This is a genomic window from Limnohabitans sp. WS1 (assembly GCF_003063265.1).
Classification (GTDB): Bacteria; Pseudomonadota; Gammaproteobacteria; order Burkholderiales; family Burkholderiaceae_C; genus Limnohabitans_A.
In genome coordinates this window covers 1-55901 of sequence record NZ_NERU01000008.1, presented here as the reverse complement: position 1 = coordinate 55901, position 55901 = coordinate 1, and the positions used below count along the sequence as shown (strand labels likewise).

Below are 55901 nucleotides of genomic sequence, written 5' to 3'. Positions count from 1 at the left end.
ATTGTGTTGTGGAGCGAAGACCCTGCCCAATTTGTGATTGGTGCTTTGGCTCCGGCCAACGTGCAATCGATCGTTGTTGACGAAGAAAAGCACGCCATGGATGTGGTGGTGGACGAAGAGAACCTCGCCATCGCAATTGGCCGTGGCGGTCAAAACGTCCGTTTGGCTTCTGACCTCACGGGCTGGAAAATCAACATCATGGATGCGGCTGAATCTGCACAAAAGCAAGCCGAAGAGACCACAGGCATCCGTCAATTGTTCATGGAAAAACTGGACGTTGACGAAGAAATTGCCGACATCTTGATCGGTGAAGGTTTCGCCAGTCTCGAAGAAGTGGCCTATGTGCCCATCCAAGAGATGCTGGAAATCGAGAGTTTCGACGAAGACACCATCAACGAGCTGCGCACCCGTGCGAAAGATGCTTTGTTGACCCTTGAAATTGCGCGAGAAGAGAGCGTTGAAGACGTTTCCCAAGATTTGCGCGACCTGCCAGGCTTGACGCCTGAGCTGATTTCTAAGCTGGTTGAAGCGGGTATCCATACCCGTGAAGATTTGGCTGACTTGGCCACCGACGAACTGTCTGACATCACTGCTCAGACTGCTGAAGAGGCGACCGCCCTGATCATGAAAGCCCGCGAACATTGGTTCGCTGGCCAGGCCTGAAGTCTGATGGAGGCTTGAACAAAATTATGTCCAGTACCACTGTTGCCGAGTTCGCCAATGAACTCAAAAAATCTGCCGATGTCCTCCTTGATCAATTGCGATCAGCAGGCGTTGCCAAAAACTCTGTCAGCGATACGCTCAACGATGCTGACAAGCAAAAATTGCTGAGTTATTTGCAAGTCAGTCATGGAACCGTGACCGGTGATCGCAAAAAAATCACGCTGGTCAAAAAATCAACCAGTGAAATCAAACAAGCTGATGCTTCGGGCAAAGCCCGGACGATCCAGGTTGAAGTGCGTAAAAAGCGCACATTGATCAAGCGTGATGATGAACAAACGTCCGAATCGTCACCTCAGGAGCCCACTGCGCCCCAAGTTGACCATGCCGATTTGGCCAGACGCGAAGAAGAAGCTCGGCACCAAGCCGAATTGATTCAGCGCCAAGAAGAAGAGCTGGCTGAAAAACGGCGATTGCGCGAAGAGCAAGAAGCCAAGCAAAAGCAAGAACTTGCTGCGCAAGAAGCCAAAGCGCTTGCTGAAGCAAAGGCTTTGGCCGAATCTGTTGCAAAAGCCGCTGCCCAAGCCGCACAGCAAGCAGCTGTGCCCAAGCCTCAGCTGAGCCGTCAAGAGCGTGAGCAACTTGCACGTGCAGAAGCGGCCAGCATCAATGCAGCAGCTCAGATCAAGCATGCACCGGCAGCTCCTGCAGTGTCTGCAGAATCCCTGGCAGCCACCAAAGCGGCCCAGCAAGCAGAAATTGCGGCAGCAAAAGCGGCTGAGCAAGCCGAAATCGCAGCGGCCAAAGCCAAATCAGAGCAAGATGCCCGCCAAGCTGCAGCACAAAAAGCGGCTGCAGACTCCAAGGCCAAGGCCGATGAGGAAACAGCACGCGCTTTGGACCTGGATTCACGTCGTCGCAAAGCATTGGCCGAAGCCGAAGCCATTCGAAACATGATGAACGCACCCAAACGGGTGTTGGTCGCCAAGAAAGAAGAGCCCAAAGTCGAGCCCAAAGCCGCGGTGAAAGGGACTTTGCACAAACCAGCCGGGACGCCCGCTGCTGGGGCCCGTAATGCAGCCGCACCCGCTTCTGCGCCTGCAGCGCCCGCTGGTGGAAACAAAGAAGTCAAATCTGCCAAGTTGTCTTCCAGCTGGGCTGGAGATCCGGCCAAGAAAAAAGCCATTCCAACACGTGGTGATACCAGTGGTGGTGTGGGTCGCAACAATTGGCGTACCGGTCCCCGTGGCCGTCGAGGCAACGAACGCGACCGTGATGAAGGTCACAACCAGCAAGCAACCGTTGAAGTGCGCGTGCTGGAAGTTCACGTGCCAGAGACCATTACGGTGGCTGAATTGGCCCACAAAATGGCCATCAAGGCGTCCGAGGTCATCAAACATTTGATGAAGCTGGGTCAGATGGCCACCATGAACCAGCCCTTGGACCAGGATACCGCCATGATCGTGGTGGAAGAAATGGGCCACAAAGCGGTGATCGCCGCACTGGACGATCCAGAAGCGTTCACAGACGATGAGGTGCTGGATCAGCATGCCGAATCCCTGCCCCGGGCCCCTGTGGTCACGGTCATGGGACACGTTGACCACGGTAAAACATCGCTGCTCGATTACATCCGACGCGCTAAAGTGGCTTCGGGCGAAGCCGGTGGCATCACGCAGCACATTGGTGCTTACCACGTCGAAACGCCTCGCGGCATGATCTCTTTCCTCGACACTCCGGGTCACGAGGCTTTCACGGCCATGCGTGCCCGTGGTGCACAAGCGACCGACATTGTCATTTTGGTGGTGGCCGGTGATGACGGTGTCATGCCCCAAACAAAAGAAGCGATCAAGCACGCCAAAGCAGCTGGCGTGCCCATCGTGGTCGCCATCAACAAGATGGACAAGCCCGATTCCAACATCGAGCGTGTTCGTGCAGAACTGATTGCCGAGGAGGTGGTTCCCGAAGAGTTTGGTGGCGATTCTCCTTTTGTGTCAGTGTCTGCCAAAACGGGCATGGGCATTGATGACTTGCTCGAACAAGTTTTGTTGCAAGCAGAGGTGCTTGAACTCAAGGCTCCCGTTCAAGCTGCAGCCAAAGGTTTGGTGATTGAAGCGCGTCTGGACAAGGGCCGTGGGCCTGTGGCTACCATCTTGGTTCAATCCGGAACATTGAACACCGGTGACGTGGTGTTGGCAGGACAGACTTTTGGTCGCGTTCGTGCCATGCTCGACGAAAACGGCGCGACCATCAAGTCCGCGGGTCCATCGATTCCTGTTGAAATTCAAGGCCTGACGGAAGTGCCCCAAGCAGGTGACGAATTCATGGTCATGAGCGACGAACGCCGTGCCCGCGAAATTGCCACTTACCGTGCGGGCAAATTCCGCAACACCAAGTTGGCCAAGCAACAAGCCGCCAAGCTCGAAAACATGTTCACCGACATGTCGGCTGGCGAAGTCAAGATGCTGCCCATCATCATCAAGGCCGATGTACAAGGTTCGCAAGAAGCCCTCGGTGCCTCGTTGCTCAAGCTGTCCAACGAAGAAGTCAAAGTCCAACTGGTTTACTCCGGTGTGGGTGGTATCAGTGAATCAGACATCAACTTGGCCATCGCGTCCAAGGCGATTGTGATTGGCTTCAACGTGCGAGCCGATGCGGGAGCCCGTAAAACTGCCGAAGGCAATGGCGTTGACATTCATTACTACAACATCATTTATGACGCTGTGGATGAACTCAAGGCCGCCATGTCCGGCATGTTGGCACCCGAGCAGCGTGAAGAAATCATGGGCATGGCCGAAATCCGGACCGTGTTTGTGGCGTCCAAAATTGGCACGGTGGCAGGTTGTATGGTCACCTCGGGTCAAGTCACCCGGAGCGCCAAGTTCCGCTTGTTGCGTGACAACGTGGTCATCTACACCGGTGAACTCGATTCGCTCAAGCGCCTCAAGGACGACGTTCGCGAAGTCAAGGAAGGTTTCGAGTGCGGTATCAAACTCAAAAACTACAACGACATCCGAGAAGGCGATTACCTCGAATTCTTCGATGTCAAGGAAATTGCGAGAACGCTGTAAATGGCGCGTAAAAAGCAGTCCTCTGTTCCCAATCGCGGGTTTCGCGTGGCCGACCAGATCCAGCGTGATCTGGCCGAGTTGATCTCGCGCGAGTTGAAAGACCCGCGTGTGGGCATGATCACCATCAACACGATCGAGGTCACGCCAGACTACGCCCATGCCAAGGTCTATTTCAGTGTGTTGACAGGTCAACCTGAAGACGCCACTGAAGGTTTGAATGCGGCCGCCGGATTTCTGCGAAATGGTTTGTTCAAACGCTTGCACATTCACACTGTGCCGACCTTGCATTTTTTGTTTGATCGCACCACTGAGCGTGCGTCGGACATGAACGCATTGATCGCCAAGGCTGTGTCGTCTCGCGCCCAGGAGGACTGAGCATGAACACGCCACGCACACGGGTGCAACGGCGCCCTGTGCATGGGGTGCTTTTGCTCGACAAACCTTTGGGACTTTCCAGTAACCAGGCTTTGCAAAAGGCCAAGTGGTTGCTTCGTGCTGAAAAAGCAGGACATACCGGAACCCTGGACCCCCTGGCCACAGGTGTTTTACCCCTGTGTTTTGGGGCTGCCACCAAATTCAGTCAACAGCATTTGAACGCTGACAAAACCTACGAAACCACCGTGAGACTCGGTTTGAAAACCAGCACGGGCGATGCCGAAGGGGATGTGATCTCTGTACGCGAAGTGTCATGTACAGCGGGTACAGTGGTTGAAGTTTTGGATCGTTTCATGGGGCCTATCAGTCAAGTGCCTCCGATGTACAGTGCCTTGAAGAAAGACGGCAAGGCCCTGTATGAATATGCCCGGGAAGGTGAAACCGTGGAGCGCGAAGCGCGAAACGTGGTGATCCATGATCTGGATCTGCTGGACATGCAACTGCAAGGCGATGCGCCTTTTTTGCGTTTGCGAGTGCGCTGCAGCAAAGGCACCTACATCCGAACCTTGGGTGAAGACATTGCAGAGGCTCTGGGTTGTGGTGGCCATTTGAGCGCTCTGCGCCGTGTGGTCACTGGGCCTTTTGATGAAGCCCAGTGTGTGACCTTGTCCGCACTCGAGAGCATGGATGAATCCCAGCGCCTGGCGGCTTTGCAGCCGGTCGATGTGCTGCTGCCGGACTACACCCCGGTCAGCTTGGACAGCGAAAATGCCGGGAAATTTTTGAGCGGGGTGCGCAGACGCGGCCCTTGGGTTGATTGTGATCAAGTCGTGGTGTATGGAGAGCATCCTCGTGCCTTGCTGGGAACAGCACATGTGCATGGCGGCGAGTTGATTCCGGGTCGATTGTTGAGCCCGATCGAAATTCAACAGATTTTGGAAAAATCACCTGTCAACGCGCCATTGCTGGCCGAGCAGGTTTAAAGGAAGAGAAAGCATGAGCAAGCAAATTCGCAACATCGCCATCATCGCGCACGTTGACCACGGTAAAACCACCATGGTGGACCAACTGCTGCGTCAGTCTGGTACCTTTGCCGATCACGAAAAAATCGTGGACACCGTGATGGACAACAATGCCATCGAACGTGAGCGCGGCATCACCATTTTGGCCAAAAACTGCGCTGTGAGCTGGGAAGGCACCCACATCAACATCGTGGACACCCCCGGTCACGCGGACTTCGGTGGCGAAGTCGAACGCGCTTTGTCCATGGTCGATGGTGTGGTCTTGTTGATCGATGCCCAAGAAGGCCCCATGCCTCAGACCCGTTTCGTGACCAAGAAAGCTTTGGCCTTGGGCCTCAAGCCCATCGTCGTGGTGAACAAGGTTGACAAGCCCGGTGCCAACCCTGACAAAGTGGTGAACGCCGCATTTGACCTGTTTGACAAACTCGGTGCGAACGACGAGCAGCTGGACTTCCCCGTGGTGTACGCCTCCGGTATCAACGGCTGGACATCGCTCGAAGAGGGCGCGCCAGGTGAGCAGTGGGGCCCCGACATGTCGGCATTGTTCAACACTGTGCTGAAACACGTTCCACCGCAAAAGGGGGATCCTGCAGCACCTTTGCAGCTGCAAATTTCTGCCCTCGACTTCTCGACTTTCGTTGGCCGCATCGGCGTGGGCCGCATCAGCCAAGGCACGATCAAGCCGCAAATGGATGTGGTCGTCATGGAAGGCCCAGACGGAAAAGCCATCAAAGGCCGCGTCAACCAGGTGCTGAAGTTCCAAGGTTTGGACCGTGTACAAGTGACCGAAGCCGGTCCTGGTGACATCGTTTTGATCAACGGCATTGCCGACCTGAACATTGGCGTCACTGTGACCGACAACGCCAACCCAGCACCTTTGCCCATGCTGAAAGTGGATGAGCCCACGCTGACCATGAACTTCTGCGTGAACACCTCGCCATTGGCCGGTCGTGAAGGCAAGTTCGTCACCAGCCGCCAAATCTGGGACCGTCTGCAAAAAGAGTTGCAACACAACGTGGCTTTGCGCGTCAAGGAAACCGATGAAGAAGGTATCTTTGAAGTCATGGGCCGTGGTGAATTGCACCTGACCATCTTGCTGGAAAACATGCGCCGCGAAGGCTACGAGATGGCGGTTTCCAAGCCTCGCGTGGTGTTCCGTGACATCAACGGTGAGCGTCATGAGCCCATCGAGCTGGTCACAGCCGACATCGAAGAAACCCACCAGGGGGGCGTAATGCAAGCCTTGGGCGAGCGCAAGGGCGAACTGGTCAACATGGAGCCCGACGGCCGTGGTCGTGTCCGTTTGGAATACCGCATTCCAGCCCGTGGTTTGATCGGTTTCACCAACGAATTTCTGAACTTGACCCGTGGTTCCGGCCTGATTTCGAACATCTTCGACAGCTACGAGCCGCACAAGGGTGACATTGGTGGCCGTAAAAACGGTGTGTTGATCTCCATGGACGACGGTGAAATTTTCACCTACGCCCTGGGCAAGCTGGACGACCGCGGTCGCATGTTCGTCAAGGCGAACGATCCCGTGTACGAAGGCATGATTGTGGGCATCCACAGCCGTGACAACGACCTGGTGGTCAACGCTACACGTACCAAGCAGCTGACCAACTTCCGCGTGTCCGGCAAGGAAGACGCGATCAAGATCACACCTCCGATCGACCTGACACTGGAATACGGCGTCGAGTTCATCGAGGACGACGAGTTGGTCGAGATCACGCCCAAGAGCGTGCGACTGCGCAAGCGCTTCCTCAAGGAAAGCGACCGCAAGCGCAACAAGTGATCGGCTGATCGATCATGCGCATGAGTCACAGCTTGGCTGTCTGGACCATGGTGGGCTGCACCGCCTTGTGGTCCATCGCAGGTGTGGTGACACGGCACTTGGAAGAGGCCCGAAGCTTTGAAGTGACCTTCTGGCGAAGCTTCTTCACGGTGGTGTCTTTGCTGATCATCCTGCCTGTTTGGCAGGGCTGGGGCGTCTGGGCTCGAGTGCCTTGGCGCAACCGATACTTCTGGCTTTCTGGCCTTTGCTGGAGTGTCATGTTCACCGCCTTCATGGTGGCCTTGACCTTGACCGCCGTGGCCAATGTGCTGATCACCATGGCTGCCGGGCCCTTGCTCACGGCCTTGTTCACCCGGGTTTTTTTGCGCCATCAATTGCCCTTGCGCACTTGGGTGGCCATTGTGCTGGCTGGCGTGGGCATTGGATGGATGTATGGTTCGCAGCTCAGTTTAGGTGACCCCAACTTCCTGATCGGGTCTTTGGTCGCCTTGTGTGTACCCATTGCCGGTGCCGTTCAGTGGACACTGGCACAAAAGAGCCAAAACGAGGGGCACAGCCTGGATTTGGTCCCTTCGGTGTTGCTGGGGGCCCTGTTCTCAACGCTGCTCACTTTGCCTTTGGCCATGCCTTTCCAGGCGTCGGTCCATGATGTGTCTTTGTTGGCGATGCTGGGATTGTTTCAGTTGGCCATTCCCTGCGTTGTCTCGGTCGTTTGTGTTCGCGTACTCAAAGCCCCTGAAGCGTCCTTGCTTTGCTTGCTGGAAATCGTCTTTGGCATTGCCTTGGCATGGTGGGGGGCCAACGAAGCCCCGCAAATGAGCGTATTGTTGGGCGGGTCCCTGGTTTTGGGGGCTTTGCTCATGAACCAATGGTTAGGTTGGAGACAAAACAATGTCTGATGTCATTGCACAAATTGAAGGCCGTATCGGCTGCATCACCCTCAACCGGCCTAAGGCACTGAATGCCCTGTACCTTGATATGGTGCGGTCCATCACCCAGGCATTGCTCGACTGGAAAGTCAATCCGCAAGTCTTGGCTGTGGCGGTGCGCGGCACTGGCAAAGAAGGGCCTTTTGGTTCATTTTGTGCAGGTGGCGACATCCGGTTTTTTCACCAAGCAGCCACGGCAGGCGATGCGTCATTGGGTGATTTCTTCACCGAAGAGTACCGCCTCAACCACCTGATTCACACCTACAACAAGCCCTACATTGCCTTCATGGATGGCATTGTCATGGGGGGCGGCATGGGCATCAGTCAGGGTGCCAGCGTGCGAGTGGTCACCGAGCGCACCAAGATGGCCATGCCTGAAACCCACATCGGATTGTTTCCGGATGTGGGCGGCGGTTATTTCCTCAGCCGTTGCCCTGGCCGTCTGGGCGAGTACCTGGGCCTGACGGGCCAAATGCTCAATGGCGCACAAGCCGTGGCCGCCAAATTGGCCGACATCGCGCTGCCCAGCGGCATGCTCGAGCCCATCTGGCAAACCTTGATCAGCAGCCCCTTTGAAAATGCCGAATCGGTGGAGCGCTGGGTCTTGGCCCAAGCAGGTGCGTTGACGCCCGAAAAGCTCACCCCTCAGCCTCAAATTGACGACGTGTTTGGTTTGCCTACCATCGCCGACATGTTGACCCGGTTGGAATCGGCATCCGATGAATGGAGCCAGAAAACGGCCGACACCTTGCGGCATCGATCCCCCTTGATGTTGCATGTGGTGCTTCAGCAAATTCGCCGGGCCCGCCAAATGAGTTTGGCCGATGACCTGCGCATGGAGCGGGACATGGTTCACCACTGTTTTCACCTGCGGCCCGTGGCCGACAGCGAGACAGTGGAAGGCATCCGCGCCTTGGCCGTCGACAAGGACCATCACCCACAATGGAAACCGGCCCGTGTGGAAGATGTGGATCTGTCTGAAGCGGCGCGGTTTTTTGTCAGCCCTTGGCCCTCCGACCACCACCCATTGCGCGACTTGAGTTGATTTTGCAGGTCGGTGCTTTCAGCCCCGACAATTTGTGCATGGCCCCTGTTTCGGGGCTCAAGCCTCAGACCGTCAAGCAAAATCTTGGGATGCGAGTCTCAACGGTCGCGGTGGCGGCTTTTCATGGCACGTTCGACTTCGCGCTTGCCTTCACGGTCCTTGATGGTGTCGCGTTTGTCGTGCTCGGCCTTGCCCTTAGCCAGCGCGATGTCGCATTTCACCTTGCCTGATTTCCAGTGCAAATTGATCGGCACGAGGGTGTAACCTTTTTGCTCGATCTTGCCGATCAGCCGCTTGATCTCTTCCTTGTTCAGCAGCAATTTGCGCGTGCGTGCGGCCTCGGGGTTGATGTGGGTGGATGCGGTTTTGAGCGGGTTGATCAAGCAGCCGATGATGAACAATTCGCCATTGCGGATCACCACATAACCGTCTGTGAGCTGCACCTTGCCTTCGCGAATGGCCTTGACTTCCCAGCCCTCCAGCACCATGCCGGCCTCGTAGCGCTCTTCAAAAAAATAGTCAAAAGACGCTTTTTTGTTCTCGGCGATTTTGGCAAAAACAGGGGCAGAAGGGGACTTTTTGGGTGTGGCCATGGTCAACAGATGGGGCCGCAAGGCCGTTCGCAAGGGATTGCAGCAAGCTCGCAAGCAAATCGGCGGGATGAAAAAACTACAATCCACGCACTCCGAGCATTGTATGAAGAATATCCACAAGTCCGTCCTCATCTGGTTCAGCCCCGATGAAATGTTTCGCCTGGTCACCGATGTGGCACGTTACCCCGAGTTTTTGCCATGGTGCGACCAAGCACGGGTACTCGAAACCGATGACCAAGGCATGTTGGCCGAAGTCGGCATCAGCCTGGGCGGCATCAAGCAAAGTTTCACCACACGCAACACGCACGAGGCGGGCCGTTCTGTGGGCATGAATTTGGTCAAAGGGCCGTTTTCCAATCTCAGTGGTGTCTGGCGTTTCAGCCCCGTGGGCGATGGCACACAGCGAGCCTGCAAAGTCGAACTGGATTTGCAGTACGGCTTTTCCAGCTCCACGTTGGCTGCACTGGTCGGCCCGGTTTTTGACAAGATAGCCGCCAGCTTGGTCGATGCCTTTGTCAAACGTGCCGAGGCGGTGTATGAGTGACGCACCTGCGCCGTGCGTGCAAGTTCTGGTGTGCTGGAGTTTGCTGCCCCGGCAAGTGATTGAGCACCCCCTGAGCGTGCCTGCTGCTTGCTCGGTTCAATCGGTGTTGGCCCAATTGATGACCGTCAATTTACCCTCACTGAACGACGAGGCCAAGGCTCGTTTGCCTTTTTTGCAGCCTGGCATATGGGGGCGAAAAGTGTCTTGGGATCAGACCATTGAGGCAGGCGACCGCATCGAGCTGTACCGTGACCTTCAAGTTGACCCCAAAGTGGCCCGACGTCAACGCTTCAAACGGCAAGGCAAAGGTCGGACTGGACTGTTTGCCAACCGCAAAAGCGGCGTGGCTGCGGGTTATTGAAAGCGCACATGCAAGCCCTCTTGAATGCCATTGCCCAAAGCCACAACACCCCACATGCGCAACGCGTTTTTCATGGCCGTGGCGGCTTGTTTCCAGACTGTGAACAGTGGACGCTGGACTGGTTTGCACCCGTTTGGGTCTTGACCAGCTTCAAAGCGGTCAGCGATCACGAATTGGCATGCTGCCACGACGCCTTGGCGCAACGTTGGCAGACCTTGGCTCCCGATCAGCCTTTGAATTGGGTTTTTCAATGCCGCGCGACAGGGCAAGCCGAAACTCGCCTCATGTCGGGCAGCGTGCCTGAAACACATGTGGTGACAGAGCAGGATGCACAGTATTTGGTGCATGTGATGCGTGGACAAAACCATGGCCTGTTTTTGGACATGGCCAAGGGGCGCGAATGGCTGAAGAACCACGCCAAGCACGAAAACATCTTGAATTTGTTTGCCTACACTTGCGCGTTTTCGGTCGTCGCTTTGCAAGGCGGTGCAGCGCAGGTGGTCAATGTCGACATGAGCCAAGCTGCGTTGTCTGTCGGACAGCAAAACCATCGCTTGAACAACTTGCCTGCCAAAGCCCGTTTTTTGGGCCATGACATCTTCAAGACTTGGGGGAAGATCAAAAAAATGGGGCCTTACGGTGTGATCGTGATCGACCCGCCCAGTTACCAAAAGGGCAGCTTCATTGCCACCAAGGATTACGTCAAGTTGATCCGTCGCCTGCCCGAATTGCTTGAGCCACAGGGCCATGTTTTGCTGTGCCTGAACGCGCCCGAGTTGGACACGCAGTTTTTACACAGCCAAGTTGCCCAAGCTGCGCCCAACTTGCGCTTTGTCGAGCGTTTGGATAACCCTGAGGTTTTTGCCGACATTGACCCGGAAAAGTCTCTCAAAGTGCTGCATTACCAGAACGCCTGAGCTGAACCCAGGCTCGAAAAAACGCCGAATTCAGCCGCACAGTCAGGGAAATCCCTTGGCTCGCGCGGGTACAATCGATTTTTTGGAGCCTTAGCTTATGCGCCTACTCGGTAAAGCCCTGACTTTTGACGACGTTCTCCTCGTCCCCGCTTACTCCCAAGTCCTGCCCAAGGACACGTCCCTTGCGACGCAATTCACCCGCAACATCCGCCTGAACCTGCCCCTGGTGTCCGCTGCCATGGACACCGTCACCGAAGCGCGCTTGGCCATCGCCATTGCCCAAGAAGGCGGCATTGGCATCGTGCACAAAAACCTCACTGCGCAAGAGCAAGCGGCCCAAGTGGCCAAGGTCAAGCGCTACGAATCGGGCGTGTTGCGCGACCCGGTCGTGATCACACCCGACACCACCGTGCGCCAGGTCATGGCCTTGAGCGATGAACTGGGCGTATCGGGCTTTCCCGTTTGTGACGGTCGCCAAGTGGTGGGCATTGTGACTGGCCGCGACTTGCGCTTTGAAACCCGCTACGACCAAAAAGTCAGCGAGATCATGACGCCGCGCGAACGCCTGATCACCGTGCCCGAAGGCACCACCCCCGAGCAGGCCAAACATCTGCTCAACAAACACAAACTCGAACGATTGCTGGTCATCAACGACGCCTTTGAACTCAAAGGCCTGATCACCGTCAAAGACATCACCAAACAGCTGAACTTTCCCAATGCAGCACGCGACGCCGCAGGCAAATTGCGTGTGGGCGCGGCCGTGGGTGTGGGTGAGGGCACCGAAGAACGCGTGGAGGCGCTGTCCCGTGCAGGCGTGGACGCCATCGTGGTGGACACCGCACACGGCCACAGCAAAGGCGTGCTCGACCGCGTGCGCTGGGTCAAGCAAAACTACCCGCACATCGAAGTCATTGGCGGCAACATCGCCACCGGCGCAGCGGCTTTGGCCTTGGTCGAAGCGGGCGCGGACGGTGTCAAGGTCGGCATCGGCCCCGGATCGATTTGCACCACCCGCATCGTGGCGGGCGTGGGCGTGCCGCAAATCATGGCGGTGGACAGTGTGGCCACGGCCCTCAAAGGCACGGGCGTGCCCCTGATCGCTGACGGCGGTATCCGCTACAGCGGTGACATTGCCAAGGCCATCGCCGCAGGTGCGGGCACGGTGATGATGGGCGGCATGTTCGCGGGCACCGAAGAAGCGCCAGGCGAAGTGATTTTGTTCCAAGGCCGAAGCTACAAGAGTTATCGCGGTATGGGCTCGATTGGCGCCATGCAGCAAGGCAGTGCCGACCGCTACTTCCAGGAGTCCAGCACTGGCAACCCCAATGCCGACAAACTGGTGCCCGAAGGCATCGAAGGCCGCGTGCCCTACAAAGGCTCGGTCGTGGCCATCATTTACCAAATGGCGGGTGGCTTGCGGGCCAGCATGGGTTACTGCGGCTGCGCGACCATCGAGGCCATGCACAACGAATCGCAGTTTGTCGAAATCACCGCTGCGGGCATCCGTGAAAGCCATGTCCATGACGTGCAGATCACCAAGGAAGCCCCGAACTACCGGGCTGAGTAAAATCTGTACTTGATCACCAAGGCGTCTGCACCCCAGACGCCTTTTCATTTCTCAAAGAACGACGCCTGCCATGCAGCACTCCAAAATCCTGATCCTCGACTTCGGCTCGCAAGTCACCCAGCTCATTGCCCGCCGTGTGCGCGAAGCGCATGTGTTTTGCGAAGTGCACCCCTGCGACGTGAGCAGCGACTGGGTGCGGGAGTATGCCCAAGACGGCAATCTCAAAGGCATCATCTTGTCGGGTTCACACGCCAGCGTGTACGAAGTCGATGACCGTGCGCCGGATGCCGTTTTTGAGTTGGGCATCCCCGTCTTGGGCATTTGCTACGGCATGCAAACCATGGCCGAGCAGCTGGGCGGCAAGGTCGAAGCGGGCACCACCCGCGAATTTGGCTACGCCGAAGTCCGCGCCCACGGCCACACCGAACTGCTCAAAGGCATCGAAGACTTTGCTACGGCCGAAGGCCACGGCATGCTCAAGGTTTGGATGAGCCACGGCGACAAGGTCACCCAAATGCCCGAAGGCTTCAAGGTCATGGCCTCGACTCCTGCTTGCCCGATTGCGGGCATGGCCGATGAATCGCGCCATTTTTACGCGGTGCAGTTCCACCCCGAAGTCACGCACACCGTGCAGGGCCAAGCGCTGCTCAACCGTTTCGTGCTGGACATTTGCAAGGCCAGCCCCGACTGGATCATGGGCAACTACATCGAAGAAGCCGTCGCCAAGATCCGCGAGCAGGTCGGTGACGAAGAGGTCATTCTCGGCTTGTCCGGCGGCGTTGATTCCTCCGTAGCCGCCGCACTGATCCACCGCGCCATCGGCGACAAGCTGACCTGCGTGTTTGTGGACCACGGCCTGCTGCGCCTGAATGAAGGCGACATGGTCATGGAGATGTTCGTGGGCAAGTTGCACGCGAAGGTCATCCGCGTTGATGCCAGCGACTTGTTCCTGGGCAAGTTGGCGGGCGTGAGCGAGCCCGAAGCCAAGCGCAAGATCATTGGCGGCTTGTTTGTGGACGTGTTCAAAGAGCAGGCCGCCAAACTCAAGGCGGGCGACGGCGGCCACAAAGGCGCGACGTTCCTGGCCCAAGGCACGATTTACCCCGACGTGATCGAGTCCGGCGGTGCCAAGAGCAAGAAAGCCGTGACCATCAAGAGCCACCACAACGTGGGCGGTTTGCCCGAGCAACTGGGCCTGAAACTGCTGGAGCCTTTGCGCGAACTGTTCAAAGACGAAGTGCGTGAACTGGGCGTGGCGCTGGGCTTGCCCCGCGAGATGGTTTACCGCCACCCCTTCCCAGGCCCAGGTTTGGGTGTGCGCATTCTGGGCGAAGTCAAAAAAGAATACGCCGACCTGCTGCGCCGTGCGGACGCGATCTTCATCGAAGAGCTGCGCAACTTCACCGACGAATCGGGCAAGACCTGGTACGACCTGACCAGCCAAGCCTTTACCGTGTTCTTGCCCGTGAAGAGCGTGGGCGTGATGGGCGACGGTCGCACCTACGACTACGTTGTGGCCCTGCGTGCCGTGCAGACCAGCGACTTCATGACTGCCGACTGGGCTGAGTTGCCTTATGCGCTGCTTAAGAAAGTGTCAGGCCGCATCATCAACGAAGTGCGCGGTATCAACCGGGTGACTTACGACGTGAGTTCAAAACCACCGGCGACGATCGAGTGGGAGTGAACAAAAGGCACCTCAGGGTGCCTTTGTTTTATTTGGCTTGAGCAGGCTGAAATTCCCGAATCCTGTCCAACGTATCCTGCATCGACTGGCGAGCCACGGCCATGTCAAAGTCGGTTTGGAGGCCCATCCAGAATTCGGCGCTGTTGCCAAAAAACTTGGCCAGGCGCAGCGCGGTGTCCACGGTGATGGCGCGTTTTTCGCGCACGATGTCGTTGATGCGCGGAGCGGGCACTTGCAGCGCCATGGACAGGGCGTGTGCCGTGAGTTGGTAGGGTGCTAAAAACTCTTCGCGCAGCACTTCGCCGGGATGAATGGGGCGCATCCCGTTCACGGGAACGAGGTAACTCGGGGCGGCTTCTTCAACTTTCATGGCAATTCCTTTCAGTGGTAATCCACGATCTCGACATCGAACGCATGGCCGCTTTCAAAGCGAAAGCAAATTCGCCACTGGTCATTGATGCGGATGCTGTATTGACCCGTTCGATGGCCCTTGAGCGCTTCGAGCCGGTTGTTCGGCGGGATTCGCAAGTCATCCAGCCGTACCGATCGATGCAACATGGCCAGTTTGCGTTCTGCAACGGTTCGGATGTTGACGAAACGTGCAACCGGTTGGCCTGAAAACAAGGCCGATGCGTCTTTGCAGCGAAACGATTCGATCATTCCGCGCATCATATAACGCCTGACGTTAAACGCCAAGGGAATTTGCGGCTCCAAGTGAGGGGTGAGTCGCTGATCTCTTGCCCGGGTTTGGTACATTCATTGCCATGTACCTGCCTCCACAATTCAATCACCCCCAACACGCTGCGGCCATCATGCGCGAGCACCCGTTCGCCAGTCTGGTCTCCACCGACGGTGACGGCTTTCCTTTTGTCACGCATTTGCCGCTCAAGCTGATCGAGGAGGGCGGCCAGCCGGTGGCGCTGCTGGGCCACTGTGCGCGGTCCAATCCGCATGCCAAATTTCTGCAAGAGCGGCCGCAAGCTCTGGTGACTTTCATGGGGCCACAGGCCTACATGTCTCCAGCCGTTTACCCCGATTTGTTGCGTGTGCCGACCTGGACTTACCTGGCGGTGCATGCCCGGGTCGAAGCCCGAATGTTGGATGGCGACGATGCCAAAGACGCCATGCTCAAACAAATGATTGCCGACCACGAGCCCGCTTACGCCGACCAATGGCGTGGGCTGCCCGAGAGTTATGCCCACGGCATGCTGAACGGCATTGTGGCGTTTGAATTGAAAATTCTGGACATCAAAACCAAGGTCAAGATCAACCAGCATCGCCCCGAGGCGCACGCAGCCATGCACGCGGCCTATGCCGCGGGCAGCGAACAAGAGCAAGCCCTGGCGCAGTGGATGCAGCGTCTGGGCATGGTGCCTTGATCGTGACCGCACCAAACCAGGACGCCCACTGGATGGCACTGGCCCTGGAACAAGCCCGGCTGGCCGCATCAGCAGGCGAGGTGCCGGTGGGTGCGGTGGTCGTCAAGCAGGGACAAGTCATCGCCACAGGCCGCAACGCCCCGATTGCCAGCCACGACCCCACAGCCCACGCCGAGGTGGTGGCACTGCGCGAGGCGGCCCGGGTGTTGGGCAATTACCGGCTCGACGGCTGCACCCTGTATGTGACGCTGGAGCCCTGCGCCATGTGCAGCGGCGCGATGCTGCACGCCCGTGTGGATCGGGTGGTGTTTGGCGCAGCAGACCCACGAACGGGCGTGGCGGGCTCGGTGCTCGACCTGTTTAGCCACACGCAGCTGAACCACCAGACGCAGGTAACGGGCGGCGTGCTGGCCGATGAGTGCGGCAGTCTGCTCAAGGATTTTTTCAGGCCCAAAAGAATGAACACCCAACCACTCAGAGAAGACGCGCTGCGCACCCCCGATGCCGCGTTTGCTGATTTGCCCGACTACCCCTGGCAGCCACACTATGTGAACGACCTGCCCAGCATCGCGGGCTTGCGCATGCATTACTTGGACGAAGGCGACCCACATGCGCCGCTGACCTGGCTGTGCCTGCACGGCAACCCGGCCTGGAGTTTCCTTTACCGCAAGATGATCCCGGTCTGGCTGGCGGCAGGGCACCGCGTGGTGGCGCCCGACCTGATCGGCTTTGGCAAGAGCGACAAGCCCAAGAAGGACAATTTTCACCAGTTTGAAATCCACCGCCAGTCGTTGCTCGATTTGATCGAGCGGCTGGATTTACAGCGCGTGGTGCTGGTGGTGCAAGACTGGGGCGGCATTTTGGGCCTGACCTTGCCCATGGCTGCACCCGAACGGTACAAGGGTCTTTTGGTCATGAACACCACCCTGGCCACGGGCGAGGCCCCCTTGAGCGCAGGCTTTTTGGCCTGGCGCGACTGGTGCCAGAGCCAGCCGCTGTTTGATGTGGGCAAATTGTTCAAACGCGGCAACCCTGGCATGACGCCACAAGAGACCGCGGCTTACAACGCACCGTTCCCGGACAAAGGCTTTCGCGCCGCGCTCAGGGCTTTTCCACCCATGGTGCCGGAGTTTGCCGATTCGCCGGGTGCGGCCATCTCTCGACAAGCGCAGGCGTTTTGGCGCGATGACTGGCAAGGCCAAACTTTCATGGCCATCGGCCAGCAAGACCCGGTGCTGGGCGAGCCCGTGATGCGCGATTTGCAAAGCCGGATTTTGGGCTGTCCCGAGCCGATGCGCCTGCCCGATGCGGGTCATTTTGTGCAGGAACAGGGCAGGGCGATTGCCGAGGCGGCTGTGCGACACTTCAAGCCCTGATTCCTCCGCTTTACAGGGGGCTGCCGAGCCAAGCCACAGCATGACATCGGCCCCCTCTCAACGATAAAAACATGGCCCACATCTACATTTTTTCCCCCTCCAGCGCCGTGCGCGACAAAGCGGCTTTTCGCCGGGGCGTGAAGCGCCTGAAAGCCCAAGGCCACGAGGTGGAAGTCGACGAGGCGGCGCTGGCCAGCCACATGCGTTTTGCGGGCGACGACGCCACACGCATTGCGGCCATCACCCGCGCGACGGCCAGTGGGGCCAACGTGGCCCTCATCTCGCGTGGCGGCTACGGCCTCACGCGCATCCTGCCCGCCTTGCCCTATAAACAGATCGTCAAAGCCATTGATGGCGGCATGCAGTTTGTGGGCCTGAGCGATTTCACGGCCTTCAACCAAGCGGTGTTGGCCAAGACGGGGCGCATCAGCTGGCAGGGCCCGGCTCTGGGCGAAGACTTTGGCCCCGTACAAGAACCCGACGACATCATGCAAGCCTGCTTTGACGACCTGCTGCTGGAGCAAGGGGAGGGCACGGGCTGGCAACTGCCCAAGGCCGAGGCCGAGCGCCGCGTGGTGGTGAAAGACGCGCCGCTGTGGGGCGGCAATCTGACCGTGCTGACCTCTTTGCTGGGCACGCCGTATTTCCTGCCAATCCAAGGCGGCGTGTTGTTCCTCGAAGACGTGGGCGAACACCCTTACCGGGTTGAGCGCATGCTCACTCAGCTCTTGCATTCAGGCGTTTTGGCCCAGCAAAAGGCGGTGCTGATGGGGCAGTTCAGCAACTACAAACTGGTGCCCGCGCACGACAAAGGCTTCAAGCTGGCCACTGTGGTGGACTGGCTGCGCAGCCAGATCAAAGCGCCTGTGCTCACGGGCCTGCCCTTTGGCCATGTCGAGACCAAGGTGTTGCTGCCCGTGGGTGCCAAGGTTGACCTTGTCACCGAAGGGCGTGACGCGTTGATGGTTTGGGGCCACATTTAAGCCCGTTTTTTCAGATTCCACGGCTTCATCTTGGTCACTGGTGCCATCAAAAGCCATGGCCAAAGACAATCAAAACAGGAGACTCACATGAAATGGTTTGGACGCTTGGCTTTGCTTGGCCTCGTGGCTGCATTGAGCGCCGGGGGCCTGGTCAGTGTGCAGCTGTTGCGCAGCATGCCCAAACTCGATGGTCAGGTGAAACTTCAAGGTTTGAAGGCGCCGGTCAAGATCAGCCGGGATTCATCGGATGTGACCCGCATCGAAGGGGCCAGTGCTCTGGATACGTGGCGCGGTCTGGGCTTTGTCCATGCGCAAGAGCGCGGCTGGCAGCTCGAATTCAACCGCCGCCTGATGCGTGGCGAATTGTCTGAAATTCTGGGTGCAGCCACGCTGGACACCGACAAGCTCATGCGCACCTTGGGCATCATCGGCATGGCGCAAAAGCAGCTGCAGGGCTTGTCGCCCGCAACACAAGCTGCGTTGCAGGCTTACAGCGAGGGCATCCAAAACGCTTGGCTCAGCGGTGCTGTGCGGCCTTCACCCGAATTTAAGTTGCTGGGTACACAAGCTGGCGGGCCCAAAGGACAGGCCTGGTCGCCCGAAGACAGCCTGGGGTGGGCGCTGATGATGGCCCTTGATCTGGGGGGAAACTGGGGCCAAGAGTTCGCCCGCTTATCCGCCTCGAAAGTGCTCAACCACGAACAACTTTGGCAACTCCTTCCGCCGTATCCTGGTGAAAAACCGGCCACCACAGTGGACCTGCCTGCCCTGTACGCTCAATTGGGCGTGTATTCGCCCAAGGGCCAAACCAAGGCCTTCCCTTTCACAGCAGCGCCCAACGCACTGGCCCAATGGTCGGCTGACTGGGTGCGCGATGTCGGCATTCTGGAAGGCAAAGGCAGCAACAATTGGGTGGTTCCTGGCAGCCACACCGTCAGTGGCAAACCCCTGCTGGCCAACGATCCTCACTTGGCCTTGAGTTCTCCGGCCATCTGGTATTTTGCACACCTGAAAGCGCCTGCAGGTGAATTGCCCGGCGGTCATCAACACCCCGCGCTGGATGTGATTGGAGCCACTTTGCCCGGTTTGCCTTTTGTGGTGTTGGGCCGAACCCAAGGTGTGGCCTGGGGCTTTACCAACACGGGGCCGGACGTTCAAGACCTGTACCTCGAACAGCTGGACGCAACCCAACCCGGCCAATACCGCACGCCCACCGGCTGGGCGGCGTTTGAGGAACGCGCCGAAACCATCCGCGTCAAAGGGCAGGGCGATGTGACCCTCCAAGTGCGCAGCACGCGCCACGGCCCTGTCATCAGCGATGTTCAAGCGCAATACAAAGGCCTAATCGATGCCCAGCGTTATGCCATCAGCCTGCGCTGGTCAGCGTTGACCGAAGACAACAAGACGGTGGAAGCGGGCATGCTGACCAATTGGGCGCAAACCGTGCCCGAGTTGAAAAAAGCCTTCATTCACAACCATGCCCCCATGCAAAGCGTGGTCATGGCTGACACCTTGGGCGAAGTGGCCTACCAGGCTGTTGGGAAACTCCCCACGCGCTCGCCGGAAAATGACATCCGAGGTGTCGCTCCTGCGCCAGGCTGGATGCCTCAATATGATTGGACCGGCTGGCTGCCTGCCGAGCAAAACCCGGCATTGGGCCACCAGGCCATCGAAGCCAAAGGCTGGCATGCCACTGCCAACCAGAATATTTTGCCGCCCGGATATGCCCATTTTGTAGGCGGCGACTGGACCACGCCCGAGCGGTTTGAGCGCATTGAGCAGCTGCTCGCCGCCAGCCCCAAGCACAGCCGAGAAAGCCTGCAAGCCATTCAAAACGACGTCACCTCTTTGGGTGCCAAAGCGCTGTTGCCCACATTGCTAAGTGCCAAGCCTCAGCATGCGCTGGGCGATCAGGCGCTGAAAATGCTGGCCACTTTTGATGGCCAAATGCACGCCCAAAGTGCGCCTGCCTTGGTGTTCAACGTTTGGGCCGATGAGTTGACACGCGGTTTGCTGGTGCCCCATTTGGGAGCCGAACGCTTTCAGGCCTTGTATGGCAAACGCCATTTTCGCGCCGCAGTGGAAGGCATTCTCAAGCGCTCAGACGCTTTTTGGTGTGGCGCGGCGGGCTGTCCAGCACAAGTGTCTTTGGCACTTGACCGCGCACTGGTCCGCATAGCAGACCAGCAAGGCACCGACATGCGTGCATGGCGCTGGGGCGCATGGCATCCAGCCATCAGCAGTCACAAACCGTTTGGCAAAGTGCCGTACCTCAATGCCATTTTTGATGTCCGCACGGAAAGCGCAGGAGATCTGTTCACGGTGAACGTGGGCCAATACTGGGCCAATGACCCGAAAGAGCCTTTTGCCAACCGCCATGCGGCTTCGATGCGGACGGTTTATGACCTGGCCGATGCCGATCAATCGGTTTTCATCTACCAGACCGGTCAATCTGGACATGCTTTCGATCCAAGAAGCCGCGACATGGCTGCCGCTTGGGCCTCAGGCAATTACCGGCTTTTGCAACAAAAAAGTAACGCTGTTCATCGCTTGTTGCTGACACCTTGAGCAACTGCTCTGTCCTGCATTGATCTTTGTGCTTTGGCAGGTCTTTGTGCCCCAGTGTTTTTGATGCCAGCCAGAGTTTTAGGCAACATCATGGGGTGCAGTAGATTCCAAGGTGATCAAACCAAGCTGGTGAACCCAGTCTGGTCAAACCAAGTCTTCAACTTTACATAATATTGATTGTACGAAATTAACAGCATGTGTTGGATGTGCATGACAACGACGCATTGAACATCCACAGAATGACTATCTTGGCAACGCTGATGGCCAGCGATTGGGCTGGACAGGCACAGTGGTGGATTTTTGACGTGCAGCCCACCTGGCCAAACCGGCATCCATCAATTCGATGGAATTTTGGCGACGACCCTGAACCGCAAAATCCTTGGCGGTCAATCCCAACTGATTGGACAAGGTGGGGTCAGCGCCTTCCTGAATCAACAGTTTGACCGCTTCAGGGCTGCCATACCTGGCGGCCATCATCAGCGGCGTCGTTCCATTGGGCGATTCGGCGTCGATGTACGCACTGTGGTCCAGCAAAAACGACATCACCGCCACGTGTCCTCCAGAAGCGGCGTAATGCAAAGGTGTCCAACCCGTTTTGTTCACGTCGGCATCTTTGGCCACCAATTGTTGAACCAAGGGCAAATAGCCTTTGATGGCCGCCAGCATCAAAACACTTTCGTCTTTTGCATTGCGCACCTCCACGCGTATTTGCGGAGATCGCACCAACAACTCAGCCACTTGAAGGGAAGGGATCAGAACGGCCATCATCAACGCGGGCACACCCTGAGGGTTCACCGTATTTGGATCAAATCCCCGTTGCAACAAGGACCGGACCACGGTCACATCGTCGGCTTTGAGCGCATCGAAAAAATCCTCATAAGACCCCGCAGATGCGGTGCTCAAACCCAGAGACAAAGCAATGAAAACGATCAGTTTTTGAAGGCCTTGAACATGAAACATGGTTTTTTTAAGCGGCTGTTTTTGAAAAAAGACTTAAAAAATTATGCGTGGTCAACTCACCAATGGACTCGGATGTGCATCCTCGCAACTCTCCCAATAACTTGGCCACGTAAGGCACATAAGATGGGTTGTTGGTCTTGCCGCGATATGGCACAGGCGCCAAATAAGGGCTATCGGTCTCGATGAGCAAGCGGTCATCGGGCACAAACTTGGCCACCTCACGCAAATCGGCCGCTGTTTTGAAGGTCAGGATACCTGAAAACGAGATGTAAAAACCCAAGTCCAAAGCGGCCCGGGCCACTTGCTGGCTTTCGGTGAAGCAATGGAATACGCCGCCCGCACACCCTGCCCCCCCCGTTTCACCCTCTTCTTTCAAGATGGCAATGGTGTCGTCTGAAGCCTGCCGGGTGTGGATGACCAAAGGCAAAGCCGTCTGGCGCGCGGCGCGGATGTGGGTGCGAAATCGCTCGCGCTGCCATTCCAGGTCGGCCACGGTGCGCCCGCCTTTGCGCTCGTCCATTTGGTAATAATCCAGCCCGGTCTCGCCAATCGCCACCACTTTGGGGCGGGCGGCACCGTCCAGCAGATCCTGCAGGCTGGGCTCCTGCACGCCTTCGTTGTCGGGGTGCACACCCACGGTGGCCCACATGTTGTCGTTGGCCAATGCCAAGTTGTGGACTTCGTCAAACTTTTCCATGGTGGTGCAAATCACCATGGCGCGGGTCACTTGGGCATCCAGCATGGACTGCTGGATGCTGTCAAGCTGGCTCATCAGCTCGGGAAAATTCAGGTGGCAATGGGAATCGGTGTACATGTGAATCAGCCCTTGGACATCAGGGTTTGTTGGGCATCGGCGGTCAGGGCTTCGAGCATCAGACCGGCGTTGAAAGGGTGTTCGGCCGTGCGGGCAGATTGCATCAGGCGCTTGAACCAGTCGGTCAGCACCGCCACAGACGCCGCGCTGGCGGGCAAGTGCGTCACTTCAAAAAACCTCGGTACCGCCCCCGATTGGCGCAGCACCAAGTCGTGGCAAAGCTTTTGCAAGGCGTCAATGGCCTGCGCAGGACTCAATTCGGCCAGGTGCCGGGCATCGCCCTGGCGCATGGCTTTGGGCAAATGCGCCCACCAATCGGGCGACAAACCGGCTTCAGCCTGACGCAATACATCGGCCGGACGCCCGCCCGCACTGCGCAGCAAGTCTTGCGCCACAGCCTCTGGCACGCCTTGCCCCGTGAGCCAGGGCAGCGCCTCATCGGCTTCGGGCCACTTCATGGTGTGGGCCAAGCAGCGGCTTCGGATGGTGGGCAGCAGCATGTGGCTGGCCTCGGTGGCCAGCACGAAGCGTACGTCGCCGGGCGGCTCTTCCAGGGTTTTGAGCAGCGCGTTGGCTGTGATGGTGTTCATGCGCTCGGCCGGAAACACCAGCACCGCCTTGCCGCGCCCGCGTGCGTCGGTGCGCTGCGAAAACTCCACCGCGTCACGCATCGCGTCGACGCGGATCTCTTTGCTGGGCTTGCGAGTTTTCTTGTCGATCTCATCCTGGGCTTTTTCAGGCAAAGGCCAGCCCAGCTCGATCATCACCGTCTCGGGCATCAACACGGCCAGGTCGGCATGGGTGTGCACAGCAATCGCGTGGCAGCTGGGGCAGTCGCCGCAAGCGCCCTGCACGGTGGGTTTTTCGCATAACCAAGCCGAAGCCAAGGCCAAAGCCAACTCGTACTGGCCCAGGCCCGACGGGCCTTGCAGCAGCCAGGCGTGGCCCCGCTGGGCGAGCAGATCAGTCGCTTGGCGGGCGATCCAGGGGGCGTTCAAAACGGCGCTCATGCGGCCCTCCTCTTGAGCCAATCACTCAGGGCGTACAAGACATCAGCACCCACGGCTTCCATGACTTGCGCAGCGTCGATGCGGGCAAAACGACTGGGCATCTCGGCTTGGCGGCGGGCGTAACCAGCCCGCACTGCGGCAAAAAAGTCAGCCGGTTGAGACTCAAACTTGTCCGGCACTCGGGCCGAAGCCAGGCGTTCAGCCGCAATCAAAGGGTCCAAGTCGAACCAAACGGTCAAGTCTGGTTGGCGCAAAGTGCCGTCTGGCAAGGCCTGCACCATGCGCTCCAGCTGACCCAACACCTGCCAATCAAAGCCCCGCCCACCGCCTTGGTAGGCGAAGGTGGCGTCGGTGAACCGGTCGCACAAAACCACATCGCCCCGAGCCAGTGCTGGCTCGATCACCTGCACCAAGTGCTCACGGCGAGCCGCAAACATCAACAGCGCCTCGGTCAGCGGGTCCATGGGCTCGTGCAGCACCAGCTCGCGCAGCTTTTCAGACAGTGGCGTGCCGCCGGGCTCGCGGGTCAGCACCACCGCCCTGCCCGCCTGCCGAAAAATCTCGGCCACACCGGCGATGTGCGTGGACTTGCCCGCACCGTCGATGCCTTCAAAACTGATGAATGTGCCGTGTGTCATGAGCGTCTGGAGTTGATCGTCGATTGTCGCCGATGACGGTGTAAGCGGTGGGGGCGAACTGTCCCCAAGGCCCACAGAGCTCACTTCCCGCGCTGGTAACGGTTCACAGCCCGGTTGTGCTCGTCGAGGGTGGCACTGAAATGGCTGCTGCCGTCGCCCTTGGCCACAAAGTAGATGGCGGCCGTTTTGGCCGGTTGCACAGCAGCCAAAAGCGCCGACTTGCCGGGCATGGCAATGGGCGTGGGTGGCAGACCGGCGCGGGTGTAAGTGTTCCAAGGTGTGTCGCTTGTCAGGTGCACACGGCGCAAGTTGCCATCAAAGGCTTCGCCCAGGCCATAAATCACCGTCGGGTCGGTCTGCAAACGCATGCCAATGCGCAGGCGGTTGTTGAAAACCCCTGAAATCTGCGCCCGGTCTTGAACCTTGCCTGTTTCCTTTTCGACAATGCTGGCCAAGATCAAGGCTTCTTCGGGCGACTTGAGCGACGCATCGGGCTGCCGCAGCGCCCAAGCCTGCTGTACATGCTTGTCCATGGCCTTCATGGCGCGCTGCAAGACCGCCAGATCGCTCGCCCCCTTGGCGTAGGAATAAGTGTCCGGGTAAAAACGCCCTTCAGGGGCCACACCGGGGCGGCCCAATTGCGCCATCAAGGCGTCGTCGGCCAAAGCGCGGCTGTCCGGCTTGAGGTTCTCGGCCTTGGCCAAGGCCTGGCGCACTTGTCGCCAGTTCCAGCCTTCGACAATCGTCACCGTGCGCAGGCTTTCTTCGCCCCGCACCAGCATGTTCAAGAGGCGCACAGGCGTGGTGCCGGGCGCCATTTCGTAACTGCCCGCCCGCATCTGGCGCGATTGGCCCGAGACGCGAAACCACGCATACAAGAGCGTGGGCGACGTTTGCGCCCCGGCGTCCACCACCGCTTGGGCGATGGACTTGGGCGAAGTGCCGGGCTCAATCGACAAGTCCAGAGTGGCTTGGCGGGTGTCCATGGGCTGATTCAGCCACCAAAAGCCCGCCGCAGCCAGTCCCAGGGCGAGCAACATCACACTGAGCAGTAACTTCATCAAGCCTTTGAGCACGGCCATGTCCTTTGTTCGGGTGTTGAAAACGTGGAGGGCATGATAATTCAGGCCTTGCCCCCCGGACCGAGTCACCCCATGAACACCCGCCCAGAATTGAGCCCACCCATGAACACCGTTTTGAATGGCACCAGCGCCCTGCCCCACTTGGGCGTGATCCAGGCGCAGGGCGAAGACGCGGCGAACTTCTTGCACAACCAGCTGAGCAACGACGTGCTGCTCTTGCCCGTGGGCCAAGCTCGACTGGCGGCTTTTTGCTCGGCCAAGGGGCGCATGCAGGCCAGCTTCATTCTGGTCAAAACTGCGCCCGACACCGTGCTGCTGGTCTTGAGCCTCGACTTGCTGGCCCAGACCCTCAAACGCCTGTCCATGTTTGTGCTGCGGGCCAAAGTCAAAATGAGCGACGCCACGGGGCAGTGGCAGTTTCGTGGTTTGCTGGGCGACAGCGCCCGGGCTGAGGTGGGCGGTGCCGCGCCTTGGCAGACCCTGGCTCAGGATAGGGCGCACACGGTGGCGCTTTATCCCGCTGTGTTGGGCGACACCAAAATTCCCCGCGCTTTGTGGATCGCCCCGGCGGGCCACGCGCTGCCTGCAGGTGCCGATGTGCCCACCGATGTTTGGTCTTGGGCCGAGGTCATGAGCGGCGTGACGCTGGTCAGTCATCCTGTGTTCGAAGCCTTCGTGCCACAGATGATGAATTACGAATCGGTGGGTGGCGTCAACTTCAAAAAAGGCTGCTACCCCGGGCAAGAGGTCGTGGCCCGCAGCCAATTTCGCGGTACCTTGAAGCGCCGCACAGCGCTGGTGCACAGCCCGGTGGCCCTGACGGCCGGGCAGGACGTGTTCACCCCCACCGACCCCGAGCAGCCTTGCGCCACCGTGGTGCTGAGTGCTGCGCGACCAGACGGCCAAGGTTTTGACGCACTGGTCAGTGGCACCACCGAGAGCCAGCAGACGGGGTGGCAAGTTGGCGGAGCAGACGGCACCGCCTTGGGGTTGCTGCCCTTGCCCTACACCTTGCTGGCCGATATTTGAGGGTTGATCAGAGTCTGAGCGGGCCCTCATCGCCGTTGCATGACCCTTTCACGACGAGAGCGGCATCACTGCGGGAGCAACACCCTCAAATGGCGTGCCTTGTCCCCCGTAGGAGCGACGCCCTCGTCGCGATAAGCCTCGCAGGCCACGACCCATCGCCCCGAGGGCGGGGCTCCTACAACATGCCTGGCACCCGCACACGCGAAGCACGGCATGCCTTGTCCCCCGTAGGAGCGACGCCCTCGTCGCGATAAGCCTCGCAGGCCAAAACCCATCGCCCCGAGGGCGGGGCTCCTACAACATGCCTGGCACCCACACACGCGATGCACGGCGTGCCTTGTCCCCCGTAGGAGCGATGCCCTCGTCGCGATAAGCCTCGCAGGCCAAAACCCATCTCCCCGAGGGCGGGGCTCCTGCAACATGCATGGCACCCGCACACGCGATGCACGGCATGCCTTGTCCCCCGTAGGAGCGATGCCCTCGTCGCGATAAGCCTCGCAGGCCACGACCCATCGCCCAGAGGGCGGGACTCCTACAACATGCCTGGCACCCGCACACGCGATGCACGGCATGCCTTGTCCCCCGTAGGAGCGACGCCCTCGTCGCGATAAGCCTCGCAGACCAGGCCCACAGGCAAGGCTGTGACCGCAAACACTACAGCTGGCGAACCATCTCGATGTGCGCAATGCCCGCTTCTTCAAATACCGCGCCATGCGGCTCAAATCCTGAGCGCTTGTAAAAACCTTCGGCGCTGCATTGGGCGTGCAGGATCACCTGGGTATCGCCCCGGTGCTTTGCCGCGTCCATCAGGGCATGCAGCACGCGGCGGCCCAGGTCGCTGCCGCGCATCTGCTTTTTGACCGCCATGCGACCAATGCGGGACACACCGGGCGCATGTTGAATCAGGCGGCCTGTGGCCAGGCAAAAGCCCATGCGGTTCAGGGCCACCGCGTGCAAGGCGGTGTCGTCTTCATGGTCCCATTCCAGCTCGGCCGGAACTTTTTGCTCATGCACAAACACTTCGGTGCGCAGTGGGCTGGCCAGCTTTTGAAAGTCGTGCCAAGAGCCCAGATGCACCTGCACCATGTCTTCGCTGCGCTCAAAGCCTTCGAGCATGTCGCGCAAGGGGGCCGGGACGGGCTGGCTCTTTTTGGCCACCGGGTCTGCGTACACATAGACCAGCTCGCTGGTGATCAGCAATTCATCACCCCGAAAAATCGCGCCCACAAAGGTCATGGAGGAGTTGCCCACGCGTTCGCAGCGCATGCACACGTCCAGAAAATCGTCCATCTCGGCGCTGGCGTGGTACTCGAGGCTGGCCTTTTTGACAAACATGTCCCCGCCCAGTTGGTGCATGGTGTCGGCGTAAGGCATGGCCAGATTACGCCAATAGTCGGTCACGGCGGTGTCGAAGTACATGAGGTAATGACCGTTGAAGACGATCTTTTGCATGTCCACCTCGACCCAGCGCACGCGCATGCGGTGAGAAAAACGGAAGTCTTGGCGTTTCATCTTGTTCCTTATGAGGGCTATCGCGGCGGGGGCGCCGCTCCTACAAAAAAGCGGTTTTTAAGGCCCGGCCAGCATCGGCATGCGCTTGCAGGGCATCGGGAATGGCGCGGCCCATGGTGACAAAACCATGGATCACGCCTTTGTAAATCTCCAGATCAACCGGCACGCCCGCCATGCGCAGCGTGTCGGCGTAGCGCACGCCCTCGTCCACCAGTGGGTCGCATTCGGCCAGGCCCATCCAGCACGGGGCCAGGCCACTGTGGTCGGGGGCATTGCCGGGGGCAAAGCGCCAATCTTGACGGTGTTGGGCGTCGATGTAGCCGTCAAAAAACCAGGCGATGGTGTCCTTGTCGAGCATGAAGCCTTGGCCAAAAGTGTGGTGCGAAGCCGTGTCTTGTTGGGAGCCGCAGCCCGGGTAGAACAGCAGCTGCAACGCGAGTTTCAGACCCGCATCGCGGGCCATCAGCGCGCACACGGCAGACAAAGTGCCGCCAGCGCTGTCACCGCCTATGGCCAGGCGCGAGCTGTCCAGACCCAAGGTTTGGCCGTGCTGCTGCAGCCAGTTCAGGGCGTCCCAGGCGTCATGAACGGCCGTCGGGAATCGGTGCTCGGGCGCGAGCCGATAGTCCAGCGACACCACGGCGCAGTGGCCCTGTCGGCTGAGCTGGCGACACAGCACGTCGTGTGTGGTGAGGCTCCCTACCGTGAAACCGCCGCCGTGCAGGTACAGCAGCACGGGCAAGGCGGCGTCGCTGTGCAGTGCATAAAGCCGGGCGGGCAAGGCGTGGCCATCGCGGGCCGGGATGGTGAGGTCCTGCACCCGGTCCAAATGGGGCGCAGGCTGCAGGTCCAGGATCGGGCCGCCGATGTCGTAAAACGCACGGGCCTGCACGGCCGTCATGGCGTGCATGGGGGGACGACCTGCCCGCTCCACGCGGTCAATCAGGGTGCGGGTGGCCGGGTTCAGCAAGGATCGGGGGTTGAGGTGGTGGCTGCTCATGCAAGGCGGGGTCCTATCGCCAACGTGACGGCTCGGGGCCGTTGCGGCTGACAATGGACGGCTTCCTGAATCAAAATGAATGGCATCGTACAACGCGCCGGGGCCCCTGCCTGTCACCCCCGCCGCAAACATCCTCAGCACATCACCGGAGTGCCTCTCATGTCCTTCATCAATTACGTCACCCAAATCCAGATCGACTTTGGCGCTGTCAAGCTGCTGCAGGCCGAGTGCGAGCGCGTGGGCATCCGCAAACCCCTCATCGTGACCGATGCGGGCGTCAAGGCCGCAGGTGTGCTGCAAAAAGCGCTCGACGCCTTGCCCGACTTGCCTGTCATCGTGTTTGACCAAACCCCCTCCAACCCCACCGAGGCGGCTGTTCGCGCCGCTGCGGCCATGTACCAGAGCCACGGATGCGACGGTCTGATCGCAGTGGGTGGCGGCTCGGCCATCGACTGCGCCAAGGGCGTGGCCATTGCCGTGAGCCACGAAGGACCGCTCAAAACCTACGCAACCATAGAAGGCGGCTCGCTGAAAATCACCGACCGTGTGGCCCCCATCATCGCCGTGCCCACCACCAGCGGCACCGGCAGCGAGGTGGCACGCGGCGCGATTTTGATCTTGGACGATGGTCGCAAGTTGGGTTTCCACAGCTGGTTCATCGTGCCCAAAGCCGCCATTTGTGACCCCGAACTCACCTTGGGTTTGCCGCCCATGCTCACCGCTGCGACCGGCATGGACGCGGTGGCGCACTGCATGGAGACTTTCATGGCCGCACCCTTCAACCCGCCTGCCGACGGCATCGCGCTCGACGGCCTGCAACGCGCCTGGGCGTACATTGAACGCGCCACCCGCAATGGACAAGACCGCGAAGCGCGCCTGAACATGATGAGCGCCAGCATGCAAGGCGCTATGGCCTTCCAGAAAGGGCTGGGCTGCGTGCACAGCTTGAGCCACAGCCTGGGTGGTGTGAACCCGCGCCTGCACCATGGCACCTTGAACGCCATGTTTTTGCCCGCCGTGGTCACGTTCAACGCGGCTGCCGAATCGGTGCAAAAGGAAAACCGCCTGAACCGCATGGCCCAGGCCATGGGCTTGCAAAGCGGCAGCGACATCCCTGCGGCCATCCAGGACATGAACGCCCGTCTGGGCCTGCCCACCGGTTTGGGTGCCATGGGCGTGACAGAAAGCCTGTTTGACGCCGTCATCACTGGAGCGCTGGCCGACCATTGCCACAAGACCAACCCGCGCATCGCCTCGGCGGACGAATACCGCGACATGCTGCTGACCAGCCTGTGAGGCCAGACAAGTCTTGTCATTGCAGTCGCTCACCGCTGTGAGCGACTGTCAGCCCCCTGCGCGTGTGGGCTCAAGACGTTTTTTCAACCGGTTTTTGGCCCTCTCGCGTGTCTGCGCTTTGGCCACATGCCCACGCAAAGCGGCATCCCAAGCCGACCGTGCCCAGCGCACGGCCTCGGCGGGCTCGTCAAAAATTGCATCGGGTGCCGTCCAATAAGACAGGGCCACGTCTTTGCCCTTCATGGGGAAGGTGAACGGCGTCAAGTTCAGCGCTTCAAAATCGGGCCGGTTCACCGCGTCGGCCTTGAGGTACAGCCGGTTGTCCATGACGATGGCGAACATCAAGCCCTCGTGGTACAGGCCATGCCCGCCAAACATGCGGCGGGCGGTGACCTGGCCCCACTTTTCCAGCAGCTCCTGAACGAAGCCGATGAATTCACTCAAAGGCTGCCTCGACCGTGCTCGGCGTGGTACTTCTGGGCAGTTTCCCAAGCCACGGCTTGCAGGTGCGCGGCCACGTCAGCGGGCAGACCTGCCGTGTACTTGCTGCCGATCGGGTTGATTTTGAACACCGAAGCCAGCACCGTGCTGGCGCCCAGGTAGGTGCCCTGCAAGGTCGGGTGGCGCTTGTCGCCAATGATGAGCGGGATGTCCGGACGTTTGGCCTGGGATGCGGCAAAAGCCAGGCCGGCAGGCACCACCAGCGCGTTGTTGGCCTTGCCCACCTTGGTGTATTCGGCCGCGAGTGGCTCGGTCATGTCGGGCTTGTCCGAATAGGCCCACGACATGAACAGGATGGGCTCAGCCCCGTGTTTGCGGGCTGTGTCGCTGTGTTTTTTGGCAAATTCATGAAAAACCGGCTGCAGCTTGGGGTGGATGGGGCACTGGCTGCAGTCCATCATCATGACCGCGTCAAACGGCTTGTCAAAGGTGTTGAAACGCACCTCGTTGTCGCCCACAAACGAATAGCTCGACACGCCGCCGGGCTTGAAATAAGCCGCCACATCGTGCCAGTTGATGCCCGAACCGCTGATGGTGGCCGACACATTGCGCACACTGCGCTTGCCATTGTCGGCCGCGCCCGCCATCAATTGGCCCAGGTGGCCGTGCATGGAGTTGTTGTAATAAAAAAAGCTGTTGCCCACCCACAGCATGCTGCGCAGCGGTGCCGTGGCGGTCTGGGCGGGTGGCTGGGCAGCGCTGACGGCAGGCCCGGTGCTGGGCAGGGTGCTGCAAGCGGCCAATACACCGGTGGCCAGCAGCAAGCTGGGTGTGCGTATCCAGTTCATGTTCTTCCGATCTTTTGAAGTGAAACCTGAACCAGTTTCGTGCAGCACACCCTGCGCGTCAGTCACATCGGTTCAAAGGCCGTTGTGGCTGGGCATCTTGGCGCCCACATGCAGCTCACCCCGTGATTCGGCCAGCTCGACCTGGCGCTGACGCTCGGCCAGTTTGACCTTTTGCTCGGGCGTGCGCTGGTCGTGGCAATGGTCGCAGCTCACGCCCAACACGTAGTTCGGCGACTGCTTGTCCTGCTCGCTCAAAGGCCAGCGGCAAGAGCGGCACAGCTCATGGTGGCCCACGCCCAGGCCGTGGCCCACACTCACGCGCTCGTCAAACACAAAACACTCACCCTCCCAGGTACTTTGCTCAGGCGGAATTTCTTCCAAGTACTTGAGGATGCCGCCTTCGAGGTGGTAGACCTCGTCAAAGCCACGCATTTTCATGAGCGCGGTGGATTTTTCGCAGCGGATGCCACCGGTGCAGAACATCGCCACCTTGGTCTTTTTGGCGGCTTCGCCCTGCAAGTGGGGCTGCGCGTCCAGCCAGGCGGGCAGCTGCACAAAGTTCTTGATGTTCGGGTTGACCGCGCCCTTGAAGGTGCCAATGGCCACTTCGTAGTCGTTGCGTGTGTCGATGACCACCACACCCGGGTCGGCCAGCAAGGCATTCCAATCGGCAGGCTTGACGTACTGGCCCACGGTCTTGTTCGGGTCCAGCTCGGGCACGCGCAAAGTCACGATCTCTTTTTTGAGCTTGACCTTCATGCGGGTAAAGGGTGGCTTGGGGCTCCAGGACTCTTTGTGCACCAAGCTGGCCAGGCGCGGATCGGCCCGCAAAAACGCCAACACGGCGCGGATGCCGTTTTCAGGTCCGGCAATCGTGCCGTTGATACCCTCGTGGGCCAAGAGCAAAGTGCCTTTGACCTCGTTGTCTTCGCAACAGGCTTGCAAAGGGGCTTGGAGAGCCTCGAAATCAGGCAAATCGACAAATTTGTAGAGGGCGGCGGTGAGGTAAAGGGCATTGGAAGACATGCCGTAATTATCCATGCCAACAAGGACAGGTTTTTCGTGAACGACAAGCTTCAGGATTGCTGAACAGTGGCCAAGGGCAAGAACAGGGTCAGCGGCGAGTCGGGCAAGGCGATGAAACCATGATGACTGTAAAAAGCAGCTGCCGCCTCGTCCTTGGCGTCCACGACCAGGGCGAAGGCGGCAATCTCGGAGCGAGCGGCTCGGTCAAGCGCATCGGCCAGTAACGCACCGCCCAGACCTTGTCCCTTGAATTCATGATCGACGGCCAGGCGGCCCATGCGCACGGCGGGCACTGTCGGGTAGCGCGGCAGCTTCTTGCGGGTGCTGGCCGGCAGATCGGCAAGATACAGGCTGGCCGAGGCCAAGATGTAGTACCCCGCAATGCGCTGCCCATCTGCCAAGGCCACAAAGCAGGCCGCAACGCGACGGCGAATGTCCTGGGTGGCTTGCTCGCGCAGGTAGCGATTGAGCGGCTGCGAATCGCAATGGAACTTGGCGCGGTCATGCGCCCCGTCCAGCGGGGCCAGCAGGAACGGGGCGCGGCTCATTCAGAACGCAGCAGCTTGCTGCGGCGACTGAAGGCACGCTCCAAAGCCGGAGCCGGTTTGGGTGGCGACAGCAGCGCCTGCGCAAAACAGGCTTGATCGGCCTGCGACAGACGAATGACATCCGCTTGTTCGATGGCCTGATGTGCGGCTGCCTGCACGGCAGACACTACAAAATCGGTCATGGTGCGGCCCTGAAGCTCGGCGGCACGCTTGAGCATGGCATGCAAATCGGTGCTGATTCGGGCTTCGAGGCGGGCGGTAGAAATGGCAGCGGGCATGGTGGTGACCTCCTGATGCGAGGATACGGCAGTTTGCCGTATGGATCAAGATGAAGCCTGTTGTGCGCTTCTTTTTACTCGTTAGGTGTCCGTGCTGGCACTGAGAATGGCCTTTACTCTGTAAAGATCCCGGGCGACTTGGACGCATAGCCCTTCAATTTCCTTTGTGGGAATCTGCACGTCCGGGAACATGATGGTCATCGCTCCAGCTGCATGCGCTGCTCTGACGCCGTTGAATGAGTCTTCGAGCGCAACGCACGATGCAGGCGCCGAGCCGAGCATGCTCATGGCCTTAAAGTAAACGTCTGGGTACGGCTTCCCTTGTGCAACATCGTCTCGGGCTGCCACGATCTGAAAGTAGGGACTCAAACCCGTTGCATCCAGATGGTGCCGCGCCTCTGCATGTTTCATCGACGTTGCGATGGCGAGTGGGACTTTTTGGGAGGAAAGGTACTTTGCCAGGTCTGCAGCGCCAGGCTTTAGAGAAACCCGTCCGCCGAGTCGTGGTTCCAATCGGGTATTCATTGCCTTCAGATAGTTTGTGATCGGAAAGCCCAGATCATGGTCGTCGATTAGCCGGGCTTTCAGTTCACTTCCGAGAAGGCCAACCAGCGAGAGGACATAGCTGTGGGTGATGTTGACGCCAACGTCCTGACCGGCCTGCACCATCGCTTCTGCATAAAGTGGAACGGTGTCAAGTAAAAGGCCATCCATATCGAAGATGACAGCGCTGATTGGACGAGTAGCAACATGTTGATCGAATGACAGATCAGAGCGCATCGAATTGGAGAAGGTCATGCAGCACACCGGAGGGGTCGCGGAACTTCACCACAAAACCGACCGGACATCTTTGAGGCTCTGCGTCCACCAGCTCGCCCCCCGCGTCAACGACACTGCGCATGGCTGCTCGTATGTCGGTGGTTTGAAATGAAAGAACGGTTGTGGGCACCCCAGGATGCAGCCCCTCAATTTGCTCGAGGATGAGCGTCGTTGATCCTGTCTTGAGCTGGGCAATGCACGGCCCATAGCGTGCTTTGACCTCATAGCCCAAGCCGTCGCTATAAAAGCGGATTGCCCGGTCTAGATCGGATACAAAGATGGTCTGAACGCATATCGGAAGCATGTGGGTCTCCAATTTCTCGTGCAAAGTTTTTGCGGTCCAACGTCATGAATCCCGCAAAACCTGCGGAATAAAACCGGACCAGTCGGACACATCAGCCCGGCCAATCATCGGCAAGCCTCTTGCGGACTGGCTAGCGTGGACAAGCGATGGATAAATATCCAAAAGTAAATTTGCCATGAAACCCACCAGTCCTGTTTAGCAGACCATCCGCCTGCTTGATCCGTTGAGGAAGTTCTTGAGCCCCCACCACTATAGCTGTGATACTAAAAATATTAATTTTATTGACTACTATTTTTTTTTCTCGGCTTGTGCAGCCGGGCCAATGTGTCACCCGAGGGGCGTGGGGGCGGCTGAGGTCATGACATTTTTGACCATGCTGGCCGCCGACAGGCGGGTGTCTAGCAGCACGCACGAGCAGGCACTGTCGGCCTTGCTCTTTTTGTACAAAGACGTTCTTCAGAGCGGCAACACGTTTTGCGCTCTACCCTGCTCCACCCACTGCGCAAATTCATCCGCCATCTGCTGCGCCACGCTGGCAGCCGCATTCCACACCTTCACCCGCCCCGCCAAATCGCGGTCATAGGTCATGAAGTCCTTGCGGTCGGGCAGTTTGCCGTTCGGCAGGGTTTTGACCCATTCGGGGTTGGGGGCCAACACGATGGTGCTGTCGAGAAACGGCGTCGCCCCGTGCCGCCATTTCAGGGCTTTGTCGAGCCAGCCGGGCACCACGTTTTGCTGAAAGTGCGGATACAGCACGATGGCACGCTCGGGGCCCTGTTCCGCTGTCGGCGCGGTCCAGTTCAGGTGCAGGTGGTAGTCGGTGATGCCGCCGTCCCAATAGGCGCCAGCCGGTGCGCCGGGGATGTCGTGCACGGCTTTGAGGGCAAAGGGGATGGAGCAGCTGGCTTGCAGCGCGGGCATGAAGTTGCCTTCGGTCAGGCCCACGGCGCGGGTGCGAAAGTCTTGCGCGTCAAACGGCAAAGCCGCGCCCTGCCCTGAAAACACCACCCGCTCCAACCAGCCGCCCAAGGCCCTGCGGTGCACGGCGTTGCTCAAAAATGCCCCCGCATAGCCCAGTGGCGTGGCCAGAGGGTGTTCGCGGTGCAGGATATGCCGCCCGCGCGCGGTGACGATGTGCAGGCGGTAACGCGGGTGGCGCAGCACCTCGCCAATGCGGCCACCATAAAAGGCTTGCAGGCTGTGTCCAAACGCATCGCTCACCTGCTCGGCGCTCACGCGCTTTTTGCCCGGCAGCGGTTCGTAATGCTGGTGGATGTAGTCGTGCTCCAGCCGTTCAAACGCGGCCACCGGCTCATTCAGGCAAGCGGTGGCCATGCGCCAAGCGCCAATCGATGCGCCCACCAGGTCCACGGGCTGGCTGCTTTGGGCCAGCCACTCGCCGAAGATGAAGCGGTCGAGTGGGCCGAGGATCAGGCCTTTGGGGCCCCCGGCTGCGCCCGGAATGACACCGATGTGTTCGGGCCGCAGGCCGTGTTCGCGGATGTGGGCCAGGGCCTTGGGGCCGGCGTGGATGTGAAGGGCTTGCATGGTGGGATCAGTGGCTCACAGAGGTATTCAGTGCACGGGGCTACGGTAGGCGCGGCCCAAGCGCTCAGCTAAGGCTTGCAGACGCAAGTCAAGCGACCACAGCACGGCCCCTTGACTCAGGCAGGTGGCGGCCAAGAGTTGCAAGTCAACCCAGCCGCAACCGCGCCCAAAAAGCTGTTCGCGCTCGATGAAATCCAGCATCTCCGGCAAGCTGGCTTGTTGGGCAGCTTGCAGCGATGCCAGATCGGCCAAGGTTTGAGCACGCCGGGGCGGCGTGCCGCAAGCGATTTCGCCCAGAATGCACGGATGGATCAACACCCGATCCTGCACCAGCAGCGCCACCAAGGCCTCATTGCCGCGCCTGAAGTGGTCCACCCACACCGAGGTGTCCACCAAAACAGGCGTCATGCGGGCAAGTCCTGCGCACGTCGGGGAATGTCGGGCATGTCCACTTGGGCGCCGCCCAGTGCGGCCAGGCGTTTGGCCGCTTGCGTGCGGACAAAGGCCTTGATGGCCTCGCGAAACAAATCGGCCTTGTCCATGGACGGGTCGGCCACTTCCAAGGCCCTTTGGTAGAGCTGATCGTCAATGGTCACGGTGGTTCGCATCAAAAGCTCCGGGCATCAAAGAAGATGCAATTATGTATCTTGCTTGATGACTTGAAGGGATCAGAGTGAAGGCGCTTATTTCTTCAAGCCCTGCAACTTGGCAAACGCACTGGCCATGGCCGAACCTGCACCGGGTGCAGGGGGCGAGGTGTAACCACCGCCGCCGCCACGCTGCCGGTTGTCGCGCCCTGCCCCTTCAAACTTGTTGTCGCGGGGGCCATCGCGCCGGGCAGGTGCAGCGTCGAGCTTCATGGTCAAGCTGATGCGCTTGCGGGCCACGTCGACTTCGAGCACCTTGACTTTGACGATGTCGCCGGTTTTGACCACTTCGCGGGCGTCGGTCACGAACTTGTTGGCCAGCTGGCTCACATGGACCAAGCCGTCTTGGTGTACGCCCAAGTCCACAAACGCGCCAAATTGGGCCACGTTGCTCACGGTGCCCTCCAGGGTCATGCCCTCTTTCAGGTCTTTGATGTCTTCCACGCCGTCGGCCAGGCGGGCCACTTTGAAGTCAGGGCGCGGGTCGCGGCCGGGTTTTTCCAGCTCGCCCAAGATGTCTTTGATGGTGATGGCACCGAATTTGTCGTTGGCAAACAGCTCAGGCTTGAGGGTTTTCAAAACATCCGAACGGCCCATGATCTCTTGGATCGGCTTGGCGGTCTTGACGATGATCTGCTCGACCACCGGGTAGGTTTCGGGGTGAACGCCCGTCATGTCGAGCGGGTTGTCGCCACCGCGAATGCGCAAAAAGCCAGCGCTTTGCTCGAAGGTCTTGGCACCCAGGCCAGTGACTTTGAGCAAATCCTGACGGGTTTTGAACACGCCGTTGGCATCGCGCCAACGCACAACCGATTTGGCCACGCTGGACGACAAACCCGACACGCGGGTGAGCAGCGGCACGCTGGCCGTGTTCAGGTCCACGCCCACCGAGTTCACGCAGTCCTCCACCACCGCATCCAGCGTTTTGGCCAACTCGCTTTGGTTCACATCGTGCTGGTATTGGCCCACACCAATCGCTTTGGGGTCGATCTTGACCAATTCAGACAGCGGGTCTTGCAGGCGGCGGGCAATGGAGGCCGCGCCGCGCAGGCTCACGTCCACATCGGGCATTTCTTGGCTGGCGAATTCACTGGCCGAATACACCGAAGCGCCAGCCTCGCTGACCACGACCTTCTGAATCTCAACACCGTCACGAAGGCGGGCCAGCTGCTTGATCAAGTCCCCCGCCAGCTTGTCGGTCTCGCGGCTGGCCGTGCCGTTGCCAATGGCGATCAGGTTGACGTTGTGCTTTTCGCACAGCTTGGCCAGGGTGAACAGCGAACCCTCCCAGTCCTTGCGCGGCTCGTGCGGGTACACCGTAGAGGTGTCGACCAGCTTGCCGGTGGCATCGACCACGGCCACTTTCACGCCGGTGCGGATGCCCGGGTCCAGCCCCATGACCACGCGCGGGCCTGCGGGTGCGGCCAGCAGCAGGTCGCGCAGGTTGTCGCTGAAGACCTTGATGGCGACTTTTTCGGCTTCTTCGCGCAAGCGGGCAAACAGGTCACGCTCGGTGGACAGGCTGAGTTTCACGCGCCAGGTCCAGGCCACACATTTACGAATCAGGTCGTCCGAGGGGCGTGCCGAATGGCTCCAGCCCAGGTGCATGGCGATCTTGCCTTCGGCGATGCTGGGTTTGCCGGGTTCGGGCTCCACGGGCAAGACCAACTTGGCGTCCAGCATTTCCAAAGCACGACCGCGAAACACGGCCAAAGCGCGGTGGCTGGGCACGCGGCCAATCGGCTCGTCGTAGTCAAAGTAATCACGGAACTTGGACACATCGGCGTTGTTCTCGTCTTTGCCGTCGGCCAGCTTGCTTTTGAAAAGGCCCTCGTTCCACAGCCATTCGCGCAGGGCTTGCACGAGTGATGCGTCTTCAGCCCAGCGCTCGCTCAGCAAATCGCGTACGCCGTCCAGCACGGCGGCGGTGGTGGTGAAGTCGGCCCCTTCAATAGCGCCTGCAGGCAGCACAAAGGCTTGCGCCTCGGCGTGCGGGTCCAGCGTCGGGTCGGCAAACAGCTTGTCCGCCAAAGGCTCCAGTCCTGCTTCGCGGGCAATCATGCCTTTGGTGCGGCGCTTGGGCTTGAAGGGCAAATACAGGTCTTCCAGCTCTTGTTTGGTGGGCGCGGCGTCGATGGCGGCCAGCAATTCGGGCGTCATCTTGCCCTGCTCGGTGATGCTCTTGATCACGGCGGCACGGCGGTCTTCCAGCTCGCGCAAATAACCCAGACGCGACTCCAGCTCGCGCAACTGGATGTCGTCCAGGCCGCCGGTCACTTCTTTGCGGTAACGGGCGATGAAGGGGACGGTGGCACCGCCATCGAGCAGCTCCACGGCGGTCTTGACCTGGTCAGGGCGGATACGGATTTCTGCGGCCAGTTGGGCCAGGATTTTCTGCATGTCTCAGGTCACATCACTAGATAGAAAGCGGGCGAGTTTGCCACAAAGCTTGCCCTGTTCAGCCGCCTCAAAGGCACACCCGAACGAACAGTCGTCAAAATCGACAAAAGAGAAATTTGATACATTTTGATAAATTTCATCAAATTTATTGACAAAGTTGACAATCGCAAAGAGAATAAACACATAAACACACAAATTCATCTACAATCGTCAACCAAGAGATCACTCTTTATGAAATTCGTTGAATCTAAGCTTCGCTTCTGTGGCAACCGACTTCTCCGCACCCTGGCCTTGGTGGTCTCGGCGGTGGGAATCAGCGCGTGCACCAGCGTGCCATCACAAAACATTTCATCCAATGAGTTCAACGCATTCAACGCCATGCCGACCCAAAATCGGATCATGAACAACGTGCGGATCAAGTGGGAAATTCGGGACGACGTGGCGCAGTACTGTGCGCGTGCCTATCAGATGGGGCGAGAACAAGCTTATTTGACACCCCCTCTGGCCTGCGCCATGTGGGATGCCGTCAAGGCCGAATGCACCGTGGTCACTGGCCCCGTGACCACCCATGTGGCCTTGGGCCACGAGGTTCGGCATTGTTTTGAGGGGCACTTTCACCGTTGAAGCGGTGAAAGCCCAAAATCAACTTTCGCGCAAGGCCTTGCGCAAACCCTCGCCCACTTCAGGGCGAGCGGCAAAGGGGTCCGGCGGGTTCAGGCCCTGCACAATCGCCTCCATCCGGCTTTGCACATTGCCCAGCGCCTGCGGGTGGCTGTAGATGTAGAACTGACCACTGACCACAGCATCAAACACTTTTTGCGCCACATCGGCCGCTGACACCTTGCCACTGCCAACAGCTTTATCACTTTGCGCCTGTCCTATCAATTGGCTGGCTGTGGGCTTGTCGGCCGCCAGGTCCACAGGTCGGTTTCGGTGGCTCTGACTGATGCCAGTGGGCACAAAGTAAGGGCACAAGACACTGGCGCTGACTTGGTCACTCACCAGTTGCAAGTCTTGGTACAAAGTCTCGGTCAGTGACACCACCGCGTGTTTGCTCACGTTGTAGATGCCCATATTGGGGGGCGTCAACAGACCGGCCATGCTGGCGGTGTTGACGATGTGGCCTCGGTAAGCCGGGTCGGCCTTGGCGGCTTCAAGCATCATGGGGGTGAACAGGCGCACGCCGTGCACCACGCCCCAGAGGTTGACACCCAGCACCCATTCCCAATCGGCCACCGAGTTTTCCCAGACCAAGCCCCCTGCCCCCACGCCCGCGTTGTTGAACACGAAGTGCGGTGCGCCAAAACGGGCTTTCACGTCGGCAGCCAGTTGCTCCATGGCCTGGGCATTGGACACGTCGACCTTGCGGGCCAACACCTGCACGCCTTGGGCGGTCATTTCGGCCTCGGCTTTGTCCAAAGCGTCTTGCTGCACGTCGACCAGCACCAGGTTCATGCCCAGCCGGGCACCAATGCGGGCGCATTCCAGCCCGAAGCCTGAACCCGCGCCCGTCAGCACAGCGGTTTTGCCTTTGAAATCGTCGATCATGCGGATACCTTTTTGAGTGTGAACCCGACACGCGGGAAATGAACATGGACCGTGCCCGCACGGTCATCGGTGCGACGCAGGGTGTACCGGGTGCGTGTGGCCGCGATCAACTCACCCTCGGTGGGCTCCAAGCCGAAGTTGTCGGCCGCCACCAGCACCGGGCTGCCCAGGGCAATGCCGTGCTCGTCTTGAAACACGTCGCCCGGCTCGGTGGCGGGCGTTGAGTTGCGGGCCACTTGCAAGGCTTCTTCGGCGCTGCATTTGCCAGCCGTGCCGTGACCAATGGCCTGCATTCGGGCCATCCAGGCTTGGATCTCGGGCGTGGCGTCAAAAATACCCGCCAATGCAGGCGTGCGCTCTTGGGTGAACCACAGTGGGTGATAGACCGCAAAATCGGCCACCCCAGGCTGCTCGCCGAACAAGAAGTCCTGACCGTGCAACATGTTGGCGATGCGGCGCAGATAACTCTTGTAGGTGCCCGTGGCGTCCGCAGAGGCCATGCGGGCTGATCCCCCGCGCATGGCGGTGCGGTCGGCGACAAAAGCCTGCACGCCTTCAGCGGGTGCACCCGCAAAAACTTGCGCCACCCCGGCTGGCTGAAAGTTGTAGGCCATGGCGGCGGTGAACAAGGCGCTGTCGGCCCACTGGGCCACGATCCTGGCCGCACCTTTCACGGCGTCGGGATAGATCGTTGGCGTGGGGGCCAGATGCTCCAGCACATCGCAGATCAAGGCGGTGTCGCAGTAAATGTCGGCTCCGATCTGCAGCACCGGCGTTTTGCGGTAGCCGCCCGTCAGGGCCGTCAAGTCGGGCTTGGGCATGATCATCGGGATGAACACGCTCTTCCAGGCCAGTTGTTTGTAGCCCAGAATCAGCCGGATTTTTTCAGCAAACGGCGAAGTCGGGTAGTGGTGCAAGATCAGATCGGACATGCGCGTGGCCTCAGATCAGTTTGACCAACTGCTTGCCAAAGTTTTTGCCTTTGAGCAGACCGAGGAAGGCTTCTGGGGCAGCGGCCAGGCCTTGGGCCACGGATTCGCGGGGGCGCAATTGGCCTGTGCCCACCAAGGTGCCGAGTTCGTTCAAAGCCTCAGGCCACACTTCCATGTGCTCGCTGACGATGAAGCCTTCGATCTTCATGCGGTTGATCAAAATGAGCGCAGGGTTGCTCATGGGCAAAGGCGCGCCATCGTAGCCCGCGATCATGCCGCACACCGCAATGCGGGCAAAGGCGTTGGTGCGCAGCATGACAGCGTCCAAAACCATGCCGCCCACGTTCTCAAAATGGCCGTCGATGCCGTTCGGGCAAGCTTCACGCAGGGCTTTGGACAGGCTCAGGTAATCCTTGTGCTCTTTGTAGTCGATGCAGGCGTCAAAGCCCAGCTCGTTGACCACGTAGTCGCATTTGTCTTTGCCACCGGCAATGCCGACCACACGGCAGCCACGGGCCTTGGCCAGTGCGCCATAGGCGCTGCCCACTGCACCGCTGGCGGCGCTCACCGTGACGGTCTCGCCCGCTTTGGGGTTGATGATCTTGACCAGGCCATACCAAGCGGTCACGCCGGGCATGCCCACAGCGCCCAGGTAATGCGACAAGGGCACATGGGTGGTGTCCACCTTGCGCAGCGCACCGAGCACGTTGGCATCGACCACGCTGTACTCTTGCCAGCCGCCCATGCCGACCACTTGGTCACCCACTTTGAACTTGGGGTGCTGGCTGTCCACCACCTCACCCACAGTGCCGCCAATCATGACCTGGCCCAGCGGCTGGGGCACGGCGTAGCTTTTGCTTTCGTTCATGCGGCCGCGCATGTAGGGGTCCAGGCTCATGAAGTGGTGTTTGACCAAGACTTGACCGTCTTGCAGGGCCGGAATGGCGGCTTCAACCAGTTTGAAGTTGGCCACAGTGGCTTCGCCTTGGGGGCGGTTGTCGAGCACGATTTGGTGGTTGAGGGTCATGAAAAGGTCTCCAGTCGTTGGTAAAAAAATCGAGGCAAATGACCGCTGAAAACTCAGTCGGTGGCTGTGGGAAGTGTTTCGCGGTGGGGCACATATTTGAAGGTGCCCGTGGCCATGGCACAGAGCTGCCCTTGGTCGTCGTAGATCCGTGCCTCGGTGAAGGCCATGGACTTGGTGCGGTGCTGCAACAAACCTTGGCCAACCAAGTGCTGACCCGATCGCGCGATGGCAGGCCGCATGAAACTTGTTTTCATCTCAATGGTGACCACGCCAAAACCTGGATCGACACTGCGTGCCGCAGTGGCCATGACCACATCCAAAAACGTCATCACAGCGCCGCCATGGGTCACATCGAATGAATTGAGGTGTTCGGGACGGGGGGCAAAATGCAACTCGGATCGGCCCCCCTCAAAAACTTCCAGGCTGAAGCCCAGGTGGTCCACAAAGGGAATCTTGACGCCAAACGGAATGCTCATGAATGCCCGGCTCCCGTGCTCAACCGCCAATGATGGCGCTCACGCCACCATCCACCGCCATCCACTGGCCAGTGATGTGCTTGCCAGCGTCCGAGGCATACAACAAAGCCAGACCCTTGAGGTCTTCGTCGTCGCCCAAACGACGCAGCGGAGCGCCCTGAGACATTTTGTCGGCCCCCAGCTTTTCGAGCAGGCCATAGGTCATTTTGCTGGGGAAAAAGCCCGGGCAAATCGCGTTCACCGTGATGCCGTGCTCACCCCACTCACCCGCCAAGGCGCGGGTGAAGTTGATCACTGCACCTTTGGAGGTGTTGTAGGCGATGGTTTTCATCTCCGAGGGGTTGCCCGCCAGCCCGGCAATCGAGGCGACGTTCAAGATGCGACCCTTGCCACGGGGAATCATGCAACGCTTGGCCACCTCTTGCGAAAGGATGAAATAGCCACGCACGTTCAGGTTCATGACCTTGTCCCAGGCTTCAACCGGGTGGTCTTCGGCCGGGGCACCCCAGGTGGCACCGGCGTTGTTGACCAAAATGTCGATCGGGCCCATGCGTTCGATGGTCTCTGCCGCCAAACGGCGAATGTCGTCTTCTTTGCCGCAGTCGGCCGCAATCCAGCGGGCGTCAATGCCTGCGGCTTGCAACTCGGCAGCCGCTTGTTCCAGATCAGCGGCTTTGCGCGAACTGAGCATGATCTTGGCACCGGCTTCGCCCAAGGCGTGGGCCATTTGCAAGCCCAGGCCACGAGAGCCGCCTGTGACCAAGGCGACTTGTCCGGTCAGATCAAAGAGTTGTTGAATGGTGCGAGCCATGATGAGCTTCCTTGGGGGTTGAATTCAGACGGTGAAATCCATGCAGCAGCGTTCTGAAACCACGGCCTGCATGAACGGTTTGATGGCCTGATGTTGCGGGTGTTTTTGATAGGCCGCTAGCACATGGGCGTCATCGACCAGCATGTGCAGCACCAAATCGTGGGTGCAGTCCATGCCGGGGGTGGCGGTGGCGACTTCAAAAGTGCGAATACCGGGCACCACTTGGGCACACGACAGCAACACATCTTTGGCTTTGGCCAGGTTGGCGGCTTTGTCGGCCCCTTGTGCCTGGTCATGCAAGCGCCACATCACCATGTGGCGGATCATCAAAAAGCCTCTTCGGGCAGATCGGCACAAGTGGCGTCGCGGCTGCTGACCACGTTCAGCCAGGCACCGATCTTGGGCAATTCGTAGCGGAAAAAGTAACGGCAGGCAGCGCGGCGGCCTTGTGCAGCTGGGGTGTCATTGCCCTCCAGGCTGGCGGCGACATCCAACCAGATCCAGGCAATGACCGTGTGGCCAAAGGCCTGCAAATACGGCACGGCATTGGCCAGCGCCTGAGCGGGCTCGGCACCGGCCCAAGCTTGTTGCGTGGCTTGGCCAACTTGCGTCAAAGCATCGCGCAAAGCCGCAGCTTCAGGCCCCCAGCTGGCGTCGGCTTTGGCCGCTGTGGCCAACATGCGCTCAGCCAGCAGTTGCAGGCCCCGGCCGTTTTCCATCAACACCTTGCGGCCCAGCAAGTCCATGGCCTGGATGCCGTGGGTGCCCTCGTGGATCATGTTCAGGCGGTTGTCACGCCAGTATTGCTCGACCGGAAAGTCACGCGTATAGCCGTAACCCCCATGGATCTGGATCGCCAGGCTGTTGGCCTCCAGGCACCATTCGCTGGGGAAGCTCTTGACGATGGGCGTCAGCACTTCGAGCAGCAAACGTGCCACATCGGCGTCTTCGGCGGTGCCGGTGTGCTGCTCGTCGACCAAGCGGGCGCTGTAAAGAGCCAGCGCCAGAGCGCCTTCGCTGTAGGCTTTTTGAGCAAGCAGCATGCGCTTGATGTCGGCGTGCTCGATGATGCGCACCTGCGGGCGGCTGGCGTCTTTGCCCCCTGCCCCTGTGGGCCTGCCTTGCGGGCGGTTTTTGGCGTAGTCGAGGCTGGCGTAATAACCGGCCATGCCCAGCATGGTGGCGGCCATGCCTACGCCAATGCGGGCCTCGTTCATCATATGAAACATGCAGCGCAGGCCTTCGCCGGGCTTGCCGACCAAGTAGCCCACGGCGCCGCTTCCGCCACCGTCTAAGCCTCCACCTGAATCGCCTCTCACCGGGTACTTGCCTTCGCCAAAGTTCAGCAGCGTATTGGTGGTGCCGCGCCAGCCGCATTTGTGGTTCAAACCCGCCAGCGCCACATCATTGCGTTCTCCCGTCAGCTGTCCATTCGTGTCCACCATCTTTTTGGGCACGATGAAGAGCGAGATGCCTTTGACGCCGGGCACCAACTGGCCATTGGCATCGGGTATCTTGGCCAGCACCAAATGGATGATGTTTTCGGAGAGTTCGTGCTCGCCGGACGAAATCCACATCTTGTTGCCCTTGAGGCGGTAGCGTGCACCCAAAGCGTCGTCTTCAAAGCCTTCGCCATCGGGCGTAGCGCGGGTGGTCACGTCACTGAGCGACGAGCCCGCTTGCGGTTCGCTCAGGCACATGGTGCCCGAAAAACGCCCCGAAAATTCGTTGGCGGCAAACACCTGCTTTTGCAAATCGGTGCCGTGCACCATGAGCAAATTGGCGTTGCCGCTGGTGAGCATGCCCGAGCCGATGCTGACCGAGGCCATGGCAAAAAACGCGTTGGCGGCCGCTTCGACCGTGTAGGGCAGCTGCATGCCGCCAATCTCGTAGTCTTGCGCGGCGCTGAGCATGCCCGACTCGGCATAGGCCTTGTAGGCGTCGTGTGTGGCCTGAGGCAGGATGACTTTTTCGCCATCAAAGTGCGGCTCTTGCGTGTCGACCAAGCGGTTGAACGGCGCGTACTTCTCGCGGGCGATGCGCTCGCAGGTGTCGAGCACGGCGTCAAAGGTTTCGCGCGAGTGGTCGGCAAAACGTTCGCGGGACTGCAGGCTTTCCACCTTCAGCCAGTCGTGCAGCAAAAAATCAACGGTGGGGCGCAGGCTCATGTCGCATCATCCCGGTTCAGAAAAATAAAACAGACAAAGAAAAAGGCGGTCAGCTGCAAACCGACCGCCTTGGTGTTGATCAGGCGTCAACAGCCACCGGCATCACAGCACTTCAAAAATGCCGCAAGCGCCCATGCCGCCGCCGATGCACATGGTCACTGCCACGCGCTTGGCACCACGGCGTTTGCCTTCGATCAGGGCGTGGCCTGTCAGGCGCTGGCCCGACACACCGTAGGGGTGGCCCACCGCGATCGCGCCGCCGTTGACGTTCAAGCGGTCAGCCGGGATGCCCAGCTTGTCACGGCAGTACAGCACCTGCACGGCAAACGCTTCGTTCAGTTCCCACAAGTCAATGTCTTGCACGGTGAGGCCCAGACGCGCCAGTGCTTTGGGCACGGCGTAGACGGGGCCAATGCCCATTTCGTCAGGCTCGCAACCGGCCACGGCAAAACCGAGGAAGCGACCCAGGGGCTTCAAGCCACGTTGTTCGGCCAGCTTTTCGTCCATCAGCACGCAAGCGCCTGCGCCATCCGAGAACTGGCTGGCATTGCCTGCCGACACCAGGCCGCCGGGCAGCGCAGAGCGCAGGCCGCTGATGGCTTCCACGGTGGTGCCTTCGCGCAGGCCTTCGTCCGCACTCACGGTCACTTGCTTGGTGGTCATGCCCATGACCTTGTCGATCACGCCTTGCGTGACGGTGATGGGAGCGATTTCGTCGTTGAACAAACCAGCGGCTTGCGCAGCGCAAGCTTTTTGCTGGCTGGCCGCGCCATACGCGTCCATCACATCGCGGCCAATCTTGTAGCGCTTGGCCACTTGCTCGGCGGTTTGCAGCATGTTCCAGTAAATCTCGGGCTTCATCTTGGCCAGCGCCAAGTCTTGCAGCATGTGGGTGTTCATCTCTTGCTGCACGCAAGAGATGCTTTCCACGCCACCGGCCACATACACCTGGCCTTCGCCCGCGATGATGCGTTGTGCAGCCAAGGCAATGGTTTGCAGACCGGACGAGCAAAAACGGTTGACGGTCATGCCCGACACCGAGATGGGCAAACCGGCCTTGAGGGCGATCTGGCGGGCGATGTTGGCACCCGTTGCCCCTTCGGGCGTGGCGCAGCCCATGATCACGTCTTCGACTTCGGCGGCATCAATGCCAGCGCGGGCCACGGCGTGTTGCACCGCGTGGCCGCCCAAAGTGGCGCCATGGGTCATGTTGAAAGCGCCCTTCCAGCTCTTGGCCAGAGGGGTGCGGGCGGTCGATACGATAACGGCGTTGGTCATTTTGAATCCTTGTTTTGGCTCGTTGAGCGTTGAGTGTCAGGCGTTAATGGGTGATCGTCTGGCGTTGAGCGAGCAGTGAAGTGGTCTTTTGACACGCAACACTGAACTCTCAAACTGCAACACAGAACCCTCAACGCCCGACGCGCCTCAGTTGAATGTCTTGCCTTCGGCCACCAAGCGTGCCAACAAGGGCGCGGGTTGCCAGAATTGGGCGTCGTCATGGGGGTTTTTGGCAAAGCGCTTCATGGCTTCGGCCACGTTGAACAGGCCAATCGTGTCGGCGTAGTTCATGGGGCCACCGCGCCAGAACGGGAAGCCATAGCCGGTGATGTAGACCATGTCGATGTCGCTGGCCTTGCTGGCAATGCCTTCTTCCAGAATGTGGGCGGCTTCGTTGACCAGCGAGAACACCAGGCGCTGAACGATTTCGTCGTCCGAAATCTTGCGCGGGGTGATGCCCATGTCAGCGCGGTGCTTTTCGATCATCTCGACCACCACGGCGCTGGGGATCGCGTCGCGCTTGCCGGTTTGGTAGTCGTACCAGCCTGCGCCGGTTTTCTGACCGTAGCGGCCCATTTCGCACAGCAAGTCAGCGGTTTTGCTGTACTTGAGGTCGGGCTTTTCGGTGTAACGGCGCTTGCGGATCGCCCAGCCGATGTCGTTGCCCGCCAAGTCGCCCATGCGGAAGGGGCCCATGGCAAAGCCGAATTTCTCAACGGCTTTGTCGACCTGCGCAGGGGTGCAGCCTTCTTCGATCAGGAAACCAGCTTGGCGGCTGTATTGCTCGATCATGCGGTTGCCGATGAAACCATCACACACGCCCGAGACCACCGAGGTCTTCTTGATCTTCTTGCCAATCGCCATCACGGTGGCCAGCACGTCTTTGCCGGTTTGGGCACCACGCACCACTTCGAGCAGCTTCATCACGTTGGCCGGGCTGAAGAAGTGCATGCCCACCACGTCTTGAGGACGCTGGGTGAAGCTGGCGATCTTGTTCACATCCAAGGTGGAAGTGTTGGACGCCAAAATCGCGCCGGACTTCATCACTTCGTCGAGCTTCTTGAAAACGGCTTCTTTCACGCCCATTTCTTCGAACACGGCTTCGATCACCAGGTCGGCCTGACCGATGTCGTCGTAGCTCAGCGTGGTGCTCAGCAAAGCCATGCGCTGCTCGTATTTGTCTTGCTTGAGCTTGCCCTTTTTGACTTGGGCTTCGTAATTTTTGCGGATGGTGGCCACGCCACGGTCCAGCGCGTCTTGCTTCATTTCCAAAATCTTGACCGGGATGCCCGCGTTCAAGAAGTTCATCGAAATACCACCGCCCATGGTGCCGGCACCAATGACCGCGATGCTCTGGATGTCGCGCTTGGGGGTGTCGGCGGGCACATCGGGGATCTTGCTGGCTGCACGGTCGGCCATGAAGATGTGACGCAAAGCACGGCTTTCGGGCGTGAGCATCAGGTTCATGAAGATCTCACGCTCAACGACCATGCCGTCTTCGAACTTCTTCTTGGTAGCGGCTTCGACGGCGTCCACACATTGGGCAGGGGCTGGCAGGTTTTTGGCCATGCCTTTGACCATGTTGCGGGTGAACTGGAAGTACGCATCGCCTTGAACGTGCTTGCAAGGCAGGTTGCGCACCAGGGGCAGCGGGCTGCCATCGGCGTGGGCAGCGGCCACTTTGCGGGCCAGCGCAAAGGCTTCTTCGGGCAGGCTCTCGGCCGATTGGGCCATGGCGTCAAACAGCTTTTGACCGGGCAACATGGCCAGCATTTCGCTCTTGATGGCTTCGCCGCTGACGATCATGTTCAGGGCCGCTTCCACGCCAATCACGCGGGGCAGGCGCTGTGTGCCGCCCGCGCCGGGGATCAGACCCAGCTTGACTTCAGGCAGCGCAATCGAGGTGCCAGGCGCTGCAATGCGGTAGTGGCAACCCAAGGCCAGCTCCAAACCACCGCCCATGGCCACCGAATGAATGGCCGCCACCACCGGCTTGGCCGAGTTTTCGCAAGCGCGAATCACGCTCAGCAAATTGGGTTCTTGGATCGCTTTGGGCGAGCCGAATTCACGGATGTCTGCGCCACCGGAAAAGGCCTTGCCGCCGCCCGTGATGACAATGGCTTTGACAGCCGCGTCGTTGTTGGCTTTTTCCAAACCATCGGTGATGCCGATGCGTGTGGACAGACCCAAACCGTTGACCGGCGGGTTCATCAGGGTGATGACCGCGACATCGCCGTGGACTTTGTATTCAGCTGTCATGCTGGACTTCCTTTGCGTGAAAAATTAAAAAAGAACGACCGTTCGTTTTTTGCCATTTTAGACAGAAAAACCGAGCCAAAACGAAATTTTGTCGCGATTGAGACGGGCCAAGCCAGAGCCAAGTGGGCCATTCGCCCACCTCAGCTCAAACTTCCAGCCACTCCTTGCGGATGTAACTGTTGGCCCGCAACTCATCGGGTGTGCCTTGGAAGACGATGGAGCCATGGCCCATGACCAAAGCACGGTCAGAAATGCTCATGGCAATGGTCAGTTTTTGCTCAATCAGCAAGACCGAGACCCCTTTGGCCTTCAGGCTGTGCAGAAATTGCCCCACCAACTCCACAATTTTGGGGGCCAGGCCCTCGGTGGGCTCGTCAATGATGATCAGGTCCGGGTCGCCCATGAGGGTGCGGCACAGCGTGAGCATTTGTTGCTCGCCGCCTGACAACACACCGGCTTCGGTGTGCTCACGCTCTTTCAAGCGCGGAAACATGGCAAACATGTCCTCAAAGGACCAGCGGCCGTTTTTGCCGCTGCGTTTTTGACCCAGTTGCAGGTTTTGGCTGACGGTGAGTTTGGGAAAGATGTCGCGGTTTTCGGGCACATAGCCCAGGCCCAAGTGGGCGATTTCGTAAGCTTTTTTGCCCTGTATCGACTGGCTTTTCCAGTCGATGCGCCCTTCGCACTCGACCAGTCCCATGATGGCCTTGGCGGTGGTGGAGCGGCCCGAACCATTGCGCCCGAGCAAGGCCACGATTTCGCCTTGCCCCACCTCGAAATCAACACCGTGCAACACATGGCTTTTGCCGTAATAGGCATGAAGGTTTTCGATTTTCAACATCAGTGGGCTCCCGCTTGGCTGTCCGCAACCGGAGAGCCCAAATAGGCCTCCTGCACCTTGGCGTTGGCCCGCACGGCTTGGGGTGTGTCAAAAGCGATCACTTCGCCATACACCACCACCGCGATTTTGTCGGCCAAACCGAACACCACCCCCATGTCGTGTTCCACCGTGAGCAAGGTTTTGCCCACCGTGACTTCCTTGATGAGTTGGATGAAACGCGAGGTTTCGCTCTTGCTCATGCCCGCCGTGGGTTCGTCCAGCAAGATCACATCCGAGCCACCGGCAATGGTCACGCCAATCTCCAGCGCCCGCTGTTCGGCATAGGTCAAATTCACCGCCAGCACGTCCCGTTTTTTGTCCAAACGGATCATGTTCAGCAGCTGATCGGTCCGCTCGTTGGCGTCTTTCAGGCCTGACAAAAACTTCAAGAAGCTGTATTTGTAGCCCAGGCTCCACAGCACCGCGCAGCGCAGGTTCTCGAACACACTCAACTTGGGAAAGATGTTGGTGATCTGGAAGCTGCGCGACAGCCCCATGCGGTTGATCTCGTAAGGCGTTTTGTGCTGAATGGCTTGGCCATTGAGCAAAATCTCGCCGCTTGTGGGTCCAAAACGGCCGCTGATCAGGTTGAACAGCGTGGACTTGCCCGCGCCGTTGGGGCCAATCACGGCCACGCGTTCGCCGGGCGCGACCGCCAGGTTCACGCCCCGGATGATTTCGGTCTTGCCAAAATTCTTGCGAAGGTCTTTGAGTTCAAGTGCATTGGTGCTCATGCTGCGTTCTCCCGGCGCTTGATTTCTTTTTCAATGTCGGTCTGAATCTCGCCCCAGTCACGCGCAAACTGCCTGCGGGCCAACTCAAACAGGCCCAAACCGGTCAGCATGACAAAGGCCGAGCCAAACCAGCTGTCCAAGCTCTTGGCATTCAGCGTGGCCCCCATGAACTTGACCGTGTCACCCAAAGCCGAGTTGAGCTGCAAGTGATAAACCATCTCGATCATGGCCCCGGCACCCGCCAGCATGACGATGGCCGTGAGACCCAGGCCCAAATAACTGGTCCAGATCTGGCGCAGTTTGCCGAACTTGGCCACCCGCAGGTTCATCATGATCAAGCTGGCAATGCCGCCCGGTGCATACATGACCATGAACAGGAACACCAGGCCCAGATAAAGCAGCCAGGCCTTGGTCAACTCGGACAGCAGCACAAAGGCAATGATCATCAAGATCGCGCCGATGATGGGGCCAAAAAAGAAGGTGGCTCCACCCAAAAAGGTGAAGAGCAAATAAGCGCCCGAGCGCCCTGCCCCGACCACCTCGGCCGTCACGATCTCGAAGTTGAGTGCACCCAAGCCCCCCGCAATGCCCGCAAAAAAGCCCGCAATGATGAAGGCCATGTAGCGCACGCGCTGGGTGTTGTAGCCAATGAACTCCACACGCTCGGGGTTGTCGCGCACCGCGTTCAAAATGCGGCCCAGCGGCGTTTGTGTGAAGGCATACATGAGCGCCACACTCACAAAGGTGTAAATGGCAATCAGGTAATACACCTGAATCTGTGGGCCGTAGGTGATGCCAAAAAAGGCCTCACCCGCCACCCGGTTGCCCGAGACGCCCGCCTCACCCCCGAAAAACTCCGAGAACATGAGCGACATGGCAAACACCAGTTCGGCCACGCCCAGCGTGATCATGGCAAACGGCGTGCCCGATTTGCGGGTGGTCACCCAGCCCAGCAAAACGGCAAAGCCCATGCCCGCCACGCCACCCACGATGGGCAGCAGGCTGACCGGGATGTTCAACTTGCCGCCACTCACGGCATTGAGCGCGTGAATCGCCATGTATGAGCCCAAGCCGGTGTAGACGGCATGGCCAAAGCTCAGCATGCCGCCTTGCCCCAACAAGATGTTGTAGGACAAGCAAGCAATGATGGCGATGCCCATCTGGGCCAGCATGGTCACCGACAGGTTGCTGGTAAAAACCAGCGGCGCAGCCAATAAGACCAGGGCGAACAGGCTCCAGATGACCCAGCGGCCCACGTTGTAAGGTTTGAATTTGTAAACAGCAGCCATGTCTTAACCCTCGCGTGTGCCCAAAAGACCCTTGGGTCGGAAGATCAGGATCAGCACCAAAAACAGGTAGGGCAAGATGGGCGCGACCTGCGACAGCGTGAGCTTGGCAAAGGAGTTTTCCTGGGTGGCAGCCGACAAGGCCCAGCCCATGTCTTTGGCCAGCGTCAAGAAAGAATAGTCAATGGCCACTGCAAAAGTCTGGATGACACCAATCAGGATGGACGCCAAAAAGGCCCCCGACAGCGAGCCCATGCCGCCCACCACCACGACCACAAAGATGACCGAGCCCACGGTGGCGGCCATGGCAGGTTCTGTCACGAAAGTGCTGCCGCCAATCACGCCGGCCAAACCGGCCAAGCCCGTGCCCGCACCAAACACCAGCATGAACACGCGCGGCACGTTGTGACCCAGCGACTCCACCATTTCGGGGTGGGTCAACGCGGCCTGAATGACCAAACCGATGCGGGTGCGGGTGAGCAAAAGCCACAAAGACATCAGCATCAACAGCGCCACCAGCATCATGAAGCCGCGTGTGGCCGGAAACGGTGAGCACACCACACGAATGGCGGAATCGGCTGCACTGCACATCTCAGCAGGCGCTGCGCCCCAGACCACACCCAGGCCGTTGACCGAGTGGTTGATCAGGGTAAAAGCTGAGCTGCGCAAAATTTCAGGCGGGGGGAACTCGACCGCTGTGCGGCCCCACACCAGCTGCACCAATTCCAGCACCACATAAGACAGGCCAAACGTGACCAGCAGTTCGGGCACATGGCCGAAGGGGTGGACTTTGCGCAAGGTGACACGCTCAAAAACGGCACCACAAGCCCCGACCAAGAGGGGGGCCACAACCAAGGCAGGCCAAAAGCCGATCCACCCGGTGAGGGTGTAACCGAGATAGGCACCGATCATGTAAAAACTGGCGTGCGCAAAGTTGAGCACACCCATCATGCTGAAAATCAGCGTCAGCCCGGAGCTGAGCATGAAGAGCAACAGTCCGTAACTGAGACCGTTGAGCATGGAGATGATGAAAAACTCCATAAAAACTTTCCAGACCCTCTGGGATCTAACAACGTTACCGAAAGTGGGTTTGAACACTCAAACCCCAACCACACCCAAGGCACAAGCCCATGAAAAAGCCCGATGAACATCACGTTGATCGGGCCTGAACCCTCTCGACTTATGCAGCACAGAACCACAGGCTCTGTGCTGCACAAGACTGGCCGCCAAGCGGCACCCTTTGATTAGCCAGGGCGCTTCATCTGGCAGCTGGTGGGCGTGCTGGAGACGTAAGACGGGAATTCCTTGACCGGGGCCAAGGTCATGCCAGTGTTCTCAGGGCTGTAGGGGTACTTTTTGTCCGCCTTTTGCCACACGGTCATGTACAGCGGTTGCTGCATTTGGTGGTCAGTCTTGCGCATTTCCACATCACCGTGGTAGCTCTTGAACTTCAAGCCCGACAGAGCTGCGGCCACTTTGACCGGGTCGGTCGACTTGGCTTTGGCCATGGCTTCACCCAAGGCGCTGTAAATCGTGACCACAGAACCGGTGTAAAAGTCGTCGTTGAACTTTTGCTTGAACTCGGCCATCCACTTGCCCATGTCACCACCCATGTTGTAGTGGCTGTAGGCAATTTGATAAACACGACCTGCACCGGTTTGGCCCAAAGCCGTTGGTGTGCCCGTCACGCCTGTGTAGTAGGTGTAGAACTTGCCGGTGTAGCCGCCTTCGTTGGCCGCCTTGACCAGCAATGCCAAGTCAGAGCCCCAGTTGCCGGTGATCACGGTGTCGGCACCGGAGGCTTTGATCTTGGCGATGTAGGGCGAGAAGTCACGCACTTGGGCCAAGGGGTGCAGGTCTTCACCCACGATTTGCACATCGGTGCGCTTGCGGGCCAGGTTTTCCTTGGCGAACTTGGCGACCTGGTGGCCGTGCGAGTAGTTCTGGTTGAACAGGTACACCTTCTTGATGTCTTTGTCGTCCTTCATGAACGTGGTCATGGCCTCGATCTTCATGGACGTGTCGGCGTCAAAGCGGAAGTGCCAGTAGCTGCACTTGCTGTTGGTGAAGTCGGGGTCCACCGCAGAGTGGTTCAGGAAAATGATTTCCTTGCCGGGGTTGCGCTCGTTGTGCTTGTTCACGGCTTCGATCAGCGCACCGGCCACGGAGGAGCCGTTGCCTTGGGTGATGTAACGCACGCCTTGGTCCATGGCGGCTTTGAGCGCGTTCAGGCTTTCAGCGGGGCTCAATTTGTTGTCGATGCCAATCACCTCAAACTTGACACCTGCGGGGTTGGTCTTGCTGAATTTTTCAGCGAAGAACTGAAAGCTCTTGAGCTGGTTGCTGCCCACAGGGGCCATCAGGCCGGACAGCGGATCGATCCAGGCGATCTTGACGGTCTCGCCCTTTTGCGCATAAGCGCCCATGGAGCAAGCGGCCAGGGCTGCGGCTGCGATCAGACGGGTGGTGGTTTTCATTCAAGGTCTCCTGCGTGGTTAATCGGAACAGCTTCAGCGTAACCGCTGCGGCAACAAATGCGCTCGGGGTTTGCCCCTAAGGCATATCACCCGCGCGACTTATTGATCCAACTCCATCCAGTTTGTAGGGTCCCAGTTTTTGTCGGCCATGTGGTTTATGCCGTTGTGGGAGCCCCGCCCCCGCCAGGCGATGGCTTTTGGCCTTGAGGAAGACCTGCCCTCAGGGCGATTGGGCGTGGTCTGCGAGGCTGCTCGCGACGGGGGCGTCGCTCCTACAGGGGATGCCCTGCATTTTGTAGGAGCCCCGCCCCCGGGGCGATGGGTCGTGGTCTGCGAGGCTTTTCGCGACGGGGGCGTCGCTCCTACATGGGATGCCCTGCATTTTGTAGGAGCCCCGCCCCCGGGGCGATAGGTCGTGGTCTGCGAGGCTTTTCGCGACGGGGGCGTCGCTCCTACGTGGGATGCCCTGCATTTTGTAGGAGCCCCGCCCCCGGGGCGATGGGTCGTGGTCTGCGAGGCTGATCGCGACGGGGGCGTAGTTCCGACAGGGAATGCCCTGCATTTTGTAGGAGCCCCGCCCCCGGGGCGATGGGTCGTGGTCTGCGAGGCTGATCGCGACGGGGGCGTCGCTCCTACAGGGGATGCCCTGCATTTTGTAGGAGCCCCGCCCTCGGGGCGATGGGTCGTGGTCTGCGAGGCTCTATCGCGACGGGGGCGTCGCTCCTACAGGGGATGCCCTGCAATTTGTAGGAGCCCCGCCCCCGGGTCGATGGGTCGTGGTCTGCGAGGCTGATCGCGACGAGGGCGTCGCTCCTATGGGGGATACCCTGCATTTTGTAGACATGATGGATGACCTGCCCACCTGACAAACGTGGGTTAAGTTAATGGGTGTGAAACCTTTATCAACTCAGTGCCACAACTCAGGAGGCAGGTCATGAAACAGTTTAACGATATTTACGTCG

Annotated in this window: 54 protein-coding genes and 1 pseudogene (1 of these 55 running past the window's edge); 20 read left to right on the top strand and 35 right to left on the bottom strand. The window is 59.3% G+C overall.

What is annotated here, in order from left to right:
• The 7 genes in view from nusA to B9Z48_RS11505 are tightly spaced (at most 26 nt apart) and all read left to right on the top strand, a layout consistent with a single transcriptional unit that may run on beyond the window.
• A protein-coding gene (gene nusA, locus B9Z48_RS11535; RefSeq protein WP_089957588.1) for a transcription termination factor NusA crosses the window boundary here: on the top strand, positions 1–663 show its 3' portion. Its footprint begins 822 nt before the window's first position; 663 of the gene's 1485 nt are visible here — the last part of the coding sequence; its start codon lies off the left edge, out of view; the stop codon is at positions 661–663.
• A 26-nt stretch (positions 664–689) separates the two neighbouring features.
• Positions 690–3728, top strand: a complete 3039-nt coding sequence (gene infB / locus B9Z48_RS11530) for a translation initiation factor IF-2 (RefSeq protein WP_108378522.1) — start codon at positions 690–692, stop codon at positions 3726–3728.
• On the top strand, positions 3729–4103 hold the full coding sequence (rbfA, locus tag B9Z48_RS11525) for a 30S ribosome-binding factor RbfA (protein WP_089957593.1): 375 nt from the start codon (positions 3729–3731) through the stop codon (positions 4101–4103). It begins immediately after the preceding gene.
• Between the two features lie 2 nt (positions 4104–4105).
• Positions 4106–5086 (top strand): tRNA pseudouridine(55) synthase TruB, encoded by a 981-nt coding sequence (gene truB / locus B9Z48_RS11520; RefSeq protein ID WP_108378520.1) that lies wholly within the window; start codon positions 4106–4108, stop codon positions 5084–5086.
• Between the two features lie 13 nt (positions 5087–5099).
• The gene (typA, locus tag B9Z48_RS11515; RefSeq protein WP_089957597.1) at positions 5100–6917 is read left to right on the top strand and encodes a translational GTPase TypA; all 1818 of its coding nucleotides are present in this window, start codon (positions 5100–5102) and stop codon (positions 6915–6917) included.
• 14 nt (positions 6918–6931) lie between these two features.
• Positions 6932–7816, top strand: a complete 885-nt coding sequence (locus B9Z48_RS11510; RefSeq protein WP_089957600.1) for a DMT family transporter — start codon at positions 6932–6934, stop codon at positions 7814–7816.
• Positions 7809–8891 (top strand): enoyl-CoA hydratase/isomerase family protein, encoded by a 1083-nt coding sequence (locus B9Z48_RS11505; protein ID WP_108378518.1) that lies wholly within the window; start codon positions 7809–7811, stop codon positions 8889–8891. Before B9Z48_RS11510 ends, B9Z48_RS11505 begins: the two co-directional genes overlap by 8 nt.
• A 98-nt stretch (positions 8892–8989) precedes the next feature.
• Here B9Z48_RS11505 and smpB read toward each other — a convergent pair whose 3' ends face one another.
• Positions 8990–9484: an SsrA-binding protein SmpB gene (smpB, locus tag B9Z48_RS11500; RefSeq protein ID WP_089957606.1), complete on the bottom strand. Its 495-nt coding sequence runs from the start codon at positions 9482–9484 to the stop codon at positions 8990–8992.
• A 103-nt stretch (positions 9485–9587) separates the two neighbouring features.
• On the opposite strand from smpB, the gene B9Z48_RS11495 reads away from it, so the two are divergent.
• From B9Z48_RS11495 to guaA, 5 genes are all read left to right on the top strand, one after another.
• Positions 9588–10028: a type II toxin-antitoxin system RatA family toxin gene (locus B9Z48_RS11495; protein WP_089958006.1), complete on the top strand. Its 441-nt coding sequence runs from the start codon at positions 9588–9590 to the stop codon at positions 10026–10028.
• Positions 10021–10389 (top strand): RnfH family protein, encoded by a 369-nt coding sequence (locus tag B9Z48_RS11490; RefSeq protein WP_108378516.1) that lies wholly within the window; start codon positions 10021–10023, stop codon positions 10387–10389. The genes B9Z48_RS11495 and B9Z48_RS11490 overlap by 8 nt, the downstream gene beginning before the upstream one ends.
• A gap of 8 nt (positions 10390–10397) precedes the next feature.
• Positions 10398–11306, top strand: a complete 909-nt coding sequence (locus tag B9Z48_RS11485; protein ID WP_089957612.1) for a class I SAM-dependent methyltransferase — start codon at positions 10398–10400, stop codon at positions 11304–11306.
• A gap of 97 nt (positions 11307–11403) precedes the next feature.
• Entirely contained in the window at positions 11404–12873 is a 1470-nt protein-coding gene (gene guaB, locus B9Z48_RS11480; protein WP_089957616.1) for an IMP dehydrogenase, read from the top strand.
• A 70-nt stretch (positions 12874–12943) separates the two neighbouring features.
• Positions 12944–14557 (top strand): glutamine-hydrolyzing GMP synthase, encoded by a 1614-nt coding sequence (guaA, locus tag B9Z48_RS11475; protein ID WP_089957620.1) that lies wholly within the window; start codon positions 12944–12946, stop codon positions 14555–14557.
• Between the two features lie 28 nt (positions 14558–14585).
• On the opposite strand, the gene B9Z48_RS11470 is transcribed toward guaA, so the two are convergent.
• Positions 14586–14927: a HigA family addiction module antitoxin gene (locus tag B9Z48_RS11470; protein WP_108378514.1), complete on the bottom strand. Its 342-nt coding sequence runs from the start codon at positions 14925–14927 to the stop codon at positions 14586–14588.
• An 11-nt stretch (positions 14928–14938) separates the two neighbouring features.
• The gene (locus B9Z48_RS11465) at positions 14939–15217 is read right to left on the bottom strand and encodes a type II toxin-antitoxin system RelE/ParE family toxin (RefSeq protein ID WP_108378512.1); all 279 of its coding nucleotides are present in this window, start codon (positions 15215–15217) and stop codon (positions 14939–14941) included.
• A 104-nt stretch (positions 15218–15321) separates the two neighbouring features.
• Here B9Z48_RS11465 and B9Z48_RS11460 point away from each other — a divergent pair, with 104 nt between their 5' ends.
• The 4 genes from B9Z48_RS11460 to B9Z48_RS11445 all read left to right on the top strand — a co-directional run bounded on the left by B9Z48_RS11460 (position 15322) and on the right by B9Z48_RS11445 (position 20863).
• On the top strand, positions 15322–15936 hold the full coding sequence (locus B9Z48_RS11460; protein ID WP_108378510.1) for an FMN-binding negative transcriptional regulator: 615 nt from the start codon (positions 15322–15324) through the stop codon (positions 15934–15936).
• A gap of 2 nt (positions 15937–15938) precedes the next feature.
• Positions 15939–17312, top strand: a complete 1374-nt coding sequence (gene tadA / locus B9Z48_RS11455) for a tRNA adenosine(34) deaminase TadA (RefSeq protein ID WP_108378508.1) — start codon at positions 15939–15941, stop codon at positions 17310–17312.
• Positions 17313–17383: 71 nt separating this feature from the next.
• Complete coding sequence (locus B9Z48_RS11450) at positions 17384–18295, top strand: LD-carboxypeptidase (protein ID WP_108378506.1); 912 nt, start codon at positions 17384–17386, stop codon at positions 18293–18295.
• A gap of 87 nt (positions 18296–18382) precedes the next feature.
• The gene (locus B9Z48_RS11445; protein ID WP_108378674.1) at positions 18383–20863 is read left to right on the top strand and encodes a penicillin acylase family protein; all 2481 of its coding nucleotides are present in this window, start codon (positions 18383–18385) and stop codon (positions 20861–20863) included.
• A gap of 243 nt (positions 20864–21106) precedes the next feature.
• On the opposite strand, the gene B9Z48_RS11440 is transcribed toward B9Z48_RS11445, so the two are convergent.
• From B9Z48_RS11440 to mltG, 5 genes are all read right to left on the bottom strand, one after another.
• Positions 21107–21823: an ankyrin repeat domain-containing protein gene (locus B9Z48_RS11440; RefSeq protein WP_089957712.1), complete on the bottom strand. Its 717-nt coding sequence runs from the start codon at positions 21821–21823 to the stop codon at positions 21107–21109.
• 7 nt (positions 21824–21830) lie between these two features.
• Entirely contained in the window at positions 21831–22637 is an 807-nt protein-coding gene (locus B9Z48_RS11435; protein WP_108378504.1) for a TatD family hydrolase, read from the bottom strand.
• Between the two features lie 5 nt (positions 22638–22642).
• A complete protein-coding gene (locus tag B9Z48_RS11430; RefSeq protein WP_108378502.1) occupies positions 22643–23647 on the bottom strand; it encodes a DNA polymerase III subunit delta' in 1005 nt (334 codons plus the stop codon).
• Entirely contained in the window at positions 23644–24285 is a 642-nt protein-coding gene (gene tmk, locus B9Z48_RS11425; RefSeq protein ID WP_108378500.1) for a dTMP kinase, read from the bottom strand. Before tmk ends, B9Z48_RS11430 begins: the two co-directional genes overlap by 4 nt.
• 80 nt (positions 24286–24365) lie before the next feature.
• A complete protein-coding gene (gene mltG, locus B9Z48_RS11420; protein ID WP_108378498.1) occupies positions 24366–25367 on the bottom strand; it encodes an endolytic transglycosylase MltG in 1002 nt (333 codons plus the stop codon).
• A gap of 72 nt (positions 25368–25439) precedes the next feature.
• Here mltG and B9Z48_RS11415 point away from each other — a divergent pair, with 72 nt between their 5' ends.
• Positions 25440–26396, top strand: coding sequence for a folate-binding protein YgfZ (locus tag B9Z48_RS11415; protein ID WP_233261094.1), 957 nt, complete (start codon positions 25440–25442; stop codon positions 26394–26396).
• A 654-nt stretch (positions 26397–27050) separates the two neighbouring features.
• Here B9Z48_RS11415 and B9Z48_RS11410 read toward each other — a convergent pair.
• Positions 27051–27908, bottom strand: coding sequence for a YbgC/FadM family acyl-CoA thioesterase (locus B9Z48_RS11410; RefSeq protein WP_108378496.1), 858 nt, complete (start codon positions 27906–27908; stop codon positions 27051–27053).
• A 40-nt stretch (positions 27909–27948) separates the two neighbouring features.
• The gene (locus tag B9Z48_RS11405) at positions 27949–28908 is read right to left on the bottom strand and encodes an alpha/beta hydrolase (protein ID WP_108378494.1); all 960 of its coding nucleotides are present in this window, start codon (positions 28906–28908) and stop codon (positions 27949–27951) included.
• Between the two features lie 159 nt (positions 28909–29067).
• Here B9Z48_RS11405 and B9Z48_RS11400 point away from each other — a divergent pair, with 159 nt between their 5' ends.
• Positions 29068–30204: an iron-containing alcohol dehydrogenase gene (locus B9Z48_RS11400; RefSeq protein WP_108378492.1), complete on the top strand. Its 1137-nt coding sequence runs from the start codon at positions 29068–29070 to the stop codon at positions 30202–30204.
• A gap of 48 nt (positions 30205–30252) precedes the next feature.
• Here the strand turns inward: B9Z48_RS11400 and B9Z48_RS11395 are convergent, their stop codons facing one another.
• From B9Z48_RS11395 to B9Z48_RS11365, 7 genes are all read right to left on the bottom strand, one after another.
• On the bottom strand, positions 30253–30648 hold the full coding sequence (locus B9Z48_RS11395) for a TfoX/Sxy family protein (protein ID WP_108378490.1): 396 nt from the start codon (positions 30646–30648) through the stop codon (positions 30253–30255).
• Positions 30645–31493 (bottom strand): hypothetical protein, encoded by an 849-nt coding sequence (locus B9Z48_RS11390; RefSeq protein ID WP_108378488.1) that lies wholly within the window; start codon positions 31491–31493, stop codon positions 30645–30647. Before B9Z48_RS11390 ends, B9Z48_RS11395 begins: the two co-directional genes overlap by 4 nt.
• A gap of 72 nt (positions 31494–31565) precedes the next feature.
• Entirely contained in the window at positions 31566–32519 is a 954-nt protein-coding gene (locus tag B9Z48_RS11385) for a rhodanese-related sulfurtransferase (RefSeq protein ID WP_108378670.1), read from the bottom strand.
• A gap of 50 nt (positions 32520–32569) precedes the next feature.
• Positions 32570–33067, bottom strand: coding sequence for a GNAT family N-acetyltransferase (locus tag B9Z48_RS11380; protein WP_108378486.1), 498 nt, complete (start codon positions 33065–33067; stop codon positions 32570–32572).
• Complete coding sequence (locus B9Z48_RS11375) at positions 33064–33345, bottom strand: DUF1778 domain-containing protein (RefSeq protein ID WP_108378484.1); 282 nt, start codon at positions 33343–33345, stop codon at positions 33064–33066. The genes B9Z48_RS11380 and B9Z48_RS11375 overlap by 4 nt, the downstream gene beginning before the upstream one ends.
• Before the next feature lie 81 nt (positions 33346–33426).
• Positions 33427–34143 (bottom strand): HAD family phosphatase, encoded by a 717-nt coding sequence (locus B9Z48_RS11370; RefSeq protein ID WP_108378482.1) that lies wholly within the window; start codon positions 34141–34143, stop codon positions 33427–33429.
• On the bottom strand, positions 34115–34468 hold the full coding sequence (locus B9Z48_RS11365) for a VOC family protein (protein ID WP_146186269.1): 354 nt from the start codon (positions 34466–34468) through the stop codon (positions 34115–34117). The genes B9Z48_RS11370 and B9Z48_RS11365 overlap by 29 nt, the downstream gene beginning before the upstream one ends.
• Before the next feature lie 322 nt (positions 34469–34790).
• On the opposite strand from B9Z48_RS11365, the pseudogene B9Z48_RS22105 reads away from it, so the two are divergent.
• Positions 34791–34871 (top strand): annotated as a pseudogene (locus B9Z48_RS22105) (hypothetical protein); the annotation flags it as partial.
• Between the two features lie 53 nt (positions 34872–34924).
• Here B9Z48_RS22105 and B9Z48_RS11355 read toward each other — a convergent pair.
• From B9Z48_RS11355 to B9Z48_RS11340, 4 genes are all read right to left on the bottom strand, one after another.
• Entirely contained in the window at positions 34925–36016 is a 1092-nt protein-coding gene (locus B9Z48_RS11355) for a patatin-like phospholipase family protein (protein WP_108378476.1), read from the bottom strand.
• Positions 36017–36043: 27 nt separating this feature from the next.
• Complete coding sequence (locus B9Z48_RS11350) at positions 36044–36424, bottom strand: type II toxin-antitoxin system VapC family toxin (protein ID WP_108378474.1); 381 nt, start codon at positions 36422–36424, stop codon at positions 36044–36046.
• On the bottom strand, positions 36421–36624 hold the full coding sequence (locus tag B9Z48_RS11345) for a type II toxin-antitoxin system VapB family antitoxin (protein ID WP_108378472.1): 204 nt from the start codon (positions 36622–36624) through the stop codon (positions 36421–36423). The genes B9Z48_RS11350 and B9Z48_RS11345 overlap by 4 nt, the downstream gene beginning before the upstream one ends.
• Before the next feature lie 75 nt (positions 36625–36699).
• A complete protein-coding gene (locus B9Z48_RS11340; protein WP_108378470.1) occupies positions 36700–39063 on the bottom strand; it encodes a Tex family protein in 2364 nt (787 codons plus the stop codon).
• 231 nt (positions 39064–39294) lie between these two features.
• Between B9Z48_RS11340 and B9Z48_RS11330 the strand changes: the two genes are divergently transcribed.
• Positions 39295–39687 (top strand): hypothetical protein, encoded by a 393-nt coding sequence (locus B9Z48_RS11330; RefSeq protein WP_089957781.1) that lies wholly within the window; start codon positions 39295–39297, stop codon positions 39685–39687.
• A gap of 18 nt (positions 39688–39705) precedes the next feature.
• Here the strand turns inward: B9Z48_RS11330 and B9Z48_RS11325 are convergent, their stop codons facing one another.
• From B9Z48_RS11325 to B9Z48_RS11260, 14 genes are all read right to left on the bottom strand, one after another.
• The gene (locus B9Z48_RS11325; RefSeq protein ID WP_089957784.1) at positions 39706–40611 is read right to left on the bottom strand and encodes an SDR family oxidoreductase; all 906 of its coding nucleotides are present in this window, start codon (positions 40609–40611) and stop codon (positions 39706–39708) included.
• Complete coding sequence (locus B9Z48_RS11320) at positions 40608–41543, bottom strand: glutathione S-transferase family protein (RefSeq protein ID WP_108378466.1); 936 nt, start codon at positions 41541–41543, stop codon at positions 40608–40610. The genes B9Z48_RS11325 and B9Z48_RS11320 overlap by 4 nt, the downstream gene beginning before the upstream one ends.
• Positions 41544–41553: 10 nt before the next feature.
• On the bottom strand, positions 41554–42570 hold the full coding sequence (locus B9Z48_RS11315) for an NADP-dependent oxidoreductase (protein WP_108378464.1): 1017 nt from the start codon (positions 42568–42570) through the stop codon (positions 41554–41556).
• Between the two features lie 53 nt (positions 42571–42623).
• Positions 42624–43046, bottom strand: a complete 423-nt coding sequence (locus B9Z48_RS11310; protein WP_089957793.1) for a PaaI family thioesterase — start codon at positions 43044–43046, stop codon at positions 42624–42626.
• Positions 43047–43065: 19 nt separating this feature from the next.
• On the bottom strand, positions 43066–43857 hold the full coding sequence (locus B9Z48_RS11305) for an SDR family oxidoreductase (protein WP_108378462.1): 792 nt from the start codon (positions 43855–43857) through the stop codon (positions 43066–43068).
• A 24-nt stretch (positions 43858–43881) separates the two neighbouring features.
• On the bottom strand, positions 43882–44184 hold the full coding sequence (locus B9Z48_RS11300) for a Dabb family protein (RefSeq protein ID WP_108378460.1): 303 nt from the start codon (positions 44182–44184) through the stop codon (positions 43882–43884).
• Positions 44184–46025, bottom strand: coding sequence for an acyl-CoA dehydrogenase (locus B9Z48_RS11295; RefSeq protein WP_108378458.1), 1842 nt, complete (start codon positions 46023–46025; stop codon positions 44184–44186). Before B9Z48_RS11295 ends, B9Z48_RS11300 begins: the two co-directional genes overlap by 1 nt.
• Positions 46026–46127: 102 nt before the next feature.
• Positions 46128–47303, bottom strand: coding sequence for an acetyl-CoA C-acyltransferase (locus tag B9Z48_RS11290; protein ID WP_089957804.1), 1176 nt, complete (start codon positions 47301–47303; stop codon positions 46128–46130).
• A 147-nt stretch (positions 47304–47450) separates the two neighbouring features.
• On the bottom strand, positions 47451–49562 hold the full coding sequence (locus tag B9Z48_RS11285) for a 3-hydroxyacyl-CoA dehydrogenase NAD-binding domain-containing protein (RefSeq protein WP_089957807.1): 2112 nt from the start codon (positions 49560–49562) through the stop codon (positions 47451–47453).
• A gap of 145 nt (positions 49563–49707) precedes the next feature.
• Entirely contained in the window at positions 49708–50403 is a 696-nt protein-coding gene (locus tag B9Z48_RS11280; RefSeq protein WP_089957810.1) for an ABC transporter ATP-binding protein, read from the bottom strand.
• Entirely contained in the window at positions 50403–51176 is a 774-nt protein-coding gene (locus B9Z48_RS11275) for an ABC transporter ATP-binding protein (protein ID WP_108378456.1), read from the bottom strand. The genes B9Z48_RS11280 and B9Z48_RS11275 overlap by 1 nt, the downstream gene beginning before the upstream one ends.
• Positions 51173–52465 (bottom strand): branched-chain amino acid ABC transporter permease, encoded by a 1293-nt coding sequence (locus tag B9Z48_RS11270; RefSeq protein WP_108378454.1) that lies wholly within the window; start codon positions 52463–52465, stop codon positions 51173–51175. Before B9Z48_RS11270 ends, B9Z48_RS11275 begins: the two co-directional genes overlap by 4 nt.
• Before the next feature lie 3 nt (positions 52466–52468).
• Positions 52469–53503 carry a branched-chain amino acid ABC transporter permease gene (locus B9Z48_RS11265; protein ID WP_108378452.1) on the bottom strand — a complete coding sequence of 345 codons (1035 nt, stop codon included), beginning with the start codon at positions 53501–53503 and terminating at the stop codon, positions 52469–52471.
• Between the two features lie 203 nt (positions 53504–53706).
• Entirely contained in the window at positions 53707–54939 is a 1233-nt protein-coding gene (locus B9Z48_RS11260) for a branched-chain amino acid ABC transporter substrate-binding protein (RefSeq protein ID WP_089957821.1), read from the bottom strand.
• Positions 54940–55901 lie beyond the last annotated feature (962 nt).

Bases quoted from the DNA above. Each gene is read 5' to 3' on its own strand.
- B9Z48_RS11490 (WP_108378516.1), top strand. From the start codon at position 10,021: ATGAGTGACGCACCTGCGCCGTGCGTGCAAGTTCTGGTGTGCTGGAGT.
- B9Z48_RS11445 (WP_108378674.1), top strand. From the start codon at position 18,383: ATGAAATGGTTTGGACGCTTGGCTTTGCTTGGCCTCGTGGCTGCATTG.
- B9Z48_RS11415 (WP_233261094.1), top strand. From the start codon at position 25,440: ATGAACACCCGCCCAGAATTGAGCCCACCCATGAACACCGTTTTGAAT.
- B9Z48_RS11385 (WP_108378670.1), bottom strand. From the start codon at position 32,519: ATGTCTTCCAATGCCCTTTACCTCACCGCCGCCCTCTACAAATTTGTC.
- B9Z48_RS11340 (WP_108378470.1), bottom strand. From the start codon at position 39,063: ATGCAGAAAATCCTGGCCCAACTGGCCGCAGAAATCCGTATCCGCCCT.
- B9Z48_RS11380 (WP_108378486.1), bottom strand. From the start codon at position 33,067: ATGAGCCGCGCCCCGTTCCTGCTGGCCCCGCTGGACGGGGCGCATGAC.
- tmk (WP_108378500.1), bottom strand. From the start codon at position 24,285: ATGACACACGGCACATTCATCAGTTTTGAAGGCATCGACGGTGCGGGC.
- B9Z48_RS11365 (WP_146186269.1), bottom strand. From the start codon at position 34,468: ATGCTTCCGATATGCGTTCAGACCATCTTTGTATCCGATCTAGACCGG.
- B9Z48_RS11320 (WP_108378466.1), bottom strand. From the start codon at position 41,543: ATGTCCGATCTGATCTTGCACCACTACCCGACTTCGCCGTTTGCTGAA.
- B9Z48_RS11505 (WP_108378518.1), top strand. From the start codon at position 7,809: ATGTCTGATGTCATTGCACAAATTGAAGGCCGTATCGGCTGCATCACC.
- B9Z48_RS11310 (WP_089957793.1), bottom strand. From the start codon at position 43,046: ATGAGCATTCCGTTTGGCGTCAAGATTCCCTTTGTGGACCACCTGGGC.
- B9Z48_RS11405 (WP_108378494.1), bottom strand. From the start codon at position 28,908: ATGAGCAGCCACCACCTCAACCCCCGATCCTTGCTGAACCCGGCCACC.
- B9Z48_RS11355 (WP_108378476.1), bottom strand. From the start codon at position 36,016: ATGCAAGCCCTTCACATCCACGCCGGCCCCAAGGCCCTGGCCCACATC.
- typA (WP_089957597.1), top strand. From the start codon at position 5,100: ATGAGCAAGCAAATTCGCAACATCGCCATCATCGCGCACGTTGACCAC.
- infB (WP_108378522.1), top strand. From the start codon at position 690: ATGTCCAGTACCACTGTTGCCGAGTTCGCCAATGAACTCAAAAAATCT.
- B9Z48_RS11485 (WP_089957612.1), top strand. From the start codon at position 10,398: ATGCAAGCCCTCTTGAATGCCATTGCCCAAAGCCACAACACCCCACAT.
- B9Z48_RS11375 (WP_108378484.1), bottom strand. From the start codon at position 33,345: ATGCCCGCTGCCATTTCTACCGCCCGCCTCGAAGCCCGAATCAGCACC.
- B9Z48_RS11265 (WP_108378452.1), bottom strand. From the start codon at position 53,503: ATGGAGTTTTTCATCATCTCCATGCTCAACGGTCTCAGTTACGGACTG.
- rbfA (WP_089957593.1), top strand. From the start codon at position 3,729: ATGGCGCGTAAAAAGCAGTCCTCTGTTCCCAATCGCGGGTTTCGCGTG.
- B9Z48_RS11370 (WP_108378482.1), bottom strand. From the start codon at position 34,143: ATGACCTTCTCCAATTCGATGCGCTCTGATCTGTCATTCGATCAACAT.
- B9Z48_RS11330 (WP_089957781.1), top strand. From the start codon at position 39,295: ATGAAATTCGTTGAATCTAAGCTTCGCTTCTGTGGCAACCGACTTCTC.
- guaB (WP_089957616.1), top strand. From the start codon at position 11,404: ATGCGCCTACTCGGTAAAGCCCTGACTTTTGACGACGTTCTCCTCGTC.
- B9Z48_RS11280 (WP_089957810.1), bottom strand. From the start codon at position 50,403: ATGTTGAAAATCGAAAACCTTCATGCCTATTACGGCAAAAGCCATGTG.
- B9Z48_RS11495 (WP_089958006.1), top strand. From the start codon at position 9,588: ATGAAGAATATCCACAAGTCCGTCCTCATCTGGTTCAGCCCCGATGAA.
- B9Z48_RS11430 (WP_108378502.1), bottom strand. From the start codon at position 23,647: ATGAGCGCCGTTTTGAACGCCCCCTGGATCGCCCGCCAAGCGACTGAT.
- B9Z48_RS11285 (WP_089957807.1), bottom strand. From the start codon at position 49,562: ATGACAGCTGAATACAAAGTCCACGGCGATGTCGCGGTCATCACCCTG.
- B9Z48_RS11260 (WP_089957821.1), bottom strand. From the start codon at position 54,939: ATGAAAACCACCACCCGTCTGATCGCAGCCGCAGCCCTGGCCGCTTGC.
- guaA (WP_089957620.1), top strand. From the start codon at position 12,944: ATGCAGCACTCCAAAATCCTGATCCTCGACTTCGGCTCGCAAGTCACC.
- B9Z48_RS11290 (WP_089957804.1), bottom strand. From the start codon at position 47,303: ATGACCAACGCCGTTATCGTATCGACCGCCCGCACCCCTCTGGCCAAG.
- B9Z48_RS11270 (WP_108378454.1), bottom strand. From the start codon at position 52,465: ATGGCTGCTGTTTACAAATTCAAACCTTACAACGTGGGCCGCTGGGTC.
- B9Z48_RS11440 (WP_089957712.1), bottom strand. From the start codon at position 21,823: ATGTTTCATGTTCAAGGCCTTCAAAAACTGATCGTTTTCATTGCTTTG.
- truB (WP_108378520.1), top strand. From the start codon at position 4,106: ATGAACACGCCACGCACACGGGTGCAACGGCGCCCTGTGCATGGGGTG.
- B9Z48_RS11435 (WP_108378504.1), bottom strand. From the start codon at position 22,637: ATGTACACCGATTCCCATTGCCACCTGAATTTTCCCGAGCTGATGAGC.
- B9Z48_RS11465 (WP_108378512.1), bottom strand. From the start codon at position 15,217: ATGATCGAATCGTTTCGCTGCAAAGACGCATCGGCCTTGTTTTCAGGC.
- B9Z48_RS11390 (WP_108378488.1), bottom strand. From the start codon at position 31,493: ATGAACTGGATACGCACACCCAGCTTGCTGCTGGCCACCGGTGTATTG.
- B9Z48_RS11400 (WP_108378492.1), top strand. From the start codon at position 29,068: ATGTCCTTCATCAATTACGTCACCCAAATCCAGATCGACTTTGGCGCT.
- B9Z48_RS11410 (WP_108378496.1), bottom strand. From the start codon at position 27,908: ATGAAACGCCAAGACTTCCGTTTTTCTCACCGCATGCGCGTGCGCTGG.
- mltG (WP_108378498.1), bottom strand. From the start codon at position 25,367: ATGGCCGTGCTCAAAGGCTTGATGAAGTTACTGCTCAGTGTGATGTTG.
- B9Z48_RS11345 (WP_108378472.1), bottom strand. From the start codon at position 36,624: ATGCGAACCACCGTGACCATTGACGATCAGCTCTACCAAAGGGCCTTG.
- B9Z48_RS11460 (WP_108378510.1), top strand. From the start codon at position 15,322: ATGTACCTGCCTCCACAATTCAATCACCCCCAACACGCTGCGGCCATC.
- B9Z48_RS11350 (WP_108378474.1), bottom strand. From the start codon at position 36,424: ATGACGCCTGTTTTGGTGGACACCTCGGTGTGGGTGGACCACTTCAGG.
- B9Z48_RS11295 (WP_108378458.1), bottom strand. From the start codon at position 46,025: ATGAGCCTGCGCCCCACCGTTGATTTTTTGCTGCACGACTGGCTGAAG.
- B9Z48_RS11275 (WP_108378456.1), bottom strand. From the start codon at position 51,176: ATGAGCACCAATGCACTTGAACTCAAAGACCTTCGCAAGAATTTTGGC.
- smpB (WP_089957606.1), bottom strand. From the start codon at position 9,484: ATGGCCACACCCAAAAAGTCCCCTTCTGCCCCTGTTTTTGCCAAAATC.
- B9Z48_RS11305 (WP_108378462.1), bottom strand. From the start codon at position 43,857: ATGGCTCGCACCATTCAACAACTCTTTGATCTGACCGGACAAGTCGCC.
- B9Z48_RS11315 (WP_108378464.1), bottom strand. From the start codon at position 42,570: ATGACCCTCAACCACCAAATCGTGCTCGACAACCGCCCCCAAGGCGAA.
- B9Z48_RS11325 (WP_089957784.1), bottom strand. From the start codon at position 40,611: ATGATCGACGATTTCAAAGGCAAAACCGCTGTGCTGACGGGCGCGGGT.
- B9Z48_RS11510 (WP_089957600.1), top strand. From the start codon at position 6,932: ATGCGCATGAGTCACAGCTTGGCTGTCTGGACCATGGTGGGCTGCACC.
- B9Z48_RS11450 (WP_108378506.1), top strand. From the start codon at position 17,384: ATGGCCCACATCTACATTTTTTCCCCCTCCAGCGCCGTGCGCGACAAA.
- B9Z48_RS11300 (WP_108378460.1), bottom strand. From the start codon at position 44,184: ATGATCCGCCACATGGTGATGTGGCGCTTGCATGACCAGGCACAAGGG.
- B9Z48_RS11470 (WP_108378514.1), bottom strand. From the start codon at position 14,927: ATGAAAGTTGAAGAAGCCGCCCCGAGTTACCTCGTTCCCGTGAACGGG.